Below are 40663 nucleotides of genomic sequence, written 5' to 3' on the forward strand. Positions count from 1 at the left end.
CCCCCCCCCCCCCCCCCCCCCCCCCCCCCCCCCCCCCCCCCCCCCCCCCCCCCCCCCCCCCCCCCCCCCCCCCCCCCCCCCCCCCCCCCCCCCCACACCACCTCAGGCGGTGGCGGCCAGCACGGGGTCGGCGGTGCGGCCGGCGATGAGGTCGGCGGCCCGCTCGGCGATCATGATCGTCGGCGCGTTCGTGTTGCCGCGGACCAGCGTCGGCATCACCGAGGCGTCGACCACCCGCAGCCCCTGCAACCCGTGCACCCGCAGCGAGGGGTCGACGACGGCGTCGGCGTCGGTGCCCATCCGGCAGGACGACACCGGGTGGTACAGCGACTCGAGGGTGTTGCGCACCGACTGCCGGAGCGCCTCGCGGCCGTGCACGGTCCCGCCCGGCGACCACTCCTCGGCCAGCACGGCGGCCAGCGGCCCGACCGAGGCGATCTCGCGGGCCTGCTCGACGCCGCACACCAGGGCGTCGAGGTCGCGCTCGTCGGTGAGGTAGCCCGCGTCGATGGCCGGCGCCCACGTCGGGTCGGCCGACCGCAGCCGCACCGAGCCCCGCGAGTGCACCCGCACCAGCACCGCGGCGGCGGTGAACGCGTCGACGTCGGGGTCGACCTCCGCCTGCCGCCAGAACTTCACCGGCAGGAAGTGGTGCTGCAGGTCGGGGGCGTCGAGGTCGGGCCGCGAGCGGGCGAACAGGCCGGCCTCGGCGAGGTTGGAGGTCAGCGGACCGCGCCGGGCACCGAACCACTGCGCGTACCCCGAGGGCGACTCGGCCCGGAACAGCGACCTGCCGCCGCGGGTGTGCCAGATGACCGGCACGAGGGGGTGGTCCTGCAGCCCGCCGCCCACGCCGGGCAGGTCGTGGACGACGTCGACGCCGACCTCGCGCAGGTGCCCGCCCGGTCCGATGCCCGAGAGCATCAGCAGCTGCGGGGAGTTCACCGCGCCGCCGGCCAGGACCACCTCGGCGGCGGCGTGCGCGGTGTGCAGCCGACCGCCGCGGCGGTACTCGACACCGGTGGCCCGCCCGCCGGACACCAGGACGCGGGTGGTCAGCGCCCCGGTCAGCACGGTGAGGTTCGGCCGCCCCGTCGCCGGGTGGAGGTACGCGTCGGCCGCCGACCAGCGCCGGCCGCGCTTCTGGGTGAGCTGGTAGAGGCCGGCACCCTCCTGGCCGGCGCCGTTGAAGTCGTCGTTGCGCGGGTGGCCGGCCGCCACGGCCGACTCGACGGCGGCGCGGGACCACGCGTGCGGCGAGCGCGGGTCCTCGACGCGCAGCGGGCCGCCGGTCCCGTGGAACCGGTCGGCGCCCCGGGCGTTGTCCTCCATCCGGCGGAACAGCGGCAGCACCGACTCGTAGGACCACGCCGGGTCCCCGGTCAGCTGCGCCCACTCGTCGTAGTCGGCGGCGGCGCCCCGGACGTAGATCATCGCGTTGATCGACGAGGAGCCGCCGAGCAGCTTGCCGCGCGGCCAGAACAGCCCGCGGCCGCCGAGGCCCGGCTGCGGCTCGGTCGTGTAGTTCCAGTCCCGGCGGGTGCGCCACACCTTGTACAGCGCGGCCGGGACCTGGACCTCCAGGACGTCGTCGGACCCGCCGGCCTCCAGCAGCAGCACCCGCAGCGACGGGTCCTCGGTCAGCCGCCCGGCCAGCGTGCAGCCGGCCGACCCGGCCCCCACGACGACGACGTCGTACTCCTCCCCGCTCCCGCCGGAGTGGCCACTTCGGCGGGTGGGGGCGCTCACCGGTGCCGCCCGTGCACCAGCCCCATGACCCGGGCGAGCGCGTCGGTGGCCTGCGCGGGCCGGCCGAAGCTCATCAGGTCCACCGGCAGCGCGAACCGCTGCCGGGTGATCGCCTTGGCGCGGGTGAACTCCTTCAGCCCGTCCGCGCCGTGGATCCGGCCGAACCCGCTCTCCCCGACGCCGCCGAAGGGCAGCGCGGGCACCGAGGCGAAGGTGAGCACGGAGTTGATCGACGTCATGCCGCTGCGCATCCGCCGGGCCAGGTCCATCGCCGTGGCGCGGGAGCGCGAGTAGACCGCGCCGGCCAGGCCGTGCGGGTTGGCGTTGGTGCGCTCCAGCGCCTCCTCGGCGTCGCGCACGCGGGTGATGGTGAGGTCGGCCCGAAGGTCTCCTCGCGGACCGCCGCGCTGTCCTCGGGCGCGTCGACGATGACGGTCGGGGAGACGTAGCGGCCCTCCAGCGTGCCGCCGACGACCACCCGGCCGCCGGCCGCCGTGGCGTCGTCGACGTGCTGGCGGACGACGTCGGTCTGCGACGCCATGGTCATCGGCCCGTAGGCGGCGTCGTCGTCCGAGCCGGGGCGCAGGTCGCGCGCCTTCGCGGTCACCTCGGCCACGAACCGGTCGTAGACGGCGTCGGTGGCGTAGACCCGCTCGATGCCGATGCAGGTCTGCCCGGCGTTGCTCATCGCACCCCAGACGGCGGCGTCGGCCGCGGCGGCCACGTCGGCGTCGTCGTCGACGATCATCGCGTCCTTGCCGCCGAGCTCCATGAGCACCGGGGTGAGCGTCTCGGCGCAGGCGGCCATGACCTTGCGGCCGGTCGGGGCGGAGCCGGTGAAGGCCAGTTTGCCGACCCCGGCGCGGCACAGCGCCGACCCGGTCTCGCCGGAGCCGGTGACGACCTGGAGGGCGTCGGCGGCGTCGGGTACCGCGGCGCGCCACGCGGCGGCCAGCCAGGCGGCGATGGCCGGGGTGTGCTCGGAGGGCTTGAAGACGACGGCGTTGCCGGCGGCCAGCGCGTAGGCGATCGACCCCATCGGCGTGAACACCGGGTAGTTCCACGGTCCGATCACGCCGACGACGCCCAGCGGCTGGTATTCCAGGGAGGAGGCGTGGTTCGCGGCGAGCAGCCCGGAGGGCACCCGCCGGGGCCCGAGGACCTTGCGGGCGTGGTTGCCGGCCCAGGCCAGGTGGTCGATGGCGAGGGTGATCTCGAGGATCGCGTCGGCGTGGGTCTTGCCGTTCTCCCGGTGCACCAGGTCGGCCAGCTCGTGGATCCGCCGGGCCAGGTAGCCGCGGTAGGCGGCCAGCCGGGTGCGACGACCGGCGTAGCCGAGCGCGGCCCAGCCCGCGGCGGCGGTCCGGGCGCGGGCCACCGTCTCGGCGACGGCCTCGGCGTCGTGGACCGGGAAGACCCCGACGACCGCCCCGGTGGCCGGGTTCGTGGACTCGAACGTCTGGGCGGTGGCGTGCCGGTCGACGGTCCCCGCGGTGGACGCGGTGACGGTGTCCAGCTCATCGGCGAGCGACATGTGGCGGAGGTTACCCGCCAAGTTACCGGCGCGTAGCCCGAGGTCAGGAGGCCCGCGCAGGCCCGTCCAGCGCCTCGCGGTCGGACTCCAGGACGTCGGCGGCCGCCACGACGACGTTCGGATCGGGGCGGCCCACCACCTCCTCGTCCTTGCCCTCGTAGTCCGAGCGGCAGAGCAGGTACCGCATGGCCTCGAGGCGGGCGCGCTTCTTGTCGTTGCTCTTGATCACCGTCCACGGCGCCCACGGGGTGTCGGTGGCGGCGAACATCGCCTCCTTGGCTGCGGTGTAGTCGTCCCAGCGGTCGAGGGAGGCGAGGTCGGTGGGCGAGAGCTTCCACTGCCGCACCGGGTCCAGCTGCCGGACGACGAAGCGGGTGCGCTGCTCGCGCCGGGACACCGAGAACCAGAACTTGACCAGGCTGATGCCGCTGTCGACCAGCATCCGCTCGAACTCCGGCGCCTGCCGCACGAAGCGCTGGTACTGCTCGTCGGTGGCGTAGCCCATGACCCGCTCGACGCCGGCGCGGTTGTACCAGGACCGGTCGAACAGCACGATCTCGCCCGCAGCCGGTAGGTGCTGGATGTAGCGCTGGAAGTACCACTGGGTCTGCTCGCGCTCCGAGGGCTTGTCGAGCGCGACCACCCGGGCGCCGCGCGGGTTCAGGTGCTCGGTGAAGCGCTTGATCGTGCCGCCCTTGCCCGCGGCGTCGCGCCCCTCGAAGAGGATCACCACCTGCTGGCCGGTGTCCTGGACCCAGCCCTGGAACCGCAGCAGCTGGATCTGCAGCCGGCGCTTCTCCCGCTCGTACTGCTGGCGGGGCAGCCGCTCGTCGTAGGGGTAGCCCTCGCGCCACGTCTCGACCCGCCGGCCGTCGGGGCCGTAGAGCTCGCCGTCGTCGTCCCAGTCCTCGTCGGAGCCGGCCTCGGGCAGGGCTTCGAGCCGGTACTGCGAGAGGTCGATCGCGGAGGCCAGCGGAGGAGCGTCGGTCGCCGTGTCGGTCACGGCCGTGCCACTACCCACCGGCGGGCGCCCGCCACCCGTCGGCGCTGACATGCTGGCGCGCGTGCCGGACCCGTTCGCGACCGCCGCGCTGCGGGAGAGGGTGCTGGCCGCGTGGTCGGCGTCCCCGGCGCGGTTCCGGGAGGACGCCAACGCCGAGGAGGACCTGGTCCGCGGCGGCTACCGCGACCGGTTGCTGGTCGAGCTGGCGCAGAACGCCGCCGACGCCGCCGCCCGCGCCGGGGTGCCCGGCCGGCTGCGCCTGGAGCTGGCGTCCGCGCCCGACGGGGAGGTGCTGCGGGCGGCGAACACCGGCGCTCCGCTGGACCCGGCCGGCGTCGAGGGCCTCGCCACGCTGCGGGCCTCGGCCAAGCGGGACGAGCCGGGCGGCGTCGGCCGCTTCGGCGTCGGCTTCGCCGCCGTGCTGGCGGTCTCCGACGAGCCCGCGGTCGTCTCCACCTCCGGCGGGGTGCGGTTCAGCGCGGCGGCGACCCGCGCGCAGGTCACCGCCGTCCCGGCGCTCATCGCGGAGGTGGCCCGCCGCGACGGCGGGGTCCCGGTGCTGCGGTTGCCGTGGCCCGCGGACGGCGCCCCGCCGGCCGGCTGGACGACCGAGGTCGTGCTCCCGCTGCGCCCCGGCACCGCCCCGGCGGTGCACGCCGCGCTGGACGCGCTGACCGCCGAGCTGATGCTCGCGCTGCCGGGGCTGGCCGAGGTCGAGGTGGTCGCCGGTGGCGCGACGCGCCTGCTGCGCTGCGAGCGGGACGGCACCACCGCCCGGCTCACCGACGGGGGGCGGACGACGACCTGGCGGCTGGCCGAGCGGTCCGGCGAGCTGCCCCCGGAGCTGGCGGCCGGCCGCGCCGTGGAGGAGCGCGACCGGCGCGGGTACACGGTCACCTGGGCGGTGCCCCTGGACGACGACGGCCGCCCGGCACCGCTGCCGCTGCCGCAGGTGGTGCACGCACCGACGCCCAGCGACGAGCCGCTGTCGCTGCCGGCCCGGCTGCTGGCGCCGTTCCCGCTCGGCCCCGACCGCCGGCACGTGCTGCCCGGCCCGGTCACCGACGCGCTGGTCGGGGTCGCCGCCGACGTGTGCGCCGAGCTGGTCGCCGCGCTCGCCACCGGTCCGGACGACGCGGACGACGCGGACGACCCGGACGACGCGGCCGCGCTCGTCCTCGTGCCGCGGGTCGGGCTGGCCGCCGCGGCGCTGGACGCGGCCCTGGGCGCCGCGGTGCTCGACCGGCTGCGCGCCGCCGCCTGGCTGCCGGTGGCCGGCCACGCGGGTCTCCGGCAGGTCCCCGGCCGGGCAGCCGTGCTCGCCGAGTCGACCCCCGAGCGGGTGGCCGCGCTGGTCGACGTGGTCCCCGGGCTGCTGCCCGACGGGTGGTCGCGCCGCTCCCGGGCCGCGGCGCTGGCCGCGCTCGGCGTCCGCCGGGTGGGCACCGCCGAGGTCGCCGACGCGGTGGCCGGCGTCGAGCGACCGGTCGGCTGGTGGGCCCTGCTGTACGCCGCGCTCGACGGCGCGCCGGCCGAGGAGCTGGGCGCCCTGCCGGTGCCGCTGGCCGACGGCCGCACCGCGCCGGGGCCCGCCGGGGTGCTGCTGCCCGAGCCCGGGCTGCCGGCCGCCGACCTGGCGCCCCTGCGCCTGCGGCTGGCCGACCCCGCGGTGGCCGCCCCGCCGGCCGCGCGGCGGCTGCTCGAGCGGCTCGGTGCCCGCCCGGCCACCGCCGGGCAGGTGCTCGCCGACCCCGCGGTCCGGGCGGCGGTCGAGGCCTCCCTGGACGCCGCCGAGGACCTCGACGGCGATCCGGAGGCGCTGGCCGGTGCGGTCCTCGCGCTGGTCGCGGCCGCCGGTCCGGCGCCGGGGGAGCTGCCCTGGCTGGCGGAGCTGGCGCTGCCGGACGCCGCGGGCGGGTGGGCGCCGGCGGGGGAGCTGCTGCTGCCGGGCTCGCCGTTCGCGGCGGTCGTCGGGGAGGGCGCGCTCGGCGTCCTGCACGGGGCCGCCGCGACGGCGCACGACCCGGCGGTGCTCCGCGCCGTCGGGGTCCTCGACACCTTCGCCGTGCTGCGCGCCGAGGACCCCGGCGAGCTCGACGTCGACGCCGCCGCGGAGTGGGTGGACGCCGCCCTGGACCGGCTGCCCTCCGGGTCGGCGCCGCCGCGGTGGCCCGCGGTGACCGCCGTCCGGGACCTGGAACTGGTCACGGACTGGGAGCGCGCGCTGCCGATGCTGGCCGCGCTGCCGGCGGAGGCCCGGGCGGACGTGCCGCTGGGTCCCACCGCCGTCCCCGGCTACCTGCGCTGGTGGCTGCGCACCCACCCGGTGCTGGGCGGGCAGCGGCCCGACCGGCTGCGCGCGCCCGAGAGCGCCGAGCTGCAGGGGCTCTACGACGCGGCGAGCGCGGCGCCGCAGGTGCTCGACCTGCTGGGGCCGCCGGCCACGGTGGCCGACGTCCTGGCCGATCCGGACGCCGCGGAGGAGCTGCTCGACCGGCTCGGCGACCCGCGCCGGACCGTGCGCCCCGACGTCCTGCGCACCGTCTACGCCCGGCTGGCCGCCGCGCTGGACGGGCTCGACGTCGCACCGCCGGCGCGGGTCCGGATCGGCCCCGGCCGGGTCGCCGACCCCGACCGCGAGCCGGTGCTGGTCCTCGACCGGCCGTGGCTGCTGCCGCTCGTCGACGGGCTGCTCGTGCCGGCCGGCGGGGCGGCCGGCGCGGTCGCCGACCTGCTCGACGTCCCGCTGGCGAGCGAGGAGGTCACCGCGACCGTCGACGGCCGCCCGGACCGGACGCTGCGCTGGGCCGACCTGCCCGGCGCCGCGCTGGCCGCCGAACGGCTCGGCGTCCCCGAGCTGGCCGGAGAGGTCGCCGTGCACGACCGGCTGACCGCCGGCGGCCGGCCCGTGCCGTGGTGGCCGGGCGAGGAGCGCGACGCCGTCGACGGCAGCCCCGCGGCCCTGGGGCGGGCACTGGCCTGGAGGGCCGGTGCCTGGCCGCTGCGCCAGGCGCTGGCCGAGGCGTTCGCCGAGCCCGGGCGGGCCGCCGTCCTGGCCGCGGAGGACGGGGTGTGAGCCGCCCGCCCCCTGGCCCGGGCGGGTCAGGGGGCGGGGGCGGGGCTACATCCAGCGCGGAACGGCCATCGCGCCCGGGGCGTGCCCGTGCGTCGAGGGTCGCCCACCGCCGCGCCGTCCGCCCGGGCCACCGGAAGGCGCCCGGCCCGCGGACCGCCAGCAGCCGAACAGGGACAGCCACTGGTCGGAGCCCAGCCGGTCGGCCCGGGCGGTGGGGGACAGGCCCGCGGAGGCGAGCCAGCGGATCCCGGCGCCGCCGGGGAGCTGGGCGCGCAGCACCGGCCCGAGGGCGGACGACGGCGCGGACAGGACGGCGTGCGCCAGCCGCTCGAAGTCCGCGACGTCGGCGGGCGGGAGCCCGTCGCGGGCGGCGGTGGCGGCCGGGGGCAGGACGTGCAGAGGGCGTGGCATGGGACCTCCAGGGGAGGTGAGCGCCGGTGCGCGGGCAGCCGGCGACCGGGTACCGGGGAGTCGGGGACGCGCGTCGTGCGCGACGGCGGGGAGCGGTGCTCGACCCGCGGGGTTCGCCGTGGCTGCTCAGGAACGCATGCCGGCACGGTAGGCCGCCCCGGAGGCAGGCGGCCAGCGGATTACCGGTCGTCGGCTCCCCGCCCCGCCCCGTCCGCCCGGCCCGCCCTCGCGGCCCGGCGGGCCTGGTGGGCCTCCCAGCGCGCACGGTCACGGGCGCGGGCGTCGGCGCCGCGTGCCCACTTGTCCTTGCGCCGTCGCGCGCGGTCCATCTCGCGGTCCTCGTAGCTGGGGTGCCGCTCCCAGTCGGCCGCGGCGGCGGCCAGGGCCAGCGCGATGGCCCCGAAGATCCCGACGGCCGAGCCGAGGATGGGGTCCAGCAGGAGGAAGGCCGCCACGGTCGCGACCGCCCACACCGTCACCCCGAGAACCAGACGCCTGCGCACGCCCCCAGTATCCGCGCCGGCCGGCATGGCCGGCGCGTGTCGCTCCGGTGACGACTCCCACGCGCTCTTGCGTTCGGTTGTGCACGTCCGTACCGTCGGCCCCGCGGTTCACCAGCGTGCCGTTGCACCACTCCACCCCAGCTCCGCGCCGCGCCGCGCCCCCACGGGCGGTTCTCCGCACGGGCTCGCCCCCGAGAGGCGTTCCGTGACCGCAACCTGGACCGGCCCCCCGTCCCACGAGCTCATGTCCGTGACCACCGCCCGCACCGAGTCCGGTGCCAGCGTGTCGGTCCGCGGTGAGGTGGACTGCTCGACCGCGCCCCGGATGCGCGACTGCATCGACTCCCTGCTGGCCGCCGCCCCGCGAGAGCTCGTCGTCGACCTCACCGAGGTCACGTTCCTGGACTCGGCCGGGCTGCACGCCCTGGTCACCGCGCGCTCCCGCGCCGATGAGGCGGGTGCCCGGCTGCGGGTGCTCGTCGCGACCCGCGCGGCGCTGCGCCCGATCCAGGTCACCGGCCTCTGGGACGTCCTGGGCGTCGAGGTCGTCGAGCGGAGCTCCGGCGCGGCCTGACCGCACCGCCCCGGTCGGGGGCCCCGGCGGCGCGTCGCCGGGGGGACGCGGGACACTCGGGCGTCCCGGCGACCGCCCGCGTCGCCGCCGTCGAGGAGGTCCTCCCGTGCGTGATGCCGTCATCTGCGAGCCCCTGCGGACGCCCGTGGGCGGGTTCGGCGGGTCCCTGCGCGACGTCCCGGTGCAGGACCTGGCCAGCACCGTGGTGAGGGCGCTGGTGGAGCGCACGGGGCTGCCGCCGGAGTCGGTGGACGACGTGCTGCTGGGCAACTGCTACCCGACCATGGAGGCCCCGGCGATCGGCCGGGTCGCGGCGCTGGACGCCGGGCTGCCGGTGACCGCCTCGGGGCTGCAGATCGACCGGCGCTGCGGGTCGGGGCTGCAGGCGGTCCTGTACGCGGCGATGCAGGTGCAGACGGGCGCGGCCGAGGTGGTGCTGGCCGGTGGCGCGGAGTCGATGAGCAACGCGCCGTTCTACTCCACGGCGATGCGCTGGGGCGTCAAGGCCGGGCCCGGGGTGCTGCTGACCGACGGGCTGGCCCGCGGGCGGGTCACGGCGGGCGGGGTGCACCACCCGGTGCCCGGCGGGATGATCGAGACGGCGGAGAACCTGCGCGCGGAGTACGGGATCTCGCGGGAGGAGCAGGACGAGTTCGCCGTCCGCTCCCACCAGCGCGCGGCCGCGGCCACCGAGGCCGGCCGGTTCGCCGAGGAGATCGTGCCGGTCACGGTCAAGGGCCGGAAGGGTGACACCGTCGTGGACCGCGACGAGCACATCCGTCCCGATGCGAACGTGGAGACCCTGGCGAAGCTGCGGCCGATCATGGGCAAGGCCGACCCCGAGGCCACCGTGACCGCCGGCAACGCCAGCGGGCAGAACGACGGCGCCGCGGCCTGCATCGTCACCTCACCGGAGAGGGCCGCCGAGCTGGGGCTGCGCCCGCTGGCCCGGCTGGTCTCCTGGGCGGTGGCCGGTGTCCCGCCGAAGACGATGGGGATCGGGCCGGTGCCGGCGACGGCCAGGGCGCTGGCGCAGGCCGGCGTCACGCTCGCCGAGGTGGACCTGATCGAGCTCAACGAGGCCTTCGCGTCCCAGGTGCTGGCCTGCACCCGCGAGTGGGGCTTCGCCGAGAGCGACTTCGAGCGGGTGAACGTCAACGGCTCGGGCATCTCCCTCGGCCACCCGGTCGGCGCCACCGGCGGTCGGATCCTCGCGACGCTGACCCGCGAGATGGCCCGGCGCGAGGCCCGCTACGGCCTGGAGACCATGTGCATCGGCGGCGGCCAGGGCCTGGCCGCCCTCTTCGAGCGCGTGTAGGACGAAGGACCCCGCTGCCCCCCACCGCTCGCACGCTCGCGGCGGGCCCCTGCACCGGGGCCACGCCGCGCGATCACCAGACATCAGGAACAGGAATGGAGCCAGCATGAGCGAGTCCTCCCGGCGCGTCGCGATCGTCACCGGTGCCGCCCGCGGGATCGGGGCGACCACCGCCGTCCGCCTGGCCGCCGACGGCTTCGCCGTCGCGGTCGTGGACCTGGACGAGTCGGCCACGAAGGGCACCGTCGAGGCCATCGAGGCCGCCGGCGGCCGCGCCCTGGGCGTCGGCGCCGACGTCAGCGACGCCGACCAGGTGACCGCCGCCGTCGACCGGATCGCCGCCGAGCTGGGCCCGCCGGTCGTGCTGGTCAACAACGCCGGCGTGACGCGGGACAACCTGCTGTTCAAGATGACCGACGCCGACTGGGACACGGTCATGGCCGTGCACCTGCGCGGGTCGTTCCTCATGACCCGCGCGGCGCAGAAGCACATGATCGACGCCAACTGGGGGCGGATCGTCACCCTGTCGTCGACCTCGGCGCTGGGCAACCGCGGGCAGGCCAACTACGCCGCGGCCAAGGCCGGGCTGCAGGGCTTCACCAAGACGATCGCGATCGAGCTGGGGAAGTTCGGGGTCACCGCCAACTGCATCGCCCCCGGCTTCATCCAGACGGAGATGACCAAGGCGACCGCCGAGCGGATCGGCCGGGACTGGGAGGAGTACGTCGCCGAGCGGGCCGCGGCGATCCCGGTGGCCCGGGGCGGCCTGCCCGAGGACATCGCGCACGCCGTCTCCTACTTCGTCAGCGACGGGGCGGGCTTCGTGTCCGGCCAGGTCCTCTACGTCGCCGGGGGTCCGCGCACCTGAGGGAGGACCCCGTCCTCCGCACCCCTCGCGAGCTCGGGGCGCCTGGACGGGGCCGGCCGGCCGCGGCCCGTCAGGACGACGGGTCGCGGTCGGGGTAGCGCGCCCGGGCCAGGGCGTACAGGCCGAAGGCGGCGAACCCCGCCGCCACCCCGCCGAGCAGCCACGGGCCCGCGTCGACCCCCGCCATCGCCGTCATCGCGCCGTCCAGGCCGGTCGCCGTGGAGGCGTCCGACGACGCCGCCGAGCGCCACAGCAGGACGCCGACCAGGCCGAACGCAACGCCCTTGGCCAGGTAGCCCACCCGGCCGACCGCCTCGATGACCGGCTCCCACCGGTCGGGCGCGGCCGGCAGGTCGATGTCGCGCATGAAGCCGCCGGTCAGCCCGCGGGAGAACGTGTACAGACCGACCGCGCCGACCGCGACGGCGACCGCCCCGACGGCGAGCGACCCGCCGGGCACCAGGAGCGCGTCGCCGGTGAGCTCCCGGAGGCGCTCGTCGGCCTGGTAGCCCGCGCCCGCGGCGAACAGCAGGCCGGTCACCCCGAGCGCGGCGTACACGACCGCCTTGACCAGGCACTTGGCGCAGACCAGGGCCGTCCGCCGCCGGTGGTCGGGGTCGAGCAGGCCGTGCCACCACAGCAGCACCTCGCCGCCCTGCCACACGGCCAGCGACAGCAGCCCGAGCCCGATCACCCACAGCAGCACCCGGCCGCCGGGCACGACGGCGACGGCCTGCAGGGCGCCGGTCTGGTCCGCGTCGACGGAGGCGACCCCGCGGGCCGTCTGCACGGCGAGCCACGCGATGAGCAGGTGCAGCACGCCGTAGGCGACCAGGCCGGCGCGGGCCAGGGCCCGCAGCCCGGGGTGGTCGGTGACCTCGCGGGCCCGGTCCACCGCGCCGGTCACCCGGGTGAGCAGGCCCCGGGGCCCGGCGCTCACGTGCGCTCGGGGTACCGGGCCCGGATGAGGCAGAAGACGCCGTAGGCAGCGATGCCGAGGGCGACGAGGGTGAGCAGGAACTGGCCGAACGGCGCGTCGAGGATCGTGCGCAGCGCGCCGTCGAGCCCACTGGCCTTCTCCGGGTCGAACGTGATCGCGGCGTAGACGAACAGTCCGCCCACCACCCCGAGGGCGATGCCCTTGCCCGGGAAGCCGACCAGCCCGACCTTCTCGACCACCCGCCGGGTGCGGGGCGAGGCCGAGGCCAGGTCGATCTGCTCGAGGAACTTGCGCGTGAAGCCCTTGACCAGGTGGTAGATCCCGACGCCGATCACCACCAGCCCGATCAGCGCGACGATCCAGCGGCCGGCCGGCCAGCCGAAGATGCCGGTGGTCTGCTCCTGCTGCTGCTGCGAGCTGGACCCGCCCGATCCGGTGGCGAAGCGGATCGCGAGGATCGCCAGCGCCACGTAGACGACGGCCTTGGCGACGGACTTGACCGTCTTGCCCACGGCCTTCTTGCGCGCATCCCCGGACGCCGACAGCCCCGACCGCCAGCGCAGCACCTCGGCGAGCTGCCACGCCGCCAGGGCGATCATGCCGACGGCGATGATCCACAGCAGCGGCTTGCCGAGCGTGGAGTCCGCCACGGTCGCCAGGGCGCCGGACTGGTCGGCCTCGCCACCCCCGCCGCCCCACGCCAGTTGCAGCGCCAGCCAGGCGATCAACAGGTGGACGACGCCGTAGGCGACCAGCCCCACCCGCGCCAGGTTCTCCAGCCCGTCGCTGGAACCGGCGCGGCCCGCCGCGCTCATCGGTGACCCGACGCTCATCCCGTTCCCCTGTCTCGAGGCCCCCGTGCGGATCGAATCTGGCACAGCGGAGATCACCTCGCCCGGCGAGCGCCGGCCGGTCGACCGGTGGGGTGGCGGCGGACACCGCTGCCGGTCGCCGGCGAGCTGCCGCCGGTGGGGGACACTGGCCCGGTGGCGAGCACGACGGTGAGGACGGCGGCACAGGCGGACCCGGATGTCGCACGGCGGGCCTGGCCCCGGTGGCTGGCGGCGGGTGCGGCGCTCGTGGTCGTGGCGGTGGTGGCCGCCGTCTGGACCGCGGGCGGTGCCCGGCTGCTGCTGGCCGCGCTCGGGTTCTTCGGCGCGGTGCGCGGCGCCACCCTCGTCGCCGGAACCGCGCGCGCCCGGCTCGACCCGCGGGCGCGCGGGCTGGGAGCCGGCACCGCCGTCGCCGGCGTCGCCGCGCTCGCCGTCGCAGCCGTCCCCGGGTCCCTCGCCGGGTGGGTGCTGCTCGTCGGCGCGCCGCTGGGCCTGCTGGCCCTCTCCCTGCTGCTGCTGTCCCGGGGCGGCGTCGCCCGCCGAGGCGGGCTGGTCGCGCTGGTGTGGTCGGTGCTCGTGACCGGTCTGCTCGTGGGCGCCGGCCTGGCGACCGACTGGGCGCGAGCCCGCGGCGGCGCCACGCTGGTGGCCGCTCTGGGCGTCGCCGTGCTCGGCCTGGTCCTGGTCGCCGGCTCGGCCGGGCTGCGCGCCGCGGCGGCCCGCCCCGCCCCGCCGCAGCCGGCCGGGTGCGCGGGGTGCGAATGCTCCGGCGGCGGCTGCGGGATCCCGCGCGCCGACTGACGGCGGCCGGACCGGCCGCTCGGTGGGGGAGCCACGCCCTCGGTCGCGGTGCGTGGCCGGCGCCGCGAGGCGCACCTGCCGTGCCGTTCCTGCTCGACTCCTCCGACCTCGGTCTGCTCGAGGAGGAGGAGCGGGCGCCGGCCGGGCGCTCCGCGTCGTGGCGGACGCGCTGCCGGAGGGCGGCGAGCGGACGTCGGGCCGAGGAGGTGGCCGCGCTGCTGCGCCGGCTCGGGCACGGCGCCGACGAGGGTCCGCCTCCCGACGGGCCGACCCGGCCGAGCGACGACCGGGTGCCGGAGCAGAGGCTCGGCTGGGAGCGCACCGACCGCGACGACCCCGCCGAGGTCGTCGCGCGGCGCCCCTGGTGCCGGGGGCGCCGGGGTGGTGGGCTGGGTGCAGCCCCCAGCCGTGCCCGGGCGTGGCGCGGGGTCAGGCCCCACGGGTCAGGAAGGCGGCGCGTGGGGTCGCCTCTGCACACCTCTGCACACCCCTGTGACGCGGGCGGCCGTCGTGCCACCCTGGGCCGCATGGGCCAGGCGACACCTCCGCCTCCCGGGTCCCGCGGGAGGCCGTCGATCCACGCCGGCGGCGGGGCGGTGCGGGACGACCTGTCACAGCGGATGGCGGACCTCGCCCGGGAGCTGCAGCAGGAGGCCGGCGCGCCGGCGGTGCTCGACCTGCTCGTGGCGTCCGTGCCCGGGACCGTCGCCGGGGCCGAGGAGGCCACGATCAGCCTCGTGGGGGGTCGCCGGCGCGTGGTGTCGGCGGCGGCCACCAGCAGGGTGGCGCGGCACTTCGACGACCTGCAGCAGGCGACGCGGCAGGGCCCGTGCCTGGACGCCATGTACGAGCACGAGACCATCCGGGTCGACGACCTGGGTACCGACGAGCGCTGGCCGGAACTCGGCCGGCGGGCCGCGGAGGAGGGACTGCGCAGCGCCCTGTGCGTCCAGCTGTTCGTCCGCGGCAACGACCTGGGCGCGATGAACCTCCTGGCCCGCCGCCCGGGGGCCTTCGACGACGAGTCCGAGCGGGTCGGGCTGCTGTTCGCCAGCCACGCGGCCGTCGCGCTGGCCCAGGTCGAGCGCATCGGCAACCTGGAGCTGGGGATGGCCAGCCGGGACCTCATCGGCCAGGCCAAGGGCGTGCTCATGGAGCGGTACAAGATCACCCCCGAGCAGGCCTTCGCCCTGCTGGCGACCGTCAGCCAGGACACCAACCACAAGCTCGTCGACGTCGCCGAGGAGCTCAGCCGGACCGGCGTCCTCGGGTCCCGGGAGACGTCGGAGACCTCGTCCGGACGCCGGGGTCCTCGGTGAGCCGCACCCGCCCGGGGGTCGGTGCGGTCACGACCTCGTGAACGTGAGGTGGGTGACGCCGCTGGGCGTGGAGACCGCCTCGACGTCGTAGCCGGCCTCGAGGGCCTCCAGGCCGTCCCACAGGCGCACGCCCCGGCCGAGCACGATCGGCACCTGCACCAGGTGGATGTGGTCGACCAGCCCCGCGGCGATGAAGTCCCGGGCGACGGTCGGCCCGCCGCCGATGCGCACGTCCCGACCCGCCGCCGCCTCCCGCGCGACCTCCAGGGCCTCGGCCGGTGCGGCGTCGAGGAAGTGGAACGTCGTCCCGCCGGCCTTCTCGATCGGCGGCCGCGGCCGGTGGGTGAGCACGAAGGTCGGGGTGTGGAACGGCGGGTCCTCGCCCCACCACCCCGTCCAGCCGGGGTCGTCCTGCCAGCCCGGGGGGCCGAACTTGTTCGCGCCCATGATCTCGGCGCCGATCCCCGGCTCGTGCTGCTGGGCGAACACGTCGTCCGCGCCGGCGCTGCCGCCCTCGCGCCCCAGGATCGGTGCGCCGAAGCGGGTGGCGATCATCCACTCGTGCAACCGGTGGCCGGCGTGCCCGAAGGGCGCCTCGGCCGACTGGCCCTCCCCGGTGGCGAACCCGTCCAGGGAGAGGGAGAGGTTGTGGATGCGGGTCCGTGCCATCGCTGCGCTCCGTCTGCTCGGTCGACTGCCGCGGTGGAGACCGCCGCCGGCCTCGGGACTCATCGTTGTCCGGCACTGATCGTTCCCGTGCGGCTCGCCTCGCGCCTCGCCGAGGCGCCCGGGAGGGGACCGGGCGCGCGCCGGTGCCCCGCGACCGGGGTCCGGTGGCGGGGTGGCGGGTCTTCGGGTGGTCGGGGCTCCTGCGGTGCGGTGCTCAGACGCGCAGGGGTGGGTGGATGAGGATCTGGGTGCCGTCGGGGCGGTAGGTGCGCCAGCGCCGGCCCGGTGGTGCGGTGTCGTCGCGTTCGACGCGGAAGCCGTGGTGGACCTTGGCGTGGTGCCGTTCGCACAGCAGCGCCGAGTTCTCCAGCGAGGTCTCCCCGCCCAGGGACCACTCCACGAGATGGTGCACGTCGCAGAACCAGGCCGGGGCTTCGCAGCCGGCGAACACGCACCGTTCGTCGCGCAGCTCGACGGCCTTGCGGATGTGCGCCGGCACGATGCGCTGGGTGCGGCCGACGTCCAGGGGTAGCCCGTCGGGGTCCAGCACGATCCGGGTGATCGTGGCGTCGCAGGCCAGCCAGCGGGCGGCCGCGGCGGAGATCGTCGCGCCGGTTCCGGTGCGTGCCGCGCCTGGTGTGGTCGCCGGGTCGACCAGGTCGCTCAGCGGCAGGGTGGCGATCACGTGCGGCTTGACGGTGCGCAGCACCGGCAGCTGCCCGGAGGCCAGGGCGTTGTCGGCCAGCTGGACCAGCGCGTCGCCGGTGCGCTGGGCGCGGCTGCGCAGGTCCCCGGCCGTGCGGGAGGCGGCGGAGACGGCTTCCAGGGCGGTGGCGACCTTCTGCCCGCCGACGGCGTCGAGGGTGCCGCGCACGGTCCAGCTGCCGTCGGGGTGCTGGACCATGGTGAAGGCCCGCTGTTCGGTGGGGTCGGGTTCGGGGCCGTCGGGGTCGAGTTTGGCCAGGTAGTCAGCGACGGCCAGGCGCAGGTCGCGGTGGGTGCCGTGGACGGCGACGGTGACCAGCGCGGCCTCCACCTGCGCCAGGTCGATGCCCTGCGCGGTGGCCCGGGTCAGGTTCGCCGGTTCGGCGATCCGGGCGATCTCCTGGACGTGGTCGGCGCCGAGGTCGCCGTCGGCGAAGGCGCCCTCGGTGAGCGGCAGGTGCTCCAGCGCGCGGCCCTGGCCGACCACCCGGGCGGCGAAGGCGCCGGACACGGCGAGGTGTCCGCGCAGCCAGGCCTGTGCGGTCGGGATGCCGTCGTGCTCGCTGGCACTCCGGGCGTCGACCCGGCGGGCGATGCGGGTGACGTGGGCGCTGATGCGGTGGGCGGCGGTGACCGCCTCCCGCAGGTGGTCCAGCAGCACACCGTCGGGCAGGCCGTCCAGGTCCAGGGCGGCCAGGGCGTCCAGTGCTGATTGCAGCTCGCCCACGACACCCTCCCGACCGGCTAGAACGTGTGTTCGATTCTAGCGCCCGGAACCGGGTCGGGCAGGAGATATCCCCAGGTCAGCGACCTGTCCACAGATCCCGGCAGCGCGTTGACACAGCACGCGTCCCGAGAGAACTCCCCGCCGCTCTTCGCCACGGCGGCCGGCGGCCCGATGCGCGCCGCGCCCCCGGTGCGTGCGCGCTCGGTCGGCGGCCGCTCACCGTGCGCGAGGGCGCCGGGGTGCGTCGCCGACCGGGTTGGACGGGCGCGCGGTCGTGGGGGACCGTGGGCGGGCAGCCGAGCGGACGGGAAGGTGAGACGGATGGGCCGCTGGATCGCGCCGATCGTGGCCACGGTGTCCCTGCTCGTCCTCGCCACCGGCCTCGTCCGGGCCGAGACCGAGAAGGCGACGACCGCGGGGGTCTCGCTGGTCCTCTGGGGCGTGCTGGGCCTCGTCGTGGCCGCGGCCGGAGTCGGTGCGGTGGAGCTGGCGGCCCGCCGCGCGCCCGGGCCGCGCCGCCCGGCGGCGCGCACGCCCGCCGGACCGCGCGCCCGCTGAGGCTCAGCCGGCCGCGAACTCCCACAGCAGGACGCCCTCGCAGCGCGAGCCGAGGACCACGCGATCCCCGCCCACGGCCAGCGGCCCGCCCGCGGCACCGCACAGCGGGTCCCCGGTGCGCACCGCCCCGTCGGCCAGGCGCACCCGGGTGACCGTGGCGTGGTCGCCGTGACCCGACAGCCAGACCGCGCCCCCCGCCACCGCGACGTCGTCGACCTCGGTGGGCACGACGACCAGCTCGCGCGGCTCGTCCTCACCCGCGCGGACGGCGACGACCGTCGTCCGGTCCTCCCCGGTGCGCACGGCGGTGTAGGCGGTGCCGTCGTCGTCCACCGCCACCGCCAGGTCCGAGGTGGACTCGAGCTCCGCGCCGGGGATCGGCACGAACGGGGGCCCGACGGGGGCGAGGCCGGCGTCCAGCAGGACCACCGCGACGGTCTCCTCGAGGCCGTCGTCGGCCAGCAGCCGCACGACCAGCGCGACGTGCGAGCCGTCCGGGCTCACCGCGACGTCCTCGACGTCGACGTGCTCGACGTCCCCGACCAGGCCCGAGACGTCCAGGGGCACCGAGGACAGGACGGCGCCGGTCGCCGGGTCGACCCAGGTCACCCGCGGTGGCGTGCGCAGCGTGTTCGACGGGTTGGAGCCGACCAGCACCACGCGGCCGTCGGCGGTGACCGCACCGTCGGCCTCGCTGACCCCGGTCGGGGTGGGGTCGTCCCCGGCCGGCCAGCCGGTGAGCGGGCGGCTCCCGGTGACCCGCCCGGTGGCGGCGTCGATCACGGTGAAGGCGTAGCCCTCGGCGGTGTTGCGGTCGTCGTAGGTGACGGTGCCGGCGAGCACCTGGTCGCCGGAGACGACCAGCACGCGCGGCGCGTCGCTCTCCCGGGGCAGCTGCACCGGGGTGCCAGCGACGCCGTCCTCGACCACGGTGACCCAGTCCGTCGAGACGCTGCCGGAGGCGAGGAGGACCCGGCCGTCCGCGGTGACCGTCAGCTCGGAGGGCAGCTCGGGCTCGCCCGCGTACGGCACCGTGGCGACCGGCTCCGGCGGCCCGGGGTCGGGCAGCGCGCTGCCGGGGTCCGGCGCGGCGGAACAGGCGGCGAGCGCCAGGGCGAGGGCGGCCGGCAGCGCCGCGGCGGGGCGGCTCACCGCGCGCCCCCGGCGGTCACGGCGAACTCCCACAGCCGCTCCTCGGCCCCGCACTCACCGGCGAGGTAGACGGTCGTCGCGGTGACGGCCAGCGCCCCGCCGGATCCCGGACCGTCCTCGCACAGCTCGGCCGAGGAGGCCGTCTCCCCGGTCACGGGGTCGATCCGGTCCAGCCGCAGGCCGCGGTCGACCGGCACCAGCCACACCACGCCGTCCCGCACGGCCAGCGCCGCCACGTGGTCGGCCGGTCGCGTCCGCGCGGTGGCCTCGACCGCCCCGGGGGCGGCCGAGACGATCACCGGGCCCCCGGCGTCGACCGACACGGCCCAGGCGGTGGCGTCGACGTCGACGGCGAGCCGCTCGACGTGGGTCCACTCCTGCTCCGGCGTCACCGGCACCGGCGCCCCGGCGGGCCGCAGCCCGGCGTCCAGCCGCACCAGCGCGGTGGCCTGCCGCCGGGCGTCGAGGTCGGTGGTGGAGACGGCGACGACGACGGTGCCGCCCTCGGGCGCGACGGCGACGGCGTCGACCTCCACCCGGTCGGCGCCCTCGACCGCCGGGTCGCCCGGCAGGACGGCTGCGGCGGTGACGGCGCCGGTCGCCGGGTCCACGAGCAGGACCTGCGCGCCGCCGGCGGCCCGGGACACCGCCAGCAGCAGCCGGCCGTCGGGTGTCGGCACGGGGGTGACCACCGAGCCGACGTCGGCCGGCCACGGCGTGACCGGCCGCTCGGCGACCACCGTGCCGTCCGCGCCGAGCACGGCCAGCGCGTAGCCGCCGGTGGCCTGCGACCACCGGCCGACGAGCACCTCGCCGCCGCTGACGAACCCGCTGTCGGCCCAGCCGGGGACGGCGCCGGCGGTCTGCCCGGTCACCGTCCCGCCGGTCACCGTGGTGACCGCGGCGAGCTCGGCGCCGCGGGCGAACACCACGGCGCCGCCGTCGGCCGCGGGCGCGACCGCGAGCGGGGTGCTCGTGCGGCCCGCCGGGTCGGCGGGGGTGACGACGGTGGACGCGGCCGGCTCCAGGCGGTCGGGCGCGGACGTCCAGGCGACCGGCCCCAGCAGGGCGGCCAGCAGCAGGGTGGCGGCGGGCAGGGATCTCACGACGGCACGGTCTCCCGCACCGCTTGCGCGGCACTGGTGATCGGCTGGCGTCCGGCTCCCGGACGGCCGGGTCAGCCCGCGGGCGCGGGCCCCAGACCGGCGTCGCGCGCCAGCGCGACGGCCTCGGCGCGGCTGGCGGCGTGCAGCTTGGCCAGCACGTCGGAGACCCGGTTGCGGACCGTCTTCTCCGACAGGAACAGCCGCGCGGCGATCGCGGCGTTGGGCAGCCCGTGCGCGACCAGGTCGAGGACCTCGCGCTCGCGGTCGGTGAGCTCCGGGAACGGGACGGCGGTCCACCGGGCCCGCGCGGAGGCGAAGAACGCCAGCACCCGGTCGGCGACCCGCGGCCCGAAGACCGCCTCCGACCGCGCGGCCGCCCGCACGGCCCGGGCGATGTCGCCGCCCTCGGACTCCTTGAGCAGGTAGCCGCGGGCCCCGGCGCGCAGCGCGGCGAAGACCGAGTCGTCGTCGTCGCTCATGGTCAGCACGACCACGGCGGTCCCGGGGGAGGACGCGGCGATCCGCGCGGTCGCCGGCACCCCGCCGGTGCCGGGCATCCGCAGGTCCATGAGGACGACGTCGGGTGCCAGCGCCGCGACCGCCGCGACCGCGGCCTCGCCGTCGGCGGCGGTGCCGACCACCTCGAGGTCGGCCTCGTCGCCGAGGGCGTCGGCGACGCCGTTGCGGTAGACGGGGTGGTCGTCGACGACGAGCACCCGGATGGATGCGGTCACGACGTCGCCAGGGGGAGCCGGGTGCGCACTGTCGTCCCTTCGCCGGGGGCGGTCTCGATCTCGAGGTGGCCACCGAGCTCGGCGGCGCGCTCGCGCATGCTGGTCGAGCCGACGCCGGGCACCGCGGCCGGGTCGATGCCCGTGCCGTCGTCGGTGACCTCGACGAGCAGGTCGTCCCCGGCCACGGTCAGGCTGACCCTGCAGCGGGCCACGCCCGCGTGGCGGACGGCGTTGGCCACCGCCTCGGTCGCGATCCGGTAGGCGGCCACCTCGACGGCGGCGCGCAGCGGCGGCAGCTCGCCGGCGACCACGGTCACCCGGGCGCCGGCGTCCTCGCCGGGAGCGCCGGGAGCGCCGGGAGCGCCGGCCGCGACGGGCAGCCGGTAGGCGGCGACGTGCTCGCGCAGCGCCCCGGCCAGTCCCAGCTCGTCGAGCGCCGGCGGGCGGAGGTCGTCGACGGCGCGGCGCACGGCGGCCACGGTGCGCCGCATCTGGTCGCGCAGCCGGCCGGCCAGCGCGGCGGCGTCGTCCGAGCCCGCGAGCTTCCCGGCGAGGCGTTCCAGCTGGAGGGCCATCCCGGCCAGCTCCGGGCCGACCCCGTCGTGCAGGTCGTGCCGCAGCCGGCGGCGCTCCTCCTCCCGGCCGACGACGATGCGCTCGCGGCTGGCCTGCAGGTCGTCGACGAGCGCGGCGGCCCAGACGAGCACCGCCGCCCGGCGCGCGACGTCGTCGAACGCCGCCCGCTCGGTCCGCCGCCAGCGCTCGCCGGGGGCGCGGTGGCAGATCCTCAGCTCGCCGACCGGCGTGCCCAGCGCGGTCAGCGGGAGGACCTCGACGTCCACCTCCGGGCCGGCCCCGGCCGAGACGACCGGCGCCAGGCGCGGATCGGCCGGGACGACGGCCACGCGGGGCAGTCGCAGCGCCCGCGCCACCTCGTCGACCAGCGCCTGCTGGGCGTCGACCGGGCCGCCGGCGAGGTCCAGCGAGCTGCCGACCCGGGTGGCGACGGCCAGCGGGTCACGGCGCTCGCCGTACAGCAGCCGGTCGACCCCGCGCTGCGCCCGCTCCCAGCCGGCCGCGGCGGCGAGCGCGGCGGCCGCGGCGGCGCCGACCGCGATCCGCCGCTCACCCGCGCCGACCTCGCCGACCAGCGCGACGAACCCCACGTAGGCCGCCAGCAGCAGGACCGAGAGCACGGTGAAGACCAGCGCCCGGCCGACCACCTGCCCGACGTCGAACAGCCCGTGCCGCAGCACCGCGATCGCCACGCTCAGCGGGACGGCGGCGAACCCGACCGCGAAGACCGCGTCGCTGACCGGCGCGGACTGCACGACGAAGGAACCGAGCGTGCAGAGCAGGAGGAGGGTCACGCCGAGGACCAGCCACTGCAGCCGGGTGCGCTCCAGGCCGCGGGCGCGGCGCATCCGCAGCACCAGGGCGGCCACCCCGGCCGGCGCCCCGAGGAGGAAGGTGACCTGCGAGCCGTAGCGCAGCACGAGCTCGGGCAGGTCGCCGGAGGTGACCGACAGCGGGTTGGCCACCGCCTCGGCGACGTCGGAGTGGCTCCGGACCGTCGCGGCCAGCACCGTTGCGGCGACGGCGGTGACCAGCGCCCGGGCGAACCACCGCCACCGGGGCGAGGGCAGGCGTCCGGTGGGGAACAACAGCGGCACCAGCGCGAGGACGACGAAGTAGGGCGTGAAGCCCCACGCGGTGAGCCAGACGGCGAACCCGCCCGGGAACCCGGACCAGCCGTGGTCCACCACCGTTGTCTGCACGTACTGGCCGGCCAGCAAATAGGGGCCGAAGACGGCGGTCGTGAGCAGCATCCAGCCGACCCGGTTGCCGGGGTCGCGGCGCAGCACCAGGGCGGCGACCGGCGGGTAGAGCAGGCCCATGACGGCGTCGGCGCCGTAGACCGGCCCGCCGCCGGACCACGTGCCGATCGCCACGGCGACGGCCGTGCAGGCGACCCCGGTCAGCGCGAGGACCCCCGGCAGCCAGGCGCGGACGCCGGCGGCGGGGGTGCGGACGGCGCTCGGGCCCGGCACGGCCGACATCCTGCCGCGCGCGACGTCCCCGACGGCAGGGACGTGCACCCCGCCGGGTGGGGATCCGCGGCAGCCCGGGCCTCCGCCGGCGGGAGCCGTGGACGCCCGGCACGTCGGGACGGGCGGCCCTGGGAGCCGGGACGCGGGGCGCCGCACCGTCTGCTGGCACCCGGCCCCCACCTGAGGACCCGCCATGACCGTTCCGCCCACCACCCCCGCACCGGGAGCAGCCCCGATGCCGGTGACGGCCCCGACCGCGGGCGGTGCACCGCAGCGGGCGCTCGGCCCCGGCGCGCGCTTCCGCCGCATCGGCGGCGGGCTGTCGCTGATCGCCTCGGGCGTGCTCGTCTGCGGGAGCCGGGTGGTGATCCCCTACGAGAACCGGACGGATGCCGAGCACCTGCAGACCGGCGCCGACCACACCGCCGAGGTGCTGTGGGCGGCGGTGCTCCTGCACTACGGCTACCTGCTGCTCCTGCCGGCCGCGCTGACGCTGGTCCACCTGGCCCGCCGTCGCGCCCGGAGGCTGTCGCTGGTGGCCATGGTGCTGGCCGGGCTGGGCGCCGGGCTGTCGGGCACGGTCGCCGTCGACCTCTACGACGTCGCGCTGGCCGACGAGCTGCCTGCCGACCAGGCCCTGCACGTCCTCGAGGTCGCCGGCGGGTACGGCCAGGGGGCGCTGATCGCGGCGCCGTCCGTCCTCGGCCTCGCCGTCGGCACCAACCTGGCGGTCCTCGCCGCCTGGTGGGCCCGCGCGATCCCCGTCCACCCGGTCGCGCTGGGCGCCGTCGGCTGGGTGGTGTTCACCTTCTCCGCCGGCGACGCCTGGCTGCCCTCGATCAGCACCGCGCTGGTCGCCGCCGCCACCACCTGGGCCGGCGTGATCGTGCTCCGGATGCGCGACGACGTCTGGGACCGCATCTGACGAAGGACCCCCTGCCCGCCGCAGACGCCGCGGTGTCGCGCGGACCGCCGCGCTGCAGCCCGGCACCCGGCGCCGTACCGCGGCACCGACCGCCCCGTCCGCCCACCGCACCCCCCCACCGCACCCCCACCGAGAGGAATCCGCATGACCGCCGAACCGGCCGCCGTCCACCCCGTCCCGGCCCACCGCCCCGCCCCGCCCGCCGTCCCCGGTGCGCCGCCGTCCGGCGCCCGCTTCCGCCGGATCGGCGGCGGGCTGGCGCTCGTCGCCTCGGGCACGCTGGTGAGCGCGAGCCTGGCGATGATCCCGTTCGAGAGCTCGACCGACGAGACCTACCTGCAGACCAGCATCGACCACACCGGGAACGTGCTGTGGGCGGCCGTGGTGCTGCACTACGGCTACCTGCTGCTGCTCCCGGCCGCGCTGACCCTGGTCCGCCTGGCCCGTCGCCGGCTGCCGCGGACGGCGACCGTCGCGATGGTGCTCGCCGGCCTCGGCGCGGGCCTGTCCGGCGTCGTCGCGGTCGACTTCTACGCCGTCGCCGTGGCCGAGGAGCTGCCGCGGGAGGACGCGCTGCGGGTCTACGAGGTCTCCGCGGGCTACGTGCAGTCGGCGCTGATCACGCTGCCGGTCGTCCTCGGGGTGGTCCTGGGCACCTGCCTGGCGCTGGTCGCGGCGTGGCGGGCGAAGGCGATCCCGGCGACGCCGGCGGTGCTCGGCGTCGTCGGCTGGGTGGGCTTCGCCGGGTTCGCGAGCGGCCCCTGGCTGCCCACGGCGACGACCGCGCTGGTGGCCGTCGCGCTGGCCTGGTGCGGCGTGGTCGTGCTGCGGATGCGCGACGAGGCCTGGGCCGCCGCCTAACTCCCGGACGAGATCTGCACACTCGTCGCCATCACGCAGTGATGGCGACGAGTGCGCAGATCTCGTCTCACCTCAGGCGGGCCAGCTCCTCGGGCAGGTCGCCGGGGGAGAGGACGCCGAGCCGCTGGGTGGCGCGGGTGAGCGCGACGTACAGGTCGTTGCGGCCGCGCACCCCCTCGTCCAGGACCCCCTGCGGGTCGACCAGCAGCACCGAGTCGAACTCCAGCCCCTTGGCCTCGGTCGGCGTGATCACCACCGGCCCGAGCGCGGAGTCGGCCGCCGGCCCGGACGAGACGCCGTCCACCACGGCGGACAGCGCCGCGGTCACCGCGCCGACCCGGCCGGCCGGCACGATGACCGCCAGCGTGCCCTCGTGCGCGGCGACCAGCTCCGCGGCCTGCGCCGCGACCTTGTCGGGCAGCTCGTCCTCGCCGACCCGCACGGCCTGCGGCGGCTCGCCGCCCTCGCGCACCGACCGGGGCGGGGTCAGCCCGGTTCCGCCGGCGGCGAGCACGTCGGCGGCGACGGCCATGATCTCGGCCGGCGTCCGGTAGTTGACCGTGAGCTCCTCCAGCCGCCACAACCCTTGCGCGTGCGGGTCGAGCACCTCGGCCCACCGGTCGGCGCCGGTCAGCGTGCCGGTCTGCGCGACGTCGCCGACCACGGTCATCGACCGGGTGGGGCAGCGGCGGACCAGCAGCCGCCAGGCCATCGGGGACAGCTCCTGGGCCTCGTCGACGACGACGTGGCCGAACGTCCAGGTCCGGTCGGCGGCGGCCCGCTCGGCGGTGGTGCGCAGGTCGAGCTCGCGCTGCCGGTCGGCCAGCCCCTCGGCGGTGAGCAGGTCGCCGGCGCTGAGCACCTCGCCCTCCTCGCCCTCCTCCAGGTCGGTGGAGCGGGAGCCGTGCAGCAGGTCCAGGGTCGCCTGCGCCTCGGCCAGCCGGCGGCGGCGGTCGCGGCCTGCGCGGCTGCGCTCGGCGGAGTCGTCGGTGCCGAGCAGCTCGTCGGCCTCCTCGAGCAGCGGCACGTCGGCCGGCGTCCAGTCGCCGCCGGTGCGGTGCAACAGGGCCCGCTCGCCGTCGCTCCAGCCGGGCGTGGCGGCGGCGATCGCGGCGGGGTCGGCGTAGAGCTCGCGGAGGAACCGCTCCGGGGTCAGCCGCGGCCACAGCCGCTGCACGAGGGCGTGCACGCCGGGGTCCTCGGCGACCTCGCGGCGCAGCGCGGCGAGGTCCTCGCGGCCGAACAGGTCCCGGCCGCCCTCGATGCCCCGGCCCAGCTGCTCGGCGTACCGCTTGGCCAGCAGGTCGACCAGCCGGCGGGCGAACTCCGGGCGGGCCAGGTTGTGCAGCCGCGCGGCGCGCAGGGCCGATCGGCCGGTCCGGGCGACGTCGACCGGGCGCAGCCGCAGCGGCGTCCCGTCGACGACGACCTCCAGCGGCGCGTCCGGCACGATCCGGCGCCGGGCCAGCGCCCGCTCGAGCACCTCGACCATCTCCAGGCGGCCCTTCACCGCCGCGGCCTGCGGCGACTCGGCGGCGCGGGCGTCGACCCCGGGCCGCAGCTGCCCCAGCCCCGACAGCAGCACACCGGTCTCGCCCAGCGACGGCAGCACGTCGGCGATGTAGCGCAGGAACGTCGGCGTCGGCCCCACCACGAGCAACCCGCGGCGGGCCAGCCGCTCGCGGTGGGTGTAGAGCAGGTAGGCCGCGCGGTGCAGCGCGACCGCGGTCTTGCCGGTGCCCGGCCCGCCCTGCACGACGAGGACGCCGTTGGCGTCGGCGCGGATGATCCGGTCCTGCTCGGCCTGGATGGTGCGGACGATGTCGGTCATCCGGCCGGTGCGCGAGGCGCCCAGCGCGGCCAGCAGCGCCGCCTCGCCGGTGATCTGCAGGCCCTCGGCGTCGGCGGCCTGCAGCGCGTCGAGCAGCTCGTCGTCCAGCCGGGTCACCGTGCGGCCGCGGGTGCGGATGTGCCGGCGCCGCACGACGCCCAGCGGGTGCACCGGCGTGGCCGTGTAGAAGGGGCGGGCGGCCGGCGCCCGCCAGTCGACCAGCGCGGGATCGGCCGAGGCGTCGTCGGCGGGCAGCCCGATCCGGCCGACGTAGAGCGCGCCGTCCTCGACCCGGTCGATGCGGCCGACGACGAGGCCGGCCTCGGCGGCGTCGAGCGCGACCACCCGCTCGCCCTGGAAGCGGACGGTGGCGTCGCGCTCCTGCAGGTCCTGCGGGGAGACGGCGGGGGAGGTGATCGCCTGGCGTAGGCGGCGGGCGGCCAGGTCGCGGGCGGCGTCCAACCGCCGGTAGAGGTCGGTGACGTACTCCTGCTCGCCGGCCAGCTCGGAGTGGGGGACGGCATCGGACCGGGGAGGCAACGCGCTTCTCTCTGTCGTCGGGTCGCTCGGGGGCGGACCCGCCATTGTGCGCGCTCAGCGGGCCGTCGCGGTCCCGGTTCCCCCGGCGAGCCGCACCAGCCGCTCGGCGAGCTCGGCCGGGAACGACAGCGCCGCCAGGTGCCCGCCCCGCACCTCCTCCACCGGCAGGCCCAGTCGCTCGGCGGCGACCCGGCGCTGGAAGGCGGGCGGGAAGAACCGGTCGTCCCGCCCGGCCAGCACCACCGTGCGGACGGCGGGCCAGGCAGCCAGCGGCCAGGGGTCCTCGAACGGCCGCCCCGACTGGTCCCGCTGCGGCGGCGCGGTGGCCAGCACCTCCGCCGGCACGTCGTGCACGAACACCTCCTCGGAGCCGGGGACGTCGTGCCCGGTCGCCGTCCACCAGTCGCCGCCGGTCTCGCCGGGCCGCGGCACCATCGCGTTCAGCAGCACCAGCAGCCGGACCGGCAGCCGGGCGCACACCAGCGGGGCGGTCAGCCCGCCCATCGACTGGGCGACGAGGACCACGTCACGGGCCTCGCCCGCGGCGGCGACCACCGCGTCGGCGTAGGCGGCGAGCCCCGCCCGGTCGTCGTCGGCGGGCAGGTCCACCGCGACCGCGGCGGCGCCGCGGCGCGCCAGCTCGGGCACGACCCGGTGCCAGTACCAGGCGGCGCCGCCGGCGCCGGGGACGAGGACGAACGTCGGAGTCACGAGGGGTACGACCGGCCCGGACGGGCGGACTCATCGGTGTCCGGAACGGGGGAGAGCGGTCTCACCGGACCCGTCCGGGAGCGCAACCCGTACGACACCTCCGCGTCACGCGGCGTGCCTACCGTCGCACGTGGCGGTCGCGAGACCCGCGCCGTCCGGTACGAGAGGGGGAGCCATGAGCGCCACCACCAGCACCCGGGAGCCGAGGACCTGGACCTGCCCGAACTGCTCGGCGAGGACGCGGGCCGGCCGCAAGCGCTGCTCGGACTGCGGCACCAGCCGCCACTGAACGGGGCGCCCGGGACCAGGCCGGACTACTCCGACGGCGGCTCCCCGCGCAGCCGGACGACGGCGGCGCGGAAGTGGCGGCGGCCGGCCAGCCGCCACGCCAGCCGGGTGGTGGGCGGCAGCGCGGCGAGCAGCCGGGCCCGCTCGTCCGGGGTGGCGTCCTCCAGGGCCAGGCCCAGCACGAGCATCCGCTCCCGGTGCGACAGCACGCAGCCGGCGCCGGCGGTGATCGCCGCCCAGTCGGCCGGCGGCAGGGCGGCCAGCAGCGGGAGCAGCTCCCGCTCCTCGTCGGCGGTCTGGACGGCGACGGCGTCGGCCAGCACCAGGCAGGCCATGGCGAACGCGTCCCGGGCGGGCGCGGTCCCGGCGACCGCCCACTGCCGGGCGGCGGTGGAGATGTCGCGCAGCAGGTGGTCCAGCCGGGTGCAGCTCGCCGTCCACCCGGCGACGGCGTCCCTGCCCCGCGCGGCGTCGCGCTCGGGCAGGGCGCGCAGCAGCGCGGGCCAGATCAGCTCGCGCTCGGTCGCGTGGTGCCGCAGCAGGAGACGTCCCAGCAGGTCGGCGTGCGCGGTCAGCGCGGCGGTGCGGGCGGCGTCGTCGGGGGCGGCCCAGGTGGACAGCCGGGTGAGGACCCGCAGCTCGCGGCGCACCAGCCGGTGCAGGACGTGCTGGTACGCCGCGGCGCGGGACGGCACCGCCGGGGCGGGCGGCGCGGGAGCGGTCGGGGGGAGCACTGCGGCTGCGGTCATGGCACACCTCGTCGTGCTGCGGAACCGGATCGGTCGCGAGCGACGCTAGGCCCGCGGCCGTCCCGGGTACCAGGGCCCGGCGTCCCGTATCGACCGGGCCACGACCCGTGGGCGAGGGGTCACAACGGGGACGGTCTGACGTAGGTTCGCGCCCGTGTCGGTGATCGTTCGGAACCGGGTCCGGGTGAGCGGGGACCCCTGTGGACGGCCGATGGTCCTGGCCCACGGCTTCGGCTGCGACCAGGCGATGTGGCGGCACGTCGTGCCGGACTTCGAGCGCGACCACCGGGTGGTGCTGTTCGACCACGTGGGCGCCGGCGGCTCGGACCTGTCGGCGTACGACCCGCAGCGGCACGGCTCGCTGCGCGGGTACGCGGCCGACGTGGTGGAGATCTGCCGCGAGCTCGGGCTGACCGACGTCGTCCTCGTCGGCCACTCGGTGAGCGCGATGATCGGGGTGCTGGCGCTGCGCCAGGCCCCGGAGCTGTTCGGGGCGCTGGTCATGATCGGCCCCAACCCGCGCTACGTGGACGACGGCGACTACACCGGCGGCTTCAGCCGGGCCGACATCGCGGGCCTGCTCGACTCCCTCGACAGCAACCACCTCGGCTGGTCGGCGGCCATGGCCCCGGTGATCATGGGGACGCCCGACCGGCCGGAGCTCACCGAGGAGCTGACCAACAGCTTCTGCCGCACCGATCCCGACATCGCCCGCCAGTTCGCCCGCGTCACCTTCCTGTCGGACAACCGGGCCGACCTCGACGACGTCGCCGTCCCGACCCTGGTGCTGCAGTGCTCCCAGGACGTGATCGCGCCGGAGGCGGTCGGCCGGTACGTGCACGGGCGGGTGCCCGGGAGCACCTTCACGCAACTGGCGGCGACCGGGCACTGCCCGCACCTGAGCGCGCCGGAGGAGACGATCGCCGCCGTCCGGGCCTGGTTGCCGTCGACCACCGGACCGCCGTGAGCGCCGCACCCGTGGGCGGCGGTTCCTCCGGCGGCCGGTCCGACCTCGACCGGTTGCTGGAGGACGACCCGGCCGACCTGTACGAGAACGCGCCCTGCGGGTACCTCTCGACGCTGCCGGGCGGGCGGATCGTGAAGGTGAACCGGACGTTCGCGCAGTGGGCCGGCCGCAAGCCCGACGAGCTGCTCGGCACGTCGTTCCCGGATCTGCTCACCGTCGGCGGCCGGGTCTTCTTCGAGACCCACATGGCCCCGCTGCTGCGCATGCAGGGCGCGGTCCGCGAGGTCGCGCTCGACCTGGCGCTCCCGGACGGGACCGTGCTGCCGTGCCTGGTCAACGCCGTCGAGCTGCGGGACGCGGCCGGGGCGCCGATGCTCGTGCGCACCACGCTGTTCGAGGCCACCTCGCGGCGCCGCTACGAGCGGGCCCTGCTGGCCGCCCAGCGCACCGCGGCGGAGTCGGAGACGCGCTCCCGGACGCTGCACCAGGTGGTGTCGGAGCTGGCGGCGGCGGTGTCGGTCGACGACGTCGCGCAGGTCCTGGTCGAGCGCGGGCGGACGGCGGTGCACGCCGCGGGCGGTGCGCTGTGGCTGGTGGCGGAGGACGCGGCCGCCGGGCCGTACGGGCGCCTGCCGCTGCGGCTGGCCGCGCAGTCGGGCCTGTCCCCGCGGCTGCGGGCGGCGATGGAGGCCGCCGGCGGGTGGGGGCCCCGGCTGCTGCGCCCCGGCGGCGTGCGGGTGGTGCCCCTCGGCCCGGACATGGAGCGCGCCGAGCCGGAGCTGGCCGCGGCGCTGGCCGCGGATCGGATCGACGCGCTGGTGCTGGTCCCGGTGACGGCCGACGGGCGCCACCGGGGCGCGCTGGTGCTCGCCCTGGGGTCCGAGGGGGACGGCGAGCTGATCAGCCTCACCGAGCCGGGAGTGACGGGGGACCTCGCATCGGCCGACGCGGACCTGTTGCGCACCGTCGGCCGGCAGGCGGGTCAGGCGCTGGAGCGGGTGTGGCTGTACGAGGAGACGGCGCGGCAGGCCGCCCGGTCGGCGTTCCTCCTCGACGCCGCGCGGCTCATGTCGGCGGCGACCGGGGTGGCCGAGACCGTCGAGCGGCTCGCGGAGCTCGCCGTCCCCCGGCTGGCCGACGTCTGCGTCATCGACCTGGTGACCGAGCACGGCTGGACCAGGCCGGCCGCCCGGCACGCCGATCCCGGGCGCCAGCACCTCACCGACCGCCTGCGCGACGTGAACCTGGGCCCGCCCGGTGCGCCGCACCCCACGGCGCAGGCCGCCGACCGCGGCCGCACCGTCTGGGTGCGCGAGGTGACCGACGCCTGGCTCGGGCGCATCACCGCCGACGAGCGGCACCTCGCCGTCGCCCGCCGGCTGGACCTGACCGGGCTGGTCGCCGTCCCCCTGATGGCCGGCGGGCGGCTGCTGGGTGTGCTGACGCTGGGTGCCGACCGGCGCCGCGGGTCGTTCACCGCGGCCGACGTCGAGGTGGCCGAGCAGCTGGCGCTGCAGGTCTCGCAGGTCGTCGACAAGGCGCAGCGGCTGGAGATGGAGACCCGCACCTCGCACACGCTGCAGGCCAACCTGCTGCCCCCGGCCCCACCGCCGGTCCCGGGGCTGGCCGTCGCCGTCCGGTACCTGGCGGCCAGCCAGGGCGCCGACGTGGGCGGCGACTTCTACGACGTGGTGCCGCTGCCGACGGAGGGCACCGTCGCGCTCGCCGTCGGCGACGTCGTCGGGCACGACATCACGGCCGCCGCGGTGATGGGGCAGCTGCGCAGCGTCCACCGGGTGCTGCTGGCCGACCGGCCGGGCCCGAGCGCGATCATCGACCGGTTCCAGGCCGGGTGGGGCCTGCTCGGCCTCCAGCGCATGGCCACGGCGCTGTTCGGGTCGCTCGATCCGGCGACCGGCCGGCTGCGGCTCGCGTCGGCCGGGCACCTCAGCCCCCTGCTGGTCACCGCGTCGGGCGCGGAGTACCTCGACGTCCGGCCCAGCCGCATGCTCGGAGCGCCGCCCGCACCGGCACCCGCCGTGGAGTGGGCGGGGGTGCTGCCCGTCGGCGCGACGCTCGTGCTGTTCACCGACGGGCTGGTCGAGAGCCGGACCGCCGACGTCGACGAGGGTCTGGAGCACCTCCTGGCCGTGGCGCGGGCGGCCGCCGGCGCCGCTCCCGACGAGCTGTGCGACCGGCTGCTGGCCGAGCTGACCGGCGACCACCGGACCGACGACGTGGCGCTGCTGGCGATCGCCCGGGTGTGACGCGGGTCCCTCCCGCGGGTGCGGACGGCCGTGGACAGGTAGAACCGGTCCCAGCAGCACACGTCCACGACGAGGTGGGAGACCGATGAGCAGCGAAGCACTGGCCCTGGCGCCGGCGCCGCGGTCGGACGCGGCCGAGCGGGTGCGGGCGGAGGTGCGGGAGTTCCTGGCCGCCGAGCTGGCCGCGGGGTCCTTCACCACGCACGTGGACACGTGGTTGTCGGGGGTGGATCCGGCGTTCTCCCGGAAGCTGGGGGAGCGGGGCTGGCTGGGGATGACCTGGCCGCGCCGGTACGGGGGGCACGAGCGGACCGCGATGGAGCGGTATGCGGTGACCGAGGAGTTGCTGGCGGCCGGGGCGCCGGTGGCGGCGCACTGGATCGCCGATCGGCAGTCGGGGCCGAACCTGCTGCGGTACGGCACCGAAGCGCAGCGGGAGGAGATCCTGCCGCGGATCGCGGCGGGGGAGTGCTTCTTCGTGATCGGCATGTCGGAGCCGGACTCCGGCTCGGACCTGGCCTCGATCCGGACGAGGGCGACCCGGGACGGCAACGGGGACTGGGTGGTGTCGGGGGCGAAGGTGTGGACGTCGAACGCCCACCACAGCCATTACGGGATCGTGCTGGTGCGCACCTCGCCGGCCGATCCGGTCAACCGGCACGCGGGGTTGAGCCAGTTGCTGGTGGACCTGTCGCTGCCGGGCATCTCGATCAATCCGATCCGGATCCTGGACGGCGGGCACCACTTCAACGAGGTGGTGTTCGACGACGTCGTCGTGCCGGGGGACATGCTGTTGGGGGAGGAGGGGGCGGGCTGGCACCAGGTGACCGCGGAGCTGGCGTTCGAGCGGTCGGGGCCGGAGCGGTTCCTGTCCACCTATCCGTTGCTGGCGGAGTTCGGGCGGCGGGCGGCCAAGACGCAGGATGTGGCGCAGTTGGCGACGCTGGGCCGGTTGTCGGCGCGGTTGCTGGCGTTGCGGCAGTTGTCGTTGCGGATCGCGGCGGCGCTGGACCGGGGGGAGTTGCCGAACATCCCGGCGGCGCTGGTGAAGGACGTGGGGACGACGTTCGAGGCCGACGTGGTCGACGAGGTGCGCCGGGTGGTGGACGTGGCGGCGTCGCTGGATTCGCCGGATCCGCTGGGGCGGGCGCTGGCCGAGGCGCAGCTGCACCAGCCCGGGTACACGCTGCGCGGGGGGACCAACGAGATCCTGCGCGGGATCGTGGCACGCGGATTGGGGCTGCGCTGATGGCGTCCGAGCAGGACCTGCTGGTGGAGACCGTGCGGGACATCCTGGGGTCGTTCGAGCCGTTCGTGCTGACCGCGGAGCGGCCGTGGGACGAGGGGCTGTGGTCGGCGCTGGCCGAGGCCGGGCTGACCGGGGTGGGGGTGGACGAGGACGCGGGCGGGTCCGGTGGTGAGCTGGCCGACGTGGTGGCGATCGTGCGCACCCTGGCCGCCGGTGCCGCAGCGGTGCCGGTCGCCGAGCAGCTGCTGGTCGCCGCACCGGCGCTGCTCGCCGCTGACCTGGACCTGCCCTCGCCCGAGGAGCCGCTGACCGTGACCGTCGCCGAGGCGGTCACCGCCGAGCCCTCCGACGACGGGGACGGCCCCGGCCGGTGGACGTTGACCGGAACCGCGACCGACGTCCCGTGGGCCGCAGTGGCCACATCGGTGGTCGTCCTGGCCGCGGCACCGGCCGGCATCGAGGGCGCGGTGCTGGCGCTGGTCGACGCGTCGGGGCTGGCCGCGACGCGGGCGCAGAACCTGGCCGGGGAGCCGCGGGGGTCGCTGGTGCTCGACGGCGCTGCGGCGTCCGGGGCGCTGCTGCGGCCCGAGCAGGCCGAGGCGCTGCGGGCCCGGTACGCGCTGGCCCGCTCGGTGCAGATCGCCGCAGCGCTGGAGCAGGTGCTGACCTGGACGGTGCAGTACGCCGGGCAGCGGCAGCAGTTCGGCCGGCCGCTGGCGAAGTTCCAGGCGATCCAGATGCAGCTGGCCCAGATGGCCGGCGAGGTCACCGCCGTGACCGCGATCGTCGACGCCGCCGTCCAGGGCCTGGACCGGGGTGCGGCCGAGCTGCCGCTGCTGGCGGCCGCGGCGAAGGTGCGCGCCGGTGCCGCGGTGGAGGTCGTGGCCCGGCTGGCCCACCAGGTGCACGGCGCCATCGGCTTCACCCAGGAGCACAAGCTGCACCACCTCACCCGCCGCTGCTGGTCCTGGCGCGACGAGGCCGGCGGCGAGGCCACCTGGGCACCGGTGCTCGGCGCCGGGCTGGTCGCCGGCGGCGGCGACCAGCTCTGGGCGACCCTCACCCGGCTGGGCTGAGCGGGGCGCACCGCTGCTGATCGGCCGCACTCTGCGGGCGGGTTCCCCACTTTGCGGGCGCGATCCCGCCCGCAGAGTGGGGAAACCACGCGCAGAGTGCCCGTCGCACGGCCGCCCCCCCGGAGCCCCCGCGCCCGGCGCGCTCAGGCCATCTCGGGGACGCGCAGGTGGGCCACGGCCAGCTCGAACTCGGCCATGTCGGTGATGCTGACCTCCATCGCGGAGACGAAGGTGTCGCGCATCCGCCGGGCGTCCTCGCGGCTGGCCTCCATCGCCTCGCGGGTGTCGAAGGTGACCGCGGACGCCGCACGACCCCTCTCCCGGTCCAGCATGAGGCTGACGCTGCAGAAGCCCGGCATCTCCTCGAACTGCGGGACGAGCGTCGTCCGGTAGGCGTCGAGCACCCGGTCGACGTGGTCGACGTCCGCCTTGCTCCACACCACCCGGGTGCAGGCGCCCTCAGGCGCCTCGTGCCGGCGGTGCATGACGGCGATCTCCCATTCCTGCACCTCCATCGGGCCGGTGCTCCCCATGACGTCGCGTGCCTGCTCGCGCATGGCCATCACGCCCTCGCGGCTGGCCGCCGCCGCCGCCTCGTCCTCCCACGCCGTGGTGACGATGCCGCGTCCGGACGCCCGGTCGATCAGCATCGACAGGCCCACGCAGCCGTCCATGTCCATGACCGCGGGCATCACCGTGTCCCGGATGTACTCGATGGCCCGGTCCACTCGCTGCGGGTCGCCCGTCACCGTCGTCGTGCGTGCGTACATGCCGCTCCTCCTCACGGGCCGGCGGCACCCGTGCGGCACCGCCGCGCGGCCCACCGTCCTCGCGCTGCGCAGAGGCGGACAGGGACCTACGTCACCGTGTCGACCTGTCGCCTCGTCGACGGGACGACGTGTCGCCTCCGTCAGCCCCGCAGGTCCGCCCCGGAGACGTCGAGCCGCAGGTCGGCGCGCTCGGCGGTGGCCGCGACGAGCCGTGCGTTGGGCTCGTCGACGGCGTCGACCCAGGCGCGCGCGGCGTCCGGGGCCTTGCCGAAGCGGACGTGCCGGTCGAGCAGCCGGGCGCGGCGGGTGTCGTCGTCCAGCCCGACGTACCAGACCTCGTCGAACTCCGCCCACACCGTCGGCCAGGGTGGCTCGGGGAGCAGCAGGTAGTTGCCCTCGGAGACGACGACGCGAGTACCCGGCGGCACCGCGATGCTGCCCGCGACCGGCTGCTCGAGGTCGCGCTCGAAGGCCGGCGCGTACACCGTCGTCTCCTGCTCGGCGCGCAGGCGGCGCAGCAGGGCGAGGTAGCCGTGCCCGTCGAAGGTGTCGGCGGCACCCTTGCGGTCGCGGCGCCCCAGGGCGTCGAGGACGGCGTCGGCGAGGTGGAAGCCGTCCATCGGGACGCCGACGGCCGGCAGGCGGCGGGCGTTCAGCCGGTCGACCAGCCAGTTCGCCAGCGTGGACTTGCCGGCGGCCGGCGCCCCGGCGATGCCCAGCAGCAGCCGCGGACGCCGCTTCGCGAGGGCGACCACGCGGTCGACCAGGTCGTCGGGTGCCGGGGACGCTGCGGAAGGGGTCACGCAGGGCAGCATGCAGGGGTGAGCGCTGACCGGCACGGACACACCCACCGCCTCGACCTCCTCGACGCCACGGTCCGCGAGTGGGAGGCGACCGTCGCCGCGGTGGACCCCGAGCGGGGCGTCGTCCTGGACCGGTCGGCGTTCTACCCCGGCGGCGGCGGGCAGCCACCGGACGAGGGGGTGCTGCTGTGGGGCGGGGTGCGGACCCGCATCGTCGGCACCCGCGGCGGCGACGAGCTGTACCTGGTGCCGGCCGAGGGGGACCCGGTGCCGCCGGTCGGGACCGCGGTGCGGGGCGCGCTCGACGACGAGCGGCGGACGGCGCTCATGCGCACGCACTCGGGACTGCACGTGCTCACCGGCGTCGTCTTCCGGGACTTCGGCGCGCTGGTGACCGGCGGCAACATGGAGCCGCTGAGCGCGCGGATGGACTTCGACCTGGCCGAGGTCCCGGCGGACTTCAAGGAGCGGGTGGCCGAGGCGGTCAACGCCGAGATCGCCGCCGACCGGCCGATCGAGGTGCGCACCCTGCCCCGGGACGAGGCGTTCGCGATCCCCGACATCATCCGGACGGCGACCAACCTGCTGCCGCCGGACATCGAGGTGGTGCGGATCGTCGACATCGTCGGGCTCGACACCCAGGCCGACGGCGGGACGCACGTCGCGTCGACGGCGATGGTGGGCCGCGTCGAGGTGACCAAGATGGAGAACAAGGGCCGCGGGTTCCGGCGACTGCGGGTGCGGATCGTCTGAGTTCAGGAGACGGCCGTCTCCCGTGCATGACCGCCGTCCGGGTGGGGAACGACAGGCCCGATATCCGGGACCCGGCTCCGCCGCACAGGACGCGTGCGTCCGGTGCCCGCGGCTGCCCGCGCGTCCGACGCCCCGGCCGGTCGGCTGGACCCGTGGCTGATCCGCCTGCTGCTGCTCGTCGGGTTCCTGGGTGCCTGCGTCGTGGCCGCGGTGGGTCTCGCCTCGACCGCGCGGGCCGACCTCCTACCGCCCGAGCCGCTCGCCCCCGTGGTCGGGCAGGTCGTGGAGCCGGTGGTCGAGCCGGCCGCGTCCCCCGTGGTCGAGCAGGTCGTGGAGCCGGTGGCCGAAGCCGCGCCCGCCGTGGCGGAGCCGGTCGAGCAGGTCGTGGAGCCGGTGGTCGAGCCGGCCGCGTCCCCCGTGGTCGAGCAGGTCGTGGAGCCGGTGGCCGAAGCCGCGCCCGCCGTGGCGGAGCCGGTCGAGCAGGTCGTGGAGCCGGTGGTCGAGGCTGCGCCTGCCGTGGTCGAGCCGGTCGGGCAGGTCGTGGAGCCGGTGGTCGAGGCTGCGCCTGCCGTGGTCGAGCCGGTCGGGCAGGTCGTGGAGCCTGTGGTCGAGCGGGCCGCGTCCCCCGTGGTCGGGCAGGTCGTGGAGCCGGTGGTCGAGGCTGCGCCTGCCGTGGTCGAGCCGGTCGGGCAGGTCGTGGAGCCGGTGGTCGAGGCCGCGCCCGCCGTGGTCGGGCAGGTCGTGGAGCCGGTGGTCGAGGCCGCGCCCGCCGTGGTCGGGCAGGTCGTGGAGCCGGTGGTCGAGGCGGCTCCGGCGGTCGTGGAGACGGTCGTCCAACCGGTGGTCGAGGTGGCTGCCCCGGCGTTGTCTTCCGTCGTGGGGACGGTCGAGCCGGTGGTCGGGACCGTTGAGGCGATCGCCGAGCCGGTGGTGGAGACGGTGGTAGAGACGGCGGTCCCGGTCGTGGAGCCGGTGGTCGAGACGGTCGGTGCGGTGGTCGAGGCCGCCGCCCCGGCGCTGTCTCCCGTCGTCGAGGTGCTCGAGCCCGTGGTCGAGGTCGTCGCGCCCGTGGTCGGTGTCGTCGCGCCCGTCCTCGGTCCGGTGGTGGAGGCCGCCGCCCCGGCCCTGTCTGTCGTTGTCGAGGTGCTCGAGCCGGTGACCGCTCCCGTCGTCCCGCCGGTCACGGAGGTCCTGGCGCCGGTGCTGCAGCCCGTCGTCGCGCCTGTGGTCGGTGTCGCCGAGCCCGTCCTCGGCCCGGTGGTCGAGGTCCTGACCCCCGCGGTCGACGTGATCGAGCCGGTGATCGCTCCCGTCGTCCCGCCGGTCACGGAGGTCTTGGCGCCGGTGCTGCAGCCCGTTGTCGCGCCTGTGGTCGGTGTCGCCGAGCCCGTCCTCGGCCCGGTGGTCGAGGTCCTGACCCCCGCGGTCGACGTGATCGAGCCGGTGATCGCTCCCGTCGTCCCGCCGGTCACGGAGGTCTTGGCGCCGGTGCTGCAGCCCGTCGTCGCGCCTGTGGTCGGTGTCGCCGAGCCCGTCCTCGGCCCGGTGGTCGAGGTCCTGACCCCCGCGGTCGACGTGCTCGGCCCGGTGATCGCTCCCGTCGTCCCGCCGGTCACGGAGGTCTTGGCGCCGGTGCTGCAGCCCGTCGTCGCCGCCGTCGTCGGGCCGGTCCTGCCGGTGCCGGGCACCCCGGTCTCCGGCGGGGCCGCGGTCGCCTCGGACGCCACCTCGGCCGCGACGGTGGCCGTCCCCGTCCAGGCCCCGCAGGAGCCCACGACCCCGACGACCGCCGAGGCCCCCGGCCTGCTGCCCCTCGCGGCCACCGGTGCGCCCGCCGGCCGGCAGGCGCCCGCCGACCGCCCGACCGCCTCCTCCCCGCCGGCCGGCGCCGTCGTGGCGCCGCAGACGGGTACCCCGGACGCCCCGCGCCCGCCGGTCCCGGCGCCCGCGCCGTCGTCCTCGACGACCTCGTCGTCCTCCTCACCGTTCGCGTCCCCTGACGCGGCTCCGGTGCCCGTCCTCCCCCTGCCGGAGGGCGGCGCCCCGACCGTCGACACCTCGCCGGCCGGCGCGGCCGCCGGGGTCCTCGACGGCCCGGGCACCTCGCCCGACTGACCCTCCTCCCGGCCGCGCCCGGCCTGCCCGCTGACCGCGGGCCCGCCGGTGGCACGCGGCCAGAAGGAGCGCGGACTGCGCGCTCCGGAGGAGGACCTCGCACGACGCTTCCCGCGTGACCGGCCGCCCGCGGCCGCCCGGTTCCGGACGTCGGCTCTCCTCCGGAAGCGACGCACCGGCCGGCCGCTGACACCGGTCGTGCCCCGGTCGGCCCCTCGGGCGGGCCCGGGTACGAGGCGGGGAGGTAACGGGGGCTGGAGTCACGCACCACGGACGACGCGGCGTCCCAGTCACTCCCGGCCTCCCCGCCCCGGCCGGACCCCGTGCGTGCCGCCCCGGGCAGCGTTTGTCCGGGGCGGCACGCACCACCTGGCCCCGGATCTGCTCGTCGGCCGGGCACGCCGAGCAGTCGGGGCGGGATCCGAGGCCCCGGGCAGGGGCGCCGCGGATCAGCGGTGGGCGATGCCCCCCGGCCCGTGCTCGACCGGGATCTCCTCGCCGGCGGCGACCGGCCCCGGCGGTGTGCCGTCGCCGAACGGGGACCCGCCGAGCTCCTCGCGACCGTGCGGGGTCAGCCAGTTCGACGTGTCCGGACCCATCGGGATGACCTGGGTCGGGTTGATGTCGGCGTGGACGACGTAATAGTGCTCCTTGATCTGCGGGAAGTCGGTGGTGTCGCCGAAGCCCGGGGTCTGGAACAGGTCGCGCGCGTACGCCCACAGCACCGGCATCTCCGACAGCTTCTGCCGGTTGCACTTGAAGTGGCCGTGGTAGACGGGGTCGAAGCGGGCCAGCGTGGTGAACAGCCGGACGTCGGCCTCGGTGATGGTGTCGCCCATCAGGTAACGGCGGTCGGCCAGCCGCTCCGACAGCCAGTCCAGCGCGGCGAACAGCCGCGTGTACGCCTTGTCGTACGCGCGCTGCGAGCCGGCGAAGCCGCAGCGGTACACCCCGTTGTTGACCTCGGTGTAGACCCGCTCCATGACCTCGTCCATCTCGTCCCGGAGGTGCTCGGGGTAGAGGTCGGGGGCGCCGTCGCGGTGGTAGGCCGTCCACTGCGTGGACAGGTCGAGGGTGATCTGCGCGAAGTCGTTGGTGACCACGGCCTTGGTCGGGACGTCGACCATCGCCGGCACCGTGATGCCGCGCGGGTACTCCGGGTCGCGGGCGAGGAACGCCTCCTGCAGCCGCTCGTAGCCCAGCACCGGGTCGCGCCCGCCGGGGTCGAGGTCGAACGTCCAGCTGCGCTCGTCGTGCACCGGGCCGCAGATGCCCATCGACAGCACCGGCTCCAGGCCCAGCAGCCGCCGCACGATCGCCGAGCGGTTCGCCCACGGGCAGGCGCGCGCGATCACCAGCCGGTAGCGCCCCGGTTCGACCTTCCACCCGCTGGACCCGTCGGCGGAGATCCGGTCGGGGAGGTAGTTGGAGTCGCGGGAGTACTCCTGGCCCTGCTCGACGTATCCGGACCCGGTGGTGTCGTCGCTCACCGCCCCAGCTTGGTGGAGACGGCGCCGCCGCGCTCGTGGTGACCCCGAGACGGACGGCGGACGACGCCACGGTGCGGGGCGGGGGACCCCCGGCCGTGCGCCGCGGTCGGGCCGGGCCCGGTGCTCAGCCGAGCCGCGTGATCGTGGCGTCGTCCCGGACGCCGCCGTGCCAGCGGTCCAGCACCTCGCCGAACACCGCGGCCTCGGGCTCGGCGCGCTCGAACAGCGTCATCGAGGAGCGCAGCTTCACCGCGTCGACCGGGCCGAGCACGCGGGCGGGGTCGGCCGGCCCCAGGTCGACCAGCGCCTGCGCGCACTCCACAAGGCGCGGCCCCAGCACCGGGTGGTCCAGGTAGGCCTGCGCCTCGGGCAGCCCGGAGATCGCGTAGCGCTGCGCCGTCGGGCTGCGCCCCAGCCCGGCCACCTGCGGGAAGACGAACCACATCCAGTGCCCGCGCTTGGCGCCCGCACGCAGCTCGGCCAGGGCCTGCTCGTACGTACCGGCCTGGGCGTCGACGAAGCGCTGCAGGTCGAAGGGGTCGCTGATGGCTCTACCTTCCCTTCGCACGGTGGATCCCGGCAGGGAGCGCTTGCGTCGCTTGTCCCGCGAGGACTGAGGTGAGACGGCGCCCCTGCC

General features: G+C 76.8%; 37 protein-coding genes. 15 read left to right on the plus strand and 22 right to left on the minus strand.

Going from position 1 to position 40663, the window contains the following annotated elements:
- Positions 1 to 102 precede the first annotated feature (102 nt).
- The 4 genes from ACK586_RS19615 to ppk2 are packed head-to-tail and all read right to left on the minus strand — an operon-like array spanning position 103 to position 4286.
- A complete protein-coding gene (locus tag ACK586_RS19615; protein WP_409332187.1) occupies positions 103 to 1749 on the minus strand; it encodes a GMC family oxidoreductase in 1647 nt (548 codons plus the stop codon).
- Positions 1746 to 2087, minus strand: a complete 342-nt coding sequence (locus ACK586_RS19620; protein ID WP_409332223.1) for an aldehyde dehydrogenase family protein — start codon at positions 2085 to 2087, stop codon at positions 1746 to 1748. Before ACK586_RS19620 ends, ACK586_RS19615 begins: the two co-directional genes overlap by 4 nt.
- Complete coding sequence (locus tag ACK586_RS19625) at positions 1985 to 3283, minus strand: aldehyde dehydrogenase family protein (protein WP_409332188.1); 1299 nt, start codon at positions 3281 to 3283, stop codon at positions 1985 to 1987. Before ACK586_RS19625 ends, ACK586_RS19620 begins: the two co-directional genes overlap by 103 nt.
- 43 nt (positions 3284 to 3326) lie before the next feature.
- Positions 3327 to 4286 (minus strand): polyphosphate kinase 2, encoded by a 960-nt coding sequence (ppk2, locus tag ACK586_RS19630; protein ID WP_409332189.1) that lies wholly within the window; start codon positions 4284 to 4286, stop codon positions 3327 to 3329.
- A 61-nt stretch (positions 4287 to 4347) separates the two neighbouring features.
- On the opposite strand from ppk2, the gene ACK586_RS19635 reads away from it, so the two are divergent.
- Entirely contained in the window at positions 4348 to 7362 is a 3015-nt protein-coding gene (locus ACK586_RS19635) for a sacsin N-terminal ATP-binding-like domain-containing protein (RefSeq protein WP_409332190.1), read from the plus strand.
- A 45-nt stretch (positions 7363 to 7407) separates the two neighbouring features.
- Here the strand turns inward: ACK586_RS19635 and ACK586_RS19640 are convergent, their stop codons facing one another.
- Positions 7408 to 7773: a hypothetical protein gene (locus ACK586_RS19640; RefSeq protein ID WP_409332191.1), complete on the minus strand. Its 366-nt coding sequence runs from the start codon at positions 7771 to 7773 to the stop codon at positions 7408 to 7410.
- A 179-nt stretch (positions 7774 to 7952) separates the two neighbouring features.
- Positions 7953 to 8276 carry a hypothetical protein gene (locus ACK586_RS19645; RefSeq protein ID WP_409332192.1) on the minus strand — a complete coding sequence of 108 codons (324 nt, stop codon included), beginning with the start codon at positions 8274 to 8276 and terminating at the stop codon, positions 7953 to 7955.
- A 244-nt stretch (positions 8277 to 8520) separates the two neighbouring features.
- Between ACK586_RS19645 and ACK586_RS19650 the strand changes: the two genes are divergently transcribed.
- The 3 genes from ACK586_RS19650 (at position 8521) to ACK586_RS19660 (ending at position 11036) form a co-directional block, all read left to right on the plus strand.
- Positions 8521 to 8850: an STAS domain-containing protein gene (locus tag ACK586_RS19650; RefSeq protein WP_409332193.1), complete on the plus strand. Its 330-nt coding sequence runs from the start codon at positions 8521 to 8523 to the stop codon at positions 8848 to 8850.
- 106 nt (positions 8851 to 8956) lie between these two features.
- Positions 8957 to 10168 (plus strand): acetyl-CoA C-acetyltransferase, encoded by a 1212-nt coding sequence (locus ACK586_RS19655; protein ID WP_409332194.1) that lies wholly within the window; start codon positions 8957 to 8959, stop codon positions 10166 to 10168.
- A gap of 106 nt (positions 10169 to 10274) precedes the next feature.
- On the plus strand, positions 10275 to 11036 hold the full coding sequence (locus tag ACK586_RS19660; RefSeq protein ID WP_409332195.1) for an SDR family oxidoreductase: 762 nt from the start codon (positions 10275 to 10277) through the stop codon (positions 11034 to 11036).
- A gap of 70 nt (positions 11037 to 11106) precedes the next feature.
- Here the strand turns inward: ACK586_RS19660 and ACK586_RS19665 are convergent, their stop codons facing one another.
- Entirely contained in the window at positions 11107 to 11976 is an 870-nt protein-coding gene (locus ACK586_RS19665) for a DUF1206 domain-containing protein (protein WP_409332196.1), read from the minus strand.
- A complete protein-coding gene (locus ACK586_RS19670; protein WP_409332197.1) occupies positions 11973 to 12809 on the minus strand; it encodes a DUF1206 domain-containing protein in 837 nt (278 codons plus the stop codon). Before ACK586_RS19670 ends, ACK586_RS19665 begins: the two co-directional genes overlap by 4 nt.
- Positions 12810 to 12962: 153 nt before the next feature.
- On the opposite strand from ACK586_RS19670, the gene ACK586_RS19675 reads away from it, so the two are divergent.
- Both ACK586_RS19675 and ACK586_RS19680 read left to right on the plus strand, forming a co-directional pair.
- Positions 12963 to 13610: a hypothetical protein gene (locus ACK586_RS19675; protein WP_409332198.1), complete on the plus strand. Its 648-nt coding sequence runs from the start codon at positions 12963 to 12965 to the stop codon at positions 13608 to 13610.
- Between the two features lie 527 nt (positions 13611 to 14137).
- Complete coding sequence (locus tag ACK586_RS19680) at positions 14138 to 14929, plus strand: GAF and ANTAR domain-containing protein (RefSeq protein ID WP_409332199.1); 792 nt, start codon at positions 14138 to 14140, stop codon at positions 14927 to 14929.
- Positions 14930 to 14956: 27 nt separating this feature from the next.
- Here ACK586_RS19680 and ACK586_RS19685 read toward each other — a convergent pair whose 3' ends face one another.
- Complete coding sequence (locus tag ACK586_RS19685) at positions 14957 to 15598, minus strand: dihydrofolate reductase family protein (protein ID WP_409332200.1); 642 nt, start codon at positions 15596 to 15598, stop codon at positions 14957 to 14959.
- Positions 15599 to 15812: 214 nt separating this feature from the next.
- Complete coding sequence (locus ACK586_RS19690; RefSeq protein WP_409332201.1) at positions 15813 to 17030, minus strand: HNH endonuclease signature motif containing protein; 1218 nt, start codon at positions 17028 to 17030, stop codon at positions 15813 to 15815.
- 321 nt (positions 17031 to 17351) lie between these two features.
- Here ACK586_RS19690 and ACK586_RS19695 point away from each other — a divergent pair, with 321 nt between their 5' ends.
- Complete coding sequence (locus ACK586_RS19695; protein ID WP_409332202.1) at positions 17352 to 17588, plus strand: hypothetical protein; 237 nt, start codon at positions 17352 to 17354, stop codon at positions 17586 to 17588.
- A 3-nt stretch (positions 17589 to 17591) separates the two neighbouring features.
- Here ACK586_RS19695 and ACK586_RS19700 read toward each other — a convergent pair whose 3' ends face one another.
- The 4 genes from ACK586_RS19700 to ACK586_RS19715 form a co-directional block, all read right to left on the minus strand.
- Positions 17592 to 18740, minus strand: coding sequence for a hypothetical protein (locus ACK586_RS19700; RefSeq protein WP_409332203.1), 1149 nt, complete (start codon positions 18738 to 18740; stop codon positions 17592 to 17594).
- Positions 18737 to 19846 (minus strand): hypothetical protein, encoded by a 1110-nt coding sequence (locus tag ACK586_RS19705; RefSeq protein ID WP_409332204.1) that lies wholly within the window; start codon positions 19844 to 19846, stop codon positions 18737 to 18739. The genes ACK586_RS19700 and ACK586_RS19705 overlap by 4 nt, the downstream gene beginning before the upstream one ends.
- Before the next feature lie 71 nt (positions 19847 to 19917).
- Positions 19918 to 20580 (minus strand): response regulator, encoded by a 663-nt coding sequence (locus tag ACK586_RS19710; RefSeq protein ID WP_409332205.1) that lies wholly within the window; start codon positions 20578 to 20580, stop codon positions 19918 to 19920.
- Positions 20577 to 22631: a sensor histidine kinase gene (locus tag ACK586_RS19715; protein WP_409332206.1), complete on the minus strand. Its 2055-nt coding sequence runs from the start codon at positions 22629 to 22631 to the stop codon at positions 20577 to 20579. Before ACK586_RS19715 ends, ACK586_RS19710 begins: the two co-directional genes overlap by 4 nt.
- Before the next feature lie 193 nt (positions 22632 to 22824).
- Here ACK586_RS19715 and ACK586_RS19720 point away from each other — a divergent pair, with 193 nt between their 5' ends.
- Positions 22825 to 23556, plus strand: coding sequence for a hypothetical protein (locus tag ACK586_RS19720; RefSeq protein ID WP_409332207.1), 732 nt, complete (start codon positions 22825 to 22827; stop codon positions 23554 to 23556).
- Between the two features lie 144 nt (positions 23557 to 23700).
- The gene (locus ACK586_RS19725; protein ID WP_409332208.1) at positions 23701 to 24417 is read left to right on the plus strand and encodes a hypothetical protein; all 717 of its coding nucleotides are present in this window, start codon (positions 23701 to 23703) and stop codon (positions 24415 to 24417) included.
- Positions 24418 to 24484: 67 nt separating this feature from the next.
- On the opposite strand, the gene ACK586_RS19730 is transcribed toward ACK586_RS19725, so the two are convergent.
- From ACK586_RS19730 to ACK586_RS19745, 4 genes are all read right to left on the minus strand, one after another.
- Positions 24485 to 26788, minus strand: a complete 2304-nt coding sequence (locus ACK586_RS19730) for a HelD family protein (protein WP_409332209.1) — start codon at positions 26786 to 26788, stop codon at positions 24485 to 24487.
- A 54-nt stretch (positions 26789 to 26842) separates the two neighbouring features.
- The gene (locus ACK586_RS19735) at positions 26843 to 27499 is read right to left on the minus strand and encodes an alpha/beta fold hydrolase (RefSeq protein WP_409332210.1); all 657 of its coding nucleotides are present in this window, start codon (positions 27497 to 27499) and stop codon (positions 26843 to 26845) included.
- 105 nt (positions 27500 to 27604) lie between these two features.
- Positions 27605 to 27775 (minus strand): hypothetical protein, encoded by a 171-nt coding sequence (locus tag ACK586_RS19740; RefSeq protein WP_409332211.1) that lies wholly within the window; start codon positions 27773 to 27775, stop codon positions 27605 to 27607.
- 38 nt (positions 27776 to 27813) lie between these two features.
- Positions 27814 to 28536, minus strand: coding sequence for a hemerythrin domain-containing protein (locus ACK586_RS19745; RefSeq protein ID WP_409332212.1), 723 nt, complete (start codon positions 28534 to 28536; stop codon positions 27814 to 27816).
- A 211-nt stretch (positions 28537 to 28747) separates the two neighbouring features.
- Between ACK586_RS19745 and ACK586_RS19750 the strand changes: the two genes are divergently transcribed.
- From ACK586_RS19750 to ACK586_RS19765, 4 genes are all read left to right on the plus strand, one after another.
- On the plus strand, positions 28748 to 29503 hold the full coding sequence (locus tag ACK586_RS19750; RefSeq protein WP_409332213.1) for an alpha/beta fold hydrolase: 756 nt from the start codon (positions 28748 to 28750) through the stop codon (positions 29501 to 29503).
- On the plus strand, positions 29500 to 31770 hold the full coding sequence (locus ACK586_RS19755) for a SpoIIE family protein phosphatase (protein WP_409332214.1): 2271 nt from the start codon (positions 29500 to 29502) through the stop codon (positions 31768 to 31770). The genes ACK586_RS19750 and ACK586_RS19755 overlap by 4 nt, the downstream gene beginning before the upstream one ends.
- A gap of 85 nt (positions 31771 to 31855) precedes the next feature.
- A complete protein-coding gene (locus tag ACK586_RS19760; protein ID WP_409332215.1) occupies positions 31856 to 33019 on the plus strand; it encodes an acyl-CoA dehydrogenase family protein in 1164 nt (387 codons plus the stop codon).
- On the plus strand, positions 33019 to 34095 hold the full coding sequence (locus tag ACK586_RS19765; RefSeq protein WP_409332216.1) for an acyl-CoA dehydrogenase family protein: 1077 nt from the start codon (positions 33019 to 33021) through the stop codon (positions 34093 to 34095). Before ACK586_RS19760 ends, ACK586_RS19765 begins: the two co-directional genes overlap by 1 nt.
- Positions 34096 to 34238: 143 nt before the next feature.
- On the opposite strand, the gene ACK586_RS19770 is transcribed toward ACK586_RS19765, so the two are convergent.
- Both ACK586_RS19770 and ACK586_RS19775 read right to left on the minus strand, forming a co-directional pair.
- Positions 34239 to 34865 (minus strand): hypothetical protein, encoded by a 627-nt coding sequence (locus tag ACK586_RS19770; RefSeq protein WP_409332217.1) that lies wholly within the window; start codon positions 34863 to 34865, stop codon positions 34239 to 34241.
- 140 nt (positions 34866 to 35005) lie between these two features.
- Positions 35006 to 35668, minus strand: coding sequence for a nucleoside/nucleotide kinase family protein (locus ACK586_RS19775; protein ID WP_409332218.1), 663 nt, complete (start codon positions 35666 to 35668; stop codon positions 35006 to 35008).
- A gap of 18 nt (positions 35669 to 35686) precedes the next feature.
- On the opposite strand from ACK586_RS19775, the gene ACK586_RS19780 reads away from it, so the two are divergent.
- Both ACK586_RS19780 and ACK586_RS19785 read left to right on the plus strand, forming a co-directional pair.
- Positions 35687 to 36421, plus strand: coding sequence for an alanyl-tRNA editing protein (locus ACK586_RS19780; RefSeq protein ID WP_409332219.1), 735 nt, complete (start codon positions 35687 to 35689; stop codon positions 36419 to 36421).
- Between the two features lie 102 nt (positions 36422 to 36523).
- The gene (locus ACK586_RS19785) at positions 36524 to 38536 is read left to right on the plus strand and encodes a superantigen-like protein SSL4 (RefSeq protein ID WP_409332220.1); all 2013 of its coding nucleotides are present in this window, start codon (positions 36524 to 36526) and stop codon (positions 38534 to 38536) included.
- Positions 38537 to 38985: 449 nt separating this feature from the next.
- On the opposite strand, the gene ACK586_RS19790 is transcribed toward ACK586_RS19785, so the two are convergent.
- Positions 38986 to 40026 carry a glutathione S-transferase family protein gene (locus ACK586_RS19790; RefSeq protein ID WP_409332221.1) on the minus strand — a complete coding sequence of 347 codons (1041 nt, stop codon included), beginning with the start codon at positions 40024 to 40026 and terminating at the stop codon, positions 38986 to 38988.
- A gap of 124 nt (positions 40027 to 40150) precedes the next feature.
- Positions 40151 to 40663, minus strand: a 513-nt coding sequence (locus ACK586_RS19795) for a DUF1810 domain-containing protein (RefSeq protein WP_409332222.1), incomplete at its 5' end; no start/stop codon positions are given.

The sequence above is a fragment of the Trujillonella humicola genome (assembly GCF_046233715.1).
Classification (GTDB): domain Bacteria; phylum Actinomycetota; class Actinomycetes; order Mycobacteriales; family Geodermatophilaceae; genus Trujillonella; species Trujillonella humicola.

Coding starts and splice junctions, on each gene's coding strand:
- ACK586_RS19625 (WP_409332188.1), bottom strand. CDS start 3,283: ATGTCGCTCGCCGATGAGCTGGACACCGTCACCGCGTCCACCGCGGGG.
- ACK586_RS19685 (WP_409332200.1), bottom strand. CDS start 15,598: ATGGCACGGACCCGCATCCACAACCTCTCCCTCTCCCTGGACGGGTTC.
- ACK586_RS19720 (WP_409332207.1), top strand. CDS start 22,825: ATGACCGTTCCGCCCACCACCCCCGCACCGGGAGCAGCCCCGATGCCG.
- ACK586_RS19745 (WP_409332212.1), bottom strand. CDS start 28,536: ATGACCGCAGCCGCAGTGCTCCCCCCGACCGCTCCCGCGCCGCCCGCC.
- ACK586_RS19670 (WP_409332197.1), bottom strand. CDS start 12,809: ATGAGCGTCGGGTCACCGATGAGCGCGGCGGGCCGCGCCGGTTCCAGC.
- ACK586_RS19640 (WP_409332191.1), bottom strand. CDS start 7,773: ATGCCACGCCCTCTGCACGTCCTGCCCCCGGCCGCCACCGCCGCCCGC.
- ACK586_RS19765 (WP_409332216.1), top strand. CDS start 33,019: ATGGCGTCCGAGCAGGACCTGCTGGTGGAGACCGTGCGGGACATCCTG.
- ACK586_RS19680 (WP_409332199.1), top strand. CDS start 14,138: ATGGGCCAGGCGACACCTCCGCCTCCCGGGTCCCGCGGGAGGCCGTCG.
- ACK586_RS19760 (WP_409332215.1), top strand. CDS start 31,856: ATGAGCAGCGAAGCACTGGCCCTGGCGCCGGCGCCGCGGTCGGACGCG.
- ACK586_RS19750 (WP_409332213.1), top strand. CDS start 28,748: ATGGTCCTGGCCCACGGCTTCGGCTGCGACCAGGCGATGTGGCGGCAC.
- ACK586_RS19650 (WP_409332193.1), top strand. CDS start 8,521: ATGTCCGTGACCACCGCCCGCACCGAGTCCGGTGCCAGCGTGTCGGTC.
- ACK586_RS19660 (WP_409332195.1), top strand. CDS start 10,275: ATGAGCGAGTCCTCCCGGCGCGTCGCGATCGTCACCGGTGCCGCCCGC.
- ACK586_RS19695 (WP_409332202.1), top strand. CDS start 17,352: ATGGGCCGCTGGATCGCGCCGATCGTGGCCACGGTGTCCCTGCTCGTC.
- ACK586_RS19770 (WP_409332217.1), bottom strand. CDS start 34,865: ATGTACGCACGCACGACGACGGTGACGGGCGACCCGCAGCGAGTGGAC.
- ACK586_RS19725 (WP_409332208.1), top strand. CDS start 23,701: ATGACCGCCGAACCGGCCGCCGTCCACCCCGTCCCGGCCCACCGCCCC.